Source organism: Streptomyces sp. NPDC059917 (genome assembly GCF_042730635.1).
In the GTDB taxonomy this organism is placed as follows: domain Bacteria; phylum Actinomycetota; class Actinomycetes; order Streptomycetales; family Streptomycetaceae; genus Streptomyces.
In genome coordinates, this window is the sequence record NZ_JBHWLC010000020.1 from 56,245 (window position 1) to 112,108 (window position 55,864).

The window sequence follows — 55,864 nt, forward strand, 5'->3', positions numbered from 1 at the left end:
CAGCAGCGCGTTGCGGATCCGCCCGTGGCCGGTCTCCGCGTCCAGCGTGGCCGAGACCCCGCGCGCCGCGCCCACCGAGATCTCCCCCGCCTGGGTCCGCAGCACGACCCGGCCGCCCGCGGCCTCGGCGATCCGGATGTCGCCCTTCGCCGTGGTGATCTCCGCGGGACCGCCGAGCCGCCCCAGCGACACGTCGCCGGCCTGCAGCGTCAGCCGCGCACCCGCCGTCTCGTCCAGCTTGACCGAGGCCTGCGCCCCCTCGAGGACGACCTCGCCCAGCCGCCCCACGCCCCGCACCTGCGCGCTGGCCACCGTCGCCTCGACCCGCGAACCGGCGGGCAGTTGCACCGTCACCTCGACCGCACCGGAGCTGCCCAGCACCCGGCTCTTCGCCGGCTCGGCGCCGATCCGCAGGACGCCCTCGGCGTAGTCGACCGTGATCCGCTCCGCGGCCTTCACGTCACGCCCGCTCGACGCGTCCGCCGGCAGCACCTCGACGGTCGTGTCGGCGCGGTCCGCGGCGATGAACCGGATCCGACCCGCGGGAACCTCGACGACGGCGGCGACCGGGGCGGTGGTGATGAACTTCTGCATGATGTCTTCCTTCGCTCGTTCACTGTTTCCGACATGGGAAAAGCTACGTTGCGTTCATGGATTGGGCAACGTACTCGTTGCATCAGATCCACATAACACCAGCTCAGCGGCCAGTTTTCATTGCAATGAATCAGTTTTCAATGCAACAACCCACCTCTCGCGCGTTGCAATGAACCAAGGCTGAACGCTATGCTGGCGGCACACCGGGACGACACCATGGAGGAGACCGCGATGCCGGGAGGCAGACTTACGCAGCAGGAACGCCAGCAGATCGCGCTGGGGCTCGCCGACGGGCTCGCCTACGCGGAGATCGCCAGGCGTCTGGACCGCCCGACGTCGACGGTCACCCGCGAGGTCATGCGCAACGGCGGCCCCACCACCTACCGCGCCGACCTCGCCCACCGCGCCACCGAACGCCGCGCGCACCGGCGCGGGCAGAGCGCGCCGCGCGACCCGAAGGCGGCGCCGCAGGCCCACGGCCGCGACACCGAGGCCGTGCGCGCGTACGAGGAGGTGTTCGCCACCGTCTTCATGCAGTCGGGCCTGCCCACGATGACGGCCCGGGTGCTGGCCGCCCTCTACACCACCGACGTCGGCAGCCTCACCGCCGCCGAACTCGCCGCGCGCCTCGACGTCAGCCCGGCGTCCATCTCCAAGGCGATCGCGTTCCTCGAGAGCCAGGGCCTCATCCGCCGGGAGCGCGACGAGCGCCGCCGCGAGCGGTACGTCGTCGACGACGACGTCCTCTACCAGTCCACGATGGCCAGCGCCCGCGCCACCGCCCACCTCGGCGAGATCGCCCGCCAGGGCGTCGGCGTCCTCGGCCCCGGCACCCCGGCCGCGGCCCGCCTGGAGAACATCGCCCGCTTCGTCGACTTCGTCTCCGAGAGCATCGCCCGCGCCGCGGACCAGGCCCGCGCGGTCCTCCACTCGAAACCGGAAACTCCCCCGACCGCCGCGCCCTAGCCCGTCCCGTTCGGATCGTGCCGGGGTCTCCCTTGCGGCTCCACCGACTGGAGACAGCAGAGTGGGGGCATGAACGTGACGACCCTCTGCTCGATCGGGGAGCTTTCCCGGCGGACCGGCCTGTCCGTGCGGACCATCCGGTTCTACTCCGATGCGGGGGTGGTGACGCCGACCACCCGAAGTCCCGCCGGACATCGGCTCTACGACCTCGACGCACTGCTCCGTCTGGAACTCCTGCGCACACTGCGCGAGCTGGGCCTGGACCTGGCCACGGTGCGACGGGTACTGGACCGCGAGCTCTCGGTGGCGGACGTCGCCGCGGCGCACGCCGACGCCGTCGACGTCCAGATCCGGCTGCTGCGACTGCGTCGGAGCGTTCTGCGAGTCGCGGCCGGACGCGGGTCCGATCCAGAGGAGATCAAGCTCGTGCACAGGCTCACACGGTTGTCCGGCGAGGAACGCCGACGTCTGATCGACGATTTCGTGGAGGACGCGTTCGGCACGGTGGATGCCGACCCGGCCGCGGTGGCCATGGTCCGCGCCGCCACTCCCACCCTGCCCGACGACCCGTCCGTCGAGCAGATCGCCGCGTGGGTCGAGCTCGCCGAGCTGGTCGGCGACGAGGACTTCCGGGCCCGGATGCGCCGGACGACGCTCGGGCGAACCGGCGGGAAGGCGCCCGGCATCGAGAGCGAAGCGGGCGAGGAACTGATGGAGTTCACCCGCCAGAAGGTGGCCGAGGCCGTGGAGTCGGGCATCGACCCGCTCGGCGACGGGATCGCACCCCTCGTCGACGACCTCGTGCACCGTTTCGCCGAGGTGTTCGGGCGCACCCCGGACCGGGAATTCCGGGACTGGATGGCCCGGCGGTTCGACGAGGCACACGATCCCGTGGTGGACCGGTACTGGCGGCTGGTCTGGATCGTCAACGGCTGGCAGGTGGTACCGAACCTGCTCCCGGTGCACCCCTGGCTCATCCCGGCTCTGCGCAACGACCGCGCCGCGTAGTCAGCGCGGTGGGGCCGAGCGGCGTTTCGTCCCGATAATGCTTGGCGGGGAGGGCGGGGGCGCGCTTAGGCTCCGCGAAATGACGTCTCAATTGTTCGCGGTGAGTTTCGATGCGGGCCAGCCGCTGCGGGTGGCCCGGTTCTGGGCCGGTGTCCTCGGGTGGGAGATGAGCGACGACGCGCGGGACGGCGTCGCGCTGGTGCCCTCGGACGACACCGGCTTCCGGCTCCGCTTCGTGGCGAGCCAGGAGCCGAAGATCGAGCAGAACAGGATGCACTTCGACCTGACGAGCGCCTCCGCGCAGGCGCAGCAGGGGACGGTGGACGCGGCACTGGGACACGGCGGCCGGCACATCGACGTCGGCCAGCTCCCGGAGGAGGGGCACGTCGTGCTCGCCGACCCCGAGGGCAACGAGTTCTGCGTGCTCGAGCCGGGCAACAGCTTCCTCGGGGCGCTGGCCTGCGACGGCTCGCAGGAGGTCGGCTACTTCTGGAGCAAGGCGCTGGGGTGGCCGTTGGTCTGGGACCAGGACGAGGAGACCGCGATCCGCTCGCCGCACGGCGGCCCGAAGATCACGTGGGGCGGCCCGCCGGTGGCGCCGAAGGCGGGTCGGATCCGGGTCCGCTTCGAACTGGCCGTACCGGCGGGCGAGGACCTGCCGGGCGAGGTCGCCCGGCTCCTGGGCCTCGGCGCGACCCGGATCGACCCCGCCCCGACCGGTGACGGGGACGCCCCCGTCCGCCTGGCCGACCCGGACGGCAACGAGTTCTCCGTACGGGCGTCGCGGTAGCGCGGCCGCCGGCCCGCAAGGGCCTTGAGGCATCGTCAGTGCCGTAAGGCCCCTGCGGGCGGGGGGGAGGGCGGGCTGCGGTGGGCGTCTCGGGGCTGCGCCCCGAACCCTGCTCCTCGAACGCCGGAGGGGCGCGGTACCGCCCCGGCGGGGTCAGTGGTGTTCGCCCGCGTCCGGGTCCTGTTCGCGGATGCCCCACGGGGAGCCGTAGGCGGTGAGGAGGTCGAGGAAGGGGCGCGGGGCGAGCGCCTCGGGGCCCAGTACGCCGGATCCGGACCAGGCGCCGTCCGCGAGCAGTTCGAGGGCGACGACCGGGTTCACGGCGGTCTGCCAGACCACGGCCTGGGAGCCGTACTCCTTCATCGACCACTGGTTGTCGACCACGTGGTAGAGGTAGACCTCGCGGGGCCGGCCGTCCTTGGTGCCCTTGACCCAGGTGCCGGCGCAGGTCTTGCCGGTCATCCGGTCGCCCAGCGTGGCGGGGTCCGGCAGGCAGGCGGCGACCACGTCGCGCGGCGAGACCCGCACCGGGGCGCCGTCCGCGCCGCGGACCGTGACCGGCTCGGTGGAGTCGAGGCCCAGCGCGTGCAGGGTCCGCAGCTTGCCGATGAAGTCGTCGCCGAGGCCGTACTTGAAGGTGACCCGGCGGGCTCCGACCCAGCGCGGGACCAGCAGCACCTCCTCGTGCTCGACGTTGACGCACTCGACGGGGCCGATCCCCTCGGGGAAGTCGAAGACCTCGGGCTCGCTGAAGGGCGCGGTGGTGAACCAGCCGCGCTCGCGCTCGTACACGACGGGCGGGTTCAGGCACTCCTCGATCGTCGTCCAGATGTTGAAGGACGGGGCGAAGTCGTAGCCCTCGACGGCCAGGTCGGCGCCGTCGCGGATGCCGATCTCGTCGATCTCGTCGAAGAGTTCGTCGGCGGCGTAGCGGGCGAAGACGTCCGAGAGCCCGGGCTCGACGCCCATCCCGACCAGCGCGAGGCGGCCCGACCCGGCCCATTCCCCGGCCCGTTCGAACTGCTCGTCGCCGAGCTTGACCCCGCAGGTGCCGTACGGGTCGTCGGGGTGCGGCCGCGACAGGGACATGGCCATGTCGACGTAGTGGCTGCCCGCCGCGAGCGCGGCGTTGAACAGCGGCATCACGAAGCGCGGGTCGGTGGCGTTCATCAGGACGTCGCAGCCGCGCTCGGTGAGCAACCGGGCGACCGCGGCCTCGTCGGAGGCGTCGACCCGGCAGGCGCTGAAGCGCCGCTCCTCCTCGCCCAGCGCCGCGACGGCGGCCCGGGCGCGGGCCGGGTCGTAGTCGGCGACCACGAAGTGGTCGAAGAATCCGCGGCGGGCGGCGATCTTGACGATCGCGCTGCCGACACCGCCCGCACCCACGAGCAGAACACGCATGACGAGGTCCTTTCTCCAGGAGGCCGGTGCCTCCGGGGGCTGATGGAACCCGGCGCTCCGATGTAAGGTCAATGGTGTTGGCATAAGGACGGCGGCGGCTGACCAGGGGCAAAGGCGCGGCGATGGCGAAGAACGTGGTTCCGGAGGAGTCGCGCAGGCGGCGGCGCCCGACCCGGCAGGGGACGGTGCTCTCCGAGCGGCTGATCGTCGAGACGGCGCTGCGGATGGTGCGCGAGCACGGCAGCGCGGGCCTGTCCGCCCGGCGGCTCGGCGCGGCGCTGGGCGCCGATCCCAGCACCCTCTACCGGTACTTCGACGGCATGGACGGGCTCACCCTGGCCATCGGCGACGAGCTGATCGGCCGCGCGCTGGACGGCTGGGCCGCCACCGGGCGGTGGCGCGAGGACCTGCGCTCCCTCGGGCTGCGGATCCACGCCGCCTACCTCGCCCATCCGCAGGCCGCGCTGTTGACCGCGAGCCGGGTGACCGGCCGCCCCCGGGAGATCGCCGCCGACGAGGCGGTGCTCGGGAGCCTGCGCGGGGCGGGCTTCCCCAACGCGGACGCCGTGCGGATCTACCACGCCTACATCGACCAGTGCCTGGCCTTCTCGGCGCTGGACGCGGGATCCCTCGCGCTGACCGAGAAGGCCCGCGCCTCCGACGAGGAGATGTGGGAGTCGACGTACGCCCGGCTCCCCGCGGAGACCTACCCGAACATCGCGGCCACCGCGGGGCTGCTGGCCGAGCGGATGCCGCACAGCGCCTACCCGGGCGCGCTGGAGATGCTGCTGGAGAGCGCCGAGCGGCAGCTCCCGGGCGGGGCCCGGGGCTGAGCGGTCGGCGCCGCGCGCCGCTCCTTACGCCAACACCATTGACCCGTTGCGCGACGCACGGGTTTCCTCATCGCATTCACGCCACGTTCACGTGCGCCGCCACGGCCCACGTGGTCGCGCACGCCGCACCGCAGTACGACACCGCACCAGTGAGGGACCATGGTCGAAGACACCCCGGGGACGCCCGCCGCCACGCTCAGACCCAACGCGATCGGCTTCGTCGACGCCCTCGCCATCGGGCTGAACGCCACCTCACCGGCGTACTCGCTGGCCGCCGTGATCGGGCCGATCGTGGCCCTGGTCGGCGTCCACGCCCCCGGGGTGATGCTCGCGTCCTTCGTCCCGATGGTGCTCATCGCCTCGGCCTTCCACTACCTGAACCGCAGCGATCCGGACTGCGGCACCACCTTCTCGTGGGTGACGCGGGCCCTCGGTCCCACCGCGGGCTGGCTCGGCGGCTGGGCGATCACGATGACCGGCGTCCTGGTGGTCGGCTCGCTCGCCGACGTGGCCGTGCGCTTCGGCCTGTTGGCCGTCGGCCTGGAGGGACTGGCGGGCGACACGCTGGTCCGGGAGGTGCTCACCGTCCTGGTGATCCTGGTGATGTCGGCCCTGTGCGTACGGGACACGCAGGCCGCGGCCCGGTTGCAGAACGTCCTGGTGCTGCTCCAGACCCTGTGCCTGTTCGTCTTCGCCGGGGTCGCCCTCTACCGGGTCTACGCCGCCACGGGCTCCCCGGACGCGGTCCGGCCCTCCGTCGAGTGGCTGGATCCCTTCGGGGCGGGCGGCTCGGCGCTGACGGGCGGTCTGCTCCTGGGCGTCTTCGTGTACTGGGGGTGGGAATCGGCCGTCAACCTGACCGAGGAGACCAAGGACTCCGCCTCCGCCCCGGGCCGGGCGGGGATCTGGTCCACCGTCGTCCTCCTGGCCACCTACGTGTCCGTGGCCTTCGCGGTCGTCGCCTTCGCCGGTACGGGGTACCTGGCCGCGCACGCCGACGACGAGGAGGCCGTGTTCGCCTCGCTCGCCCGGGAGGCCCTCGGCGGCTGGGACTGGATCGTCCTGCTCGCCGTCGCCACCTCGGCGCTCGCCTCGACCCAGACGACGATCATCCCGGCCTCCCGCACCGCCCTGTCGATGGCCCGCAGGCAGGCCCTGCCCAGCAGCTTCGGCCGGATCCACCCGCGCCACCGGACGCCCGCGGTCAGCACCTGGTGGGTCGCCGCCGCGGCGACCGTCTGGTACCTGGTCATCCGCCGGATCAGCGAGAACGCCCTCGCCGACTCCCTGACCGCCCTGTCCCTGCTGATCGCCTTCTACTACGCCCTCACCGGCATCGCCTGCGCGGTCTACCACCGGCGGCGACTGACCGACGGGGTGCGCGAGTTCCTCTTCATCGGCGCCGGTCCGCTCCTCGGCGCGGGGCTGCTGCTGTGGCTGCTCGGCGAGTCCGTCGCCGACATGGCGGACCCCGCCAACTCCGCCGGTGGCGCCTCCTGGTTCGGGCTCGGTCCCCCCTTGGTCATCGCGCTCGGCCTGGGCCTCGCGGGAGTGCTGCTGATGCTCGCGCGGCGCGCGGCGTCGGGCGCCTTCTGGGCGGAGCGGCCCTCCACCGCGCCGGACCCCGTCGACGACCGGGCGGCACCGACCGCCGTGGACGAGGCGCCGCGCACCCCCGAGTCGGCGGGCCGCCACTGACGGGACGCGGGGTGCACGGCCGGGCCGGTGGTCCCGGCCGACCGGTGACCTTCGGCCCTGCTGCACCGGGCGGCCCTTCTACACGATGGAACGCGTCCGGCGGCGGCAGCCGTCCCTGCCGCCGCACACGGATCGCCATGCACCGTGATCGAAGGAGAACGCCCGTGCGCAAGCCGTCCCGTGTCCTGGTCGGGACGGCTGCCGCCGTCACGGTCGTCCTCACCGCCACGGGAGCCACGGCATCCGCCGGGGCGCCCGGCGCGGGGCCGGCTCCCGTGGTGAAGGAGATCGCGCAGGGCCGCCAGGACGGCCCCCTCGACGTGTCCGTGAAGGAACCGGTGCAGGTCAACTTCCGCGAGATCACCCTGCCGCCGGGCGGCAGCACCGGCCGGCACTGCCACTACGGGCAGTTGATCGCCGTCGTGAAGTCCGGAACGCTGACTCACTACGCGCCCGACCACGAAGGCGGGGTGCGCGTCTACCGCGCCGGCGACTCCGTCGTCGAGGGCAGCGGCTACGTCCACGAAGGCCGCAACGAGGGGAGCGAGGACATGGTCCTGTGGGTCACCTACGTCACCCCCGAGGGCAAGCCCCTGGCCGAGAGCGACCTCGCGCACTGCGGCGCCGGCCGCTGAACCGGGGGCGGAAGCCCTCTTTCGGCGACGCGGAGTGTCCCTTGGGCGAGTTCGCCGGACCCGCGGGCCGCGGACGATGGGAACACCACCCGACCCGGCCCGATGAGAGAGCGACACCACCACCGTGCACAGCGCCCCCCTGCCCACCGAGGAGTTCGACGTCGTCGTGGTCGGCGGTGGATCGGCGGGCGTGGCCGCGGCGTTGGGCGCCGCCCGGGCCGGTGCCCGGACCCGGCTGATCGAGGCGTACGGCTTCCTCGGCGGCGCCGCCACCGCTTCCGGCGTGGCCATCTACTGCGGGTTCACCGACCAGCGCCGCGAGCGCGTGGTGGCGGGCGTCGGCGCCGGCATCCTGCGCCGCCTGCACGCGGCGGGCGGCTCCTGGGACTCCGGCTTCCCCTGGTCCGGGAACAGCTTCGTGCTGCTGGACGTGGAGATCACCAAGGCGGTCCTGGACGAGGAACTCGCCGCCTCCGCCGTCGACGTACGGCTGCACAGCCGGGTGGTCGCCGCCCGCAGCGCGGGCGGGCGGGTGCGCGAGGTGGAGGTGGCCGATCCGGCCGGTCGCCACCGGGTCCGGGGCCGGTCCTTCGTCGACGCGAGCGGCTGCGGCTCCTTCTCGGCCCTCGCCGGGGCCGGGGTCGTGGTGGCTCCGGTCACGGCCCGGCAGACCAGCACCCTGGTCAGCCGGATCGGCGGGGTCCGCCCGGACGCGGACCTCTCCCGGGAGGGCACGGCGGCCGCGATCGCGGCGCACAACGCGGTGACCGGCCGCACGTTGCCCCGGGACCGGGGCGTGCTCGCCCGGTTGCCCGTGACGGGAGAGGTGCTCTCCCTGCTGGTCGACGAGCACGTCGACACCCTCGACCCGGTGGCGCTGACCCGGGCCGAGACCGGGGCCCGGCGGCAGGCCCGGGACTACCTCGACGCCCTGCGGGCGGGTCTGGCGGGTTGGTCGGGGGCGTACCTGGTGGCGACCGGCCCCCAGCTGGGCATCCGCGAGGGCCGCCGGATCGCCGCCCGCGAGGTGGTCACGGGGGACGACGTGCGCTCGGCCCGCAAGCGCCCGCATGAGTCCATCGCCCGCTGCGGTTGGCCGATCGAGGACCACGAGGGGCCGGGCGTGACCCGCTACGAGCCCATCGCGGGCCGCGGCTGGTACGACATCCCCTACGGGGCGATCTGTTCGGTGGACCGGGAGAACCTCTGGGCCGCCGGGCGGCTGACCGGGTCCGACGACGACGCCTTCACCTCCCTGCGGGTCATGGGCACCGCCTTCGCCACGGGACACGCGGCGGGCGTCGCCGCGGCCCTCGCCGCCCGGGGCGGCCCGGCCCACGACCTCCCCGCGATCCGCACGGAACTCCTGCGCCAGGACGCCCTGGTCTGATCCGGGGCCGCGCCGCTCCGGCGGCCGGCAGCCTCAGCCGGTCGTCCTGGCGACGAGCCGCTCCGGGGGGAGGGGGGCGGATTCCAGGAGGCCCGCGGTGTCGTAGGCGCGCTGTTGGGCGGTGAGCTGGTCGGCGTCGGGGGCCAGGTCGGGGGTCCACCGGTAGGGCGGGGTGGCGCGCAGGACCTCGATGCTCTGGCCGGTGGCCCGGGACAGGGCGGCCAGGACCTCCTCGCTCTTCGCGCCGTCGCCCTGGAGGTCGGCCGCCGCCCGGCGCAGGGCGGTCAGGAACTTCGCGGCGCCGGGGGTGCCGTCGAACCGGGAACCGAGGACGAGTCCGCTCGCGGTGGTGCCGGGCGGCGGGACGGCGAGGGGCTTGGCGGTGCCGTCCGCCTCCATGGCGGTGGTGAAGGGGGCCGGTGCCATGGCCGCGTCGACCCCGCCGTTCGCCAGGGCGTTCTTCATGTCCGGGATGGCGACGTTGACGACAGTGACGTCCTTGACCGTCAGCCCGACCGAGCGCAGGGTCGCGTCCAGTTGGTAGCCGCCGGCCGCTCCCCCGCCGCCCGCCACGGCCACCTTGCGTCCGCGCAGGTCCTCGGGCCGGGTCAGCTCCCCGGAGTCCGCCAGCAGCCGGGACCCTTCGAGGGTGGTGGGCGAGGGGTGTGCTCCGGTGGAGCCGCCCATGGAGGCGGCCACCTTCACCTCGACCCCCTTGGCCATGGCGTTGAACAGCCCGGCCGAGAAGCCCGCGGCGACCGCGTCGACCTTCCCGGTGCCGGCCAGCGGCACGGCGTCCTGGCCCGTCTTGACCTTGTTCAGCTCGACGGCGAGCCCGGCGTCCTCGAAGTACCCCTTGGCCTCGGCCACGTAGAGCGGGGCGAAGAGGGTGGAGGGGACGTGGGCCACCCGCACGCGGACGGGGCCCGCGGCGGCGGGGCTGGCGCGCTGGCAGGCGGCGGTGGCCGCGAGGAGGGCGGTGACGGTGGTGAGGGCGAGGAGGGGCAGACCGCGGCGGCGCATGGTGAATCGTTCCTTCTCAAGGTGAGGTCGAGCGTGAGGGTCACATCGGGGGTCACGTCGGGGGCCGGGGCCGGGGCGGCTCACGCGGCGCCCCGGTCCCGCCCGCGGCGCCAGGGCATCACCACCCGCTCGGCCAGGGCGAGCAGGGCCGAGAACGCCGTGCCGAGCACCGCGACCGCGATGATCCCGGCGTACATCCGCTCGGGCTGGAAGAGGGTCCAGGAGTTCCAGATCAGGAACCCCAGCCCGCTCTCGGAGGCGACGAACTCGACGGCCACCACCACGACCACCCCGAGCCCGGCCGCGGTCCGCAGCCCGGTCAGCACCGCCGGGCAGGCTCCCGGCAGCAGCACCAGGCGTAGCAGCCGCGGCCCCCGGGCCCCGTAGGCGCGGGCGGTCTCCAGGGCGCGCGGGTCGATCTGGCGCACCCCGGCGGTGGTGTTGATCTGGAGGACGAAGAAGACGGTGATCGCGACGGACAGCACCTTGGGGGTTTCGGTGAGCCCGAAGACGAGCAGCAGCAGCGGCAGCGTGGCGATCTTCGGTACGGAGTACAGCGCGGCGAACAGCGGCCCGAGCGCGGCCCGGGTGTGCCGGGAGGCCCCCATCGCGAGGCCCACCAGTACGCCCGCCAGCGCGCCCAGCGCGTAACCGGGCAGCAGCCGGGCGAGGGTGGCCCCCAGGTGCGCGCCGAGTTCGCCGCTGCCGAGCAGGTCCGCCAGACGGAGCGCGATCTTCGAGGGGGCGGGGAAGAGCAGCGGGTCCACCGCGCCGAGCCGGGCCGCGGACTCCCAGCCCAGCAGCAGGGCGGCCGGTACCCCGGCCCCCAGGGCCGCGGCCACGGCGGACTCCCGACGGCCGCGGCGCACCGCGGCCCGGGCCGCCGCGGCCGCGGCGTCGCAGGGGGCGGGGCGGGGCGCGGCCGTGGTCACCGGTGACCGCCTTCGCGCGCCGGGGCGGCCCGCAGGGCCTCCCAGATCCGGGCCCGCAGCCGGGCGAAGTCGGCGCGGTCCTCCACGTCGGGGGTGCGCGGCCGGGGGAAGGGCACCGTGAAGGAGTCGATCAGGGTGCCGGGGCGCGGGGACATCACCAGCACCCGGTCGCCGAGGAGCAGCGCCTCGTCGAGGGAGTGGGTGACCAGGACGACGGTCTTGCGCTCCTCCTGCCACAGCTCCAGCAGGTGCTCGCGCATCAGCCGCCGGGTCAGCGGGTCGAGGGAGCCGAAGGGTTCGTCCATCAGCAGGACGGGGCTGCCGGTGGCGAAGGCCCGGACCATCGCGAGGCGCTGGCGCATGCCGCCGGAGAGCTGGTGCGGGTAGCCGTCGGCGAAGTCGGCGAGCCCGGCCCGGGCCAGCCAGGGGTCCGCGGCCCGTTCGGCGGGGCGCCTGCGCATGCCGGACATGCGCAGTCCGAAGGCGGCGTTGGCCCGTACGGTCAGCCAGGGCAGGACGCCGAAGTCCTGGAAGACGAAGGCGACGTCCGGACGGTCGCCCGGACCCGTCCCGCCCCGCGCGACCGTACGGACGCTTCCGGCGGAGGGGGCGAGCAGACCGCCGAGCAGGCGCAGCAGGGTCGACTTCCCGCAGCCCGAGGGCCCGACGACGCAGACGAACTCGCCGTCCCGCACGCTCAGGCTGACCCCGTCGAGGGCGTGCAGGACGCCGCCGCCGGGGGCGGCGAAGTACTGGTCCACGCGGTCCGCGGCGAGAACGGCCGGGGGTGGCGGGGACGGCGGGCGCGCCGGGGTCGCGGCGGGGGCAGAGGTGGTCACCGGAGCAAGCCAACCGGGGACGGACCCCTGGTTTCGTCCGCCCTTCGGCCCCTCCTCGGGTCCGAAAGAGGACAAGGCCGGGTGGGGGCGCGCGCCCCCACCCGGTCCGGTCCGCTCAGCGGGTGGCGGTCTCGCCCAGGGGGTGGAGTCCTCTCGTACGGACGGTCGGGGGCGGGGTGGAGGCCGCCGCGTTGCGGGGGCGGGGTGCCAGCAGGGCGCCGATGCGGGCGGCGAATCCGGGGCCCGGCATGGGGAGGTCCATGTCGGGCTCGCGGAGGTAGCCGGTGGCCACGGCCACGGGCATGAAGTCCATGAGCTCGATCACCGCGGCCGAGCGGTGCCGGGCCATCTGCTTGGCGAGGCGGTGCAGCACGCGCAGGATCGTGGCCGTGGAGGGGCTGGTGATCCGCTCGTCGGGCTCGCCCGCGCCCGCGCCCGCGACCCCGTCGAGCGGGGTCGACTGGACGTCGTCGGTCTGCCGGAGCCACCACTGCGCCGCGTCGGTCTCGCCGAGGGACAGGTGGTGCAGGTAGAGGCAGTAGGCGGCGGTCGCCTGTCCGGCGCCCGCCGCGTACTGCCACCAGAACCGTGCCCCGTCGTCGGCTTCCGTCAGCTGGAGCACGCAGGCCAGCACCAGGGCGCTGCGCGGCTCGGGCACCTGGTCGGTGACGAACTTGGTGACGGTGACGGCCGGGGTGTGGCTGACCAGCGTCTCGCACAGGGCCCGCAGGTTCTCGGCGGCCACGGCGGGGGTGGTGTCGGTCGACGGGAGGGCGTGCGCGCGGGGGCGGAGGGGGGGTGGGGCGCAGGGGCGGGTGCGGACGACGTCCACGGGTACGGTGCGCTCGCGCACCAGCAGCGCCCGGGCCAGGATCGCTTCGACGGCTGTCATTCGATGGGGCCTTCACTCTCGGGCGGCGGGAAGATGATCCGGCGGGCGTGACGTTCGTCTGAGCGCACCATCGGCGGCGGGACGCCGAGCAGGGCGGAGGTCTCCTCGACGGTGTTGCCGCACAGGTGGCGCAGCACCATGACGTCCTGGAGGTTGGCGGGCAGCCGGCCGATGGCCCGGAACAGCTCCAGGCTCTCGGCCAGTTGCTCGGTGGGGTCGCTCGAGCGGGTCGGGCGGCGCACGGCGACGGTGTCGAAGGCGGCGGGGACCAGCTCGGGCCAGCCGTCCAGGTGCGGGGTCTTGGCCAGCACGGTGGCCCGCAGGATCCGCCAGGCGTAGCGGCGGATGTCGGGGCTGGCCAGGGCGCTGTTCCAGGACAGCCAGAGGATGTCGAAGGTGTCGTCGACGGCCGCCTCGCAGGGGGCGTCGGCGAGGAACGCCTGGGCGTAGCGGCGGTAGCCGCCCTCCACGGTCCGGCGGAAGGGTTCGTGGGCCACGGGCGGGTTCGGTTGCGGGGCGGTCAGCGCCGACTTGTCGCTGCACCGCTGGACCCACTCGGGGCTCTTCCGCGCGTCCAGGGCCGCCTGCCGCCAGAGCCGGTACAGGGGGATGATCTGCATGCCGAGCACCTCGGAGAGGCGGCCGATGACCTCCCAGCGCGGGTACAGGCCCAGGCCGCGCAGTAATTCGGAGAGCTTCGACTTGGCCAGCGGGACCCGCAGGCCCAGCTCGCTCAGGGTCAGTCCGCTGGCGAGGTACTTCTCCCGCGCGTGCTCCAGCCATGCGCGGTGGGAGCTGCCGACGGTGTCCGCTATCGGGCCGAGCTTGCGGCCGGGGCGTGCGGGGACCGGCTGGGTGGCCGGGGCCTTGGATTCGGAGGGCGTGGTCACGGGGTGTCGCCCTCCCCGTCGGGCACCGCCGCCACCCGGTGGCCGGACGCCGCGGCGGTCCGCGATCGGGCCGCCCGGAAGACCTGCTGCACGGTGAGGCCCAGGACCGGTGCGAGGGTGGCGATCGCGGCGCTCTGGCCCATGGCGGTCATCGCCACGCTCCAACCGAGCACCATCAGCAGCGCGACGATGAACACGATGTACTTCTTCGGCATGGTCGTCCTCGACTTCGTTGGGGGTCGGCCTCATGACCCGTCCGGCCATCCGGGGCCGGGCGACGGGTGTCCTCAACGACCGGGTGCCGGCCGGGCGTTGGGGAGGCTCAGCATGGACCGCCGACCCTCCGTAACGCCACGTGATCATGGATTCACGGAACAATGCCGATCACGGAGTGACGCGGGGCTGAACACGGATGACCGTTCCGGTGCTGGTCGAGGGCACAAGCGCGTGCCTCCGGGAGAAGTTCCCGGATTTCCTTGCAATCCCGGCGCCGACCCCCGTCAATGGGTGCAGGGCACCGTTGGTGTCGGCCTTCCATCCGGAAGCGGCCCGCTCCCGTGCCGAGAACAACAGGGGGCGCGCTGAACCGTCCCCGCCCGGCCGCTGTTGGAGGCCGGGCGGGGACGGAGCGCGTCGGAGCCGGAGCACGTCGAAGCGCTGGACGAACATATAGCCCACTCGACCGACAGCGCGGGCCGCCGTCGTCGGATCGGCCGTCAGCCGAGGTACTGGTTCATCGAGATCCTGATGTCGTGCAGCTTCCAGGGGATCTCGCCGAAGACGCGTACGCCCCGGTAGTACAGCTCCGCCATGTCGTCGCACGCCGCATTGGACTTCATCGCGGTGCAGGAGGCGTGCATGTCGTTGCGGAACCATTGGTCGCAGGTGGCCCGGTCCGCCCAGCGGAACTTGTAGCAGCCGTCGTGGTGCTTGCAGGCGTGGTGGAAGTCGAAGCGCCCGGTGAGGTGGCCGTACGCCGCGAGGGGCGGCTTGCCGTACATGACCCGGATCGTGTGGAGGCCGGAGTCGGGGACGTCCGTGCAGCCGTCGGTGTCCCAGTACTCGCCGCCCTCGTTGTAGGGGGTGGCGTTGACGCCCGGGCGGGTGGTCGCCGCGGCCGTGGAGGCGGGGACCAGGAGCAGGACCCCGCCGCCGAGCACCGCGGTGGCGGCGGCGACCAGCCGCCGGCGGACGGCGCCGCCGCGCCGGGGCCGGCGGTGCGAGTGGGGCCGCCGGTGCGGCTGCGGCTCTGGATTCGACTGCACGTGCGGGTGCGGAGTGGACATGGTGCCTTCTTCGTCGCAGGGGCGGTCGGAGACCGGCCGGGCGGCCCGTCCCCGGACCCAACGCTAGGCAAACGGAAGCCGGTTGGGAGTCGTGCGACCGACCGACAGCACGCGGCCCGACCGACCGGCACAATCGAATCCACGGCCCGGCACACGGGCCGGACGCACGAGGGAGGGCTCATGCCGGCAGCCGACAGCGCGGTCGCCCACCTCTATCTGCTCGGCCACCGCTACGTGGCGGTGATCCGGGTCGCGACGGGCCTCCCGACGCTCGTCGTGGCCTCCTGGTCGGCGCCCGGCGCCCCCTCCCCGCGGGTGGCCCTCGGGGTCCTGGCGCTGGCGACGGTGTGGAGCGCCGTGTACGTGCGGGCCCTGCTCCGGGGGCCGGGGACGGCGGCGACCCTGGCCGACGCCGCCGCGCTGGCCGCGCTGGCCGCGAGCGCGCCGTGGACGGTGCCGCTGGACTGGCTGGAGCACGGCAGGTCCTGGCTGCTGCCGTTCCTGTCCTTCGCCTGCGTGGGCTACCAGTACTACGCGAGCCGGTTGCTCGGCGGGGCCGCGGCGCTGCTGGTGCTGTCCGGTGCGATCGTCGGCACGGCCGCGGCCCTGCCCGCGCGCGGCTCGTCCGACAGCCTGGTGACCGCGCTGTGGTCGCTCGTCGTCGCCCTGCTCGCGCGCATGCTGTGGGAGCTGATGCTGCGCGGCGGCCGACTGGCCGACGCCGACGCCGCGGACGCCGAGGCGGCCCGCGCCGAGCAGAGCGCGAAGGCGCGGATCCGGGCCGCCCGGCGGGCCTACGACCGGACCCTGCACGACACCGCGGCCACCACCCTGCTGTGGGTCGGCTCGGGCGCCGCGGGCATCTCCCCCGCCTCGCTGGCGGCGCAAGCGGAACGCGATCTGGAACGCCTGTCCTGGGCGACGGAACCCGCCCTGGAGGCGGACCTGATGCGGCGGCTGCGGGCGGCCATCGGCCTCACGCCGGTGCGGGTCGAGCTGCGCGGGCCGCGGTCGCTGCGGCTGCCCCCGCAGGTGACGGTGGCGCTGGCCGACGCCACCGGGGAGGCGCTCGTGAACGTGGCCCGGCACGCCGAGGTGGGCCACTGCTCGGTCACCGTCACGAGCGACGGATCGGGCGGGGGCGCGCGCGTCGAGGTGGCCGACGAGGGCATCGGCTTCGACCCGGCCGCCGTCGGTCCCACCCGGCGCGGGGTGCGCGCGTCCATCGTCGAGCGCGTCGAGGAAGTCGGCGGCCGGGCCGACGTCAGGTCCCGGCAGGGCAGCGGAACGACCGTCAGTCTGGAGTGGCCACGATGAAGAGCTTCCACCGGGCGGGCGGGCCGACTGCCGCCGCTCCCGCCGCCGAAGAGTTCCTGTACCACCTGCGCCTCGCCGTGCTCGGCATCTCCGGCGTCGTGCTGCTGTCGATGAGCTGGCTGCGCAACATCGACGTGTACCGGCCGCTGTGGATGCAACTCCTGGCGTACGGGCTGCTGTTGGCCATAGCCGTGGTCGAGGGGGCCTTCACGCTGCGCCGCCGGTCGTGGGGCGCCGAGCGCTGGTTCGGGGTGGTCCTCGCCCTCGGCGCGTCGGTCCTGTCCTGCGCCTCGCTGCCCGCCGGGACGCCGACGACCGCCGCGGACTGGGCCTTCGGCACCGTCGGCTGGATCGGGGTCGTGCTGCTCCTGGACCGGCCCATGGTCGAGCTGGTCCTCTTCCTGGGCGCGCACGAGGCGATCACCGCGGTGAACCTCGCCCTGTCCGGGCCCGTGACCGAGGGCGCCGTACTGAACTTCGTCACCGGCTCCCTCGGCACGATCGGCTTTCCGCTGGCCTGCGGGGTGGCCGCCACCGCCCTGCGCCGCACCGCGCACGAGGCGGAGGCGGCCCGGCGGCGTACCGAGCACATCCGGCACTCCGAACGGATCGCCGCCCGGACCGCCCAGGCGCTCCAGGACAGTTACGCCGGTCTGCTGGGCAGCGCGGGCCCCCTGCTCCGCGGGCTCGCCGACGGCACCCTCGACAGCAACGACCCGGACGTCCAGCGCGAATGCTGGACCGAGGCCGCCCGGATGCGCCGGCTCTTCGCGGAGACCGACGACGTGCCCAACCAGCTGGTGCACGAGCTGCACGAGTACGCGGACGCGGCGGAGCGGCGCCGGGTGCGGGCCGAGGTGATCGCCCACGGCACCCCGGTCGACCCGCCGCCGGAGGTCCGCCTCGCGCTCGGCAGCTTCCCGCTGCCGGCCCTGGCGAAGGCCCGGAGCTGGGCCAACGTGACCGTGGTCTTCGCACCCGAGTTCGTCTCGGTGCAAGTGGTCGGCGACTGCGGGGAGATCGAGCTGTCGCCCCTCGGTCCCGCCTCGTCGCAGATCGCGACCGACAGCTTCCTGGACACGGACGACGACACTTTCTGGATGGAGGCACAATGGCGGACCGGCCGATCAGCGCCGTGATCGTCGACGACCACGAGGTGGTCATCGACGGAGTGCGCGGATGGTGCGCGCGGGCAGAGCCACCGATCCACCTCGTCTCGGCGGGCAGGCAGCTCAGCCGGGTGTGGACCGGCGAGGGCGCCCTCGCCGACGTGGTCGTCTTCGACCTCTGCCTCGTGACGAAGAACGTCTTCGAGTTCCACGAGTTGCGCCAACTGGTCAGCAGCGGGCGCAAGGTCGTCGTGTTCTCCGGCGAGGTGTCCGCGGAGGTGATCCGCACCTGCGGGCGGCTGGGGGCCATGTCGTTCGTGACCAAGGAGGAGGGCGAGAAGCACCTGATCAACGCCATTCGGGCGGCCGCGGAGGGGCTCACGTACACCGCTCCCCGGCACGCGGGCACGATCGTCGGGGATTCCTCGCCCGACCGGCCCGAACTCTCCGAGAAGCAGACCGAGGTGCTCCTCGCCTGGTGCAGCGGGCTGTCGAAACCGGCGGTCGCCCGCAAGCTCCACATCGCCCCCCGCACGGTCGCCACCCACATCGAGCGGGCCCGCAGGCACTACGACGAGGTCGGCCGCCCCGCCCCGGACAAGATCAGCATGACCAACCGGCTCATCCAGGACGGGCGGCTGAGCCCCAGTCAGGCCGATCCGCACGCCGGCGATCCGTGGGACGAGACCTAGGCCGTCTGCCCGGCCGTGCCCGGAGCGGCTCAGCCGAGCTCGTAGTCGAACCACATGCGGTGGGTGCCGTCGGCGTCGACGGCCAGCCCGCCGGCGCCGGTGATCCCGGCCAGTTCGCCGGTGCCGCTGGAGGGCACGATGGTGAAGAACTCCGCGGTGCGGTCGGCACCGGACGTGGTCGCCGAGTGCGCGAAGTTGAAGGAACCTTCGCGGCCTCCCAGCGTGCCCTCGAAGGACTCCATGGCCACGTAGGTGCCGACCCCGGTGGACTGGTCGAAGGCGGCGGTGAACAGGGTCGCCGAGCGCCCCACCACCTCCCCCTCGAAGTGCTTCTCCATGGTCGCGACGCCCACCGGCGTCCCGGTGGGCACGGCCGGTTCCGGCCGCAGCGCGGCGGGGGTGAATCCGGTGACGGTGAAGGTTGCCGTAGCTCTCATGCGCCGACGGTACCGAGGGGGTCCGACAACGGCGGCCGACCCGCGGCCGACCCGCGGGTTCAGAGGCGGGGCAGCAGGGAGCGGCAGAAGCCGTGCGGGAGCCAGGGCGCGGCGGGCGAGGCGAAGGCCGTCGTGGCGGCGGCGAGCGCGCCCGGGGTGTGCTCGCGCACCCGGCCCGCGGCGGCCAGTTCGGTGAGGGTGGTGCCGCCCAGGTAGGCCGAGCCGAGGGCGCCGGCGTCCAGGCCGAGGTCGGGGGCGTCGTACGTCCGGGCGCACACCGCGCCGGAGGCGTCGCCGGTGAGCCGCCAGCGGCCCCGGTTCCAGGGCGCGAGGGCGTCCTCGAGGTCCAGGACGAGGTCGAGCGGGGCCGCGTAGGACCGGGCCGTCAGCGCGATCGGGGCGTCGACCACGCGGACGTAGAGGCTGTCGAGCACGGTCGGGGCGCAGCGCCGCACGTCGGAGACGAGGTGGAGCAGGGCGTCGTCCACGGGGCGGTTGGGGGCCACGACGCGCGAGGTGAGGTCGGTGTCGAGGAGGAAGCGCCACAGGGCGGCGTAGGCGCGCGGGTCGGTGGCCTCGACGTCGCGGACGCGGACGGTCCCCTCGGCGGTGTTCGCGGCCGACCACGCGACGCTCACGGTGTAGCGGGCGTAGCCGACGGGGCGGCCGTCGATCCGCGCGACGACGCATTCCAGGGGGCGGGCCCCGGCGCGGGTGGCGGGCGGGTCGAGCAGCGGGAGGTGTTCCCAGCCGGGGGCGCGGGCCAGCATCCCGGGGCGGGTGGGGACCTGACGCGCGTAGATCTCCTCGGTGATCTCCAGGGCCTCGTACGGGTCTTCGAGGGCGAGGGTCAGCGGCGGGGCCCCGGCGGGCTCGGCGGGCGTGCGCAGCGAGATCCGGCGCGACTGGATGTCCAGGGAGAGCTGGCGGGCGGCCGCTCCGTAGCCGAACCGTTCGTAGATGGGCGCCTCGGAGGCGGTCAGGACGGCGAGGGGTTCGCCCTGGCGCTGGAGGGACTCCAGTTGATGGCGCATCAGGTCGGAGAGGATCCCGCGGCGCCGGTGGGTGGAGCGGACGCCGACCATGGTGACGCCCGCGGTCGGGACGAGGTGCCCGCCGGGGACGCTCATCCGGAAGGAGAAGATCCCGGCGGTGCCGACGAGGTCGGCGCCGTCGCGCACGGCCACGCAGCGCTCGGGCTCGGCCAGGCGCCGCCACAGGGCGGTCGCCCCGGCCGGTTCGCTCTCGTGGAACGCGTCGAGCACAGCGGTGTAGAAGGCGTCCCACTGGCCCGGCAACAGGGCGCGCACGTCCCAGGTGGGCGGCCGTACGGCGTGGGGCGTGCCGGAGGCGGTGGTGCGGGCGTGCGTGGTGGACGTGGACGAGGACATGAGGGCGGCGCCCTTCCGAGGAGCTGTGGTGATCGGTCAGCGACCATCTCTAGCAATCGGAGTCGAATGTTCACAGAGGGTGAGGCCTCTTCACGCCACGGACCCCCGTCCTTCGATTCCAGCAGGTGGAGGGCCCGTATGCCTTGCCATCGACGGGCTCGACAACGATGTACCAGCTAGTCCGGCACCCGGGGCGCTCGGTTTTCTTTGGCCTGTTCGGGGCCTGTGCGGGGCCGGTGCGGGGCCGGTGCGAGGCCGTCACGCGGGGGCGGCGCCGAGGCAGAACCAGAGCCACTTGCCGTGCCCGAAGGTGCTGAAGCCCCAGGACCGGCTCAGGGCCGCGATGATCCCGAGCCCCCGGCCGCCCTCCTGGTCGCCGCACCCCTGGTGGGTACGGTCGGCCGGCGCCAGGTCGGCGTGCCCGTCGCGGACCGCGCACATCAGGGTGCCCGTCTCCTCGTCGTGGCTGATCACCAGGCGCAGCCGGTCGCTGACGGTGTGCTCCACCGCGTTGGCGACCGCCTCGGAGAGCGCGAGGCGCCCGTCGTCGGCCAGTTCTCCGGCGCCCACGCACACCCCCAGGGCCCGCCGGGCGGCGGACGCGGCGGCGGGGGTGGCGGGCAGCGTGATGTCGATGCGGTGAGCGGACACGGCGGGCTCCTCGGCGGTGCGGCAGGTGGCGTCCCCTCCCCCTCCTTCCACGGTAGGCACCACCGGCGGCGGGCATACCGGTCGAACGGTCCCGCGGAACCGGCCGTTCGGGGGATGGCCGCGGCGAGCTGGGCTCGCTGGGCGGGGCGCGACCGGTCTCGCGACGCCTACGTGGGCGTCCCGAGGCGTCCGGTACCCGGCGGGGCGCCCTCGGGACCGCCGCCGCGGCGATGGGTGCCCGCCAGGCCGACGGCGATGAGGGCCAGGCCGGTCAGGGCGGCCAGGGCGAGGGGCGTTGCGGGGGCCGGGTCGCCCCGGTCGCCACCGCCGGTCGCGGGGGCGTCGCCGCCCGCCAGGCCCGAGGCGTCGTACGGGGAGCCGGGGAGCCGGTCCGCGTACCGGGCGGCCACCTGCCGCTGGTAGGCGGCGGTGGGCAGGGCCGCCGCGCCGAGGACCGTGGCGGCCTCGGGGTGGAGCGGCTCGACGACCTCGCCGTCCCAGGCGTACCAGGTGTTGGTCTGCGGCTCCAGGAACGCGGTCCGGTCCGGGCCCGCGGCGCGGGCGTGGCGTTCCTCCTCGTCGCCGGAGCCGATGGAGACCACCTGCCAGCCGTCCCCGGCGGGGGTCGGGGCCGTGCGGATGGTGGCCGTCCGGCCCGTCGCTCCGGTGGCCGTGGTCGCGGCGCCCTCGGCGCGGGCGGGCCCGGCGCCGGGCAGGCCCCGGACGAAGTCGGGGTCGAGGGTGTGGACGGCGACGGTGGCGCCGAGCCGGGCCGGTGCGGCCGGAGCGTCGGCCTCCCGGTCCGGGACGCGGGCGGCGGGCGGGCCGCCGGAACCCGTTGCGGAACGGGCGTGGTCGGCCGCGAGGAACGCCTCGACGGCGCCGAGGGAGTGCGGCGCACCGGCCGCTTCCCGGGCCCGGACCAGGTCGACGGAGGTCGGCGCGGCCGGGGCTGCCGAGGCGGTGGGAGCGCCGAGCACGAGGAGGGCGGCGGCGACGAACGCGGGGAGGACCCCGCGCAGGCGCGGCGGGCGTGCGGTCGCGGTCATGGGCATGGGCATGGGCATGGGCACGGACACGGTCATCCCTTCCCGATCTCGTACAGCGAGTGGGTCCACCGGAAGGAGCCGTTGTCCCGGTAGTAGTCGTGCGAGCCCCAGTTGTAGCGGGTGTAGGAGGGCCAGGGGTCGCCCCAGTACACCCACTGCTTCGCCTCGTCGTAGCCGTACACGACGTGCATGTGCCCGCCGCCGGAGGTCCACAGGACCCTGGTCTCGACGGGGCGGCCCGCGTCGATCTCCGTCTTGACGGTGCTGTAGCGCAGCCAGCCGGTGACGTACTTCCCCGGTGCGATCCCGGCCCACCGCAGGGCCCGTTGGACGTTGCCCAGGTCCGCCTGGTCGTTGGGGCACTCGGTGTCCTGGCGCCGGTCGAAGGCGGCGTTGCAGAACGCGTTCTGGGAACGGTCCGCGCCCAGTTGCCGCGCGATCGTCGAACCGGCGGCCGCCCAACACCAGTTGGTCTTCTCCTGCGCACGCATGGCGATGTCGATCCGCACCGGCGCGGCCCGCGCCGCGCCGGTGGCGGCGACGGTGGCCGCGCCCACGAGCGCGGCGACGAGGACGGGAGCGAGTCGGTGGCGGCCGCGGACGGCCCGGGGGCCGGTGTGTTCCTTCCGCATGTGACGTCCTTCCCCGGGGGGCGCCCGCGGCGGTCTCCCGGCGCCCGGTACTCAGGTACTCGGTGGCCCGGCGCGCGGTCCGCGGACGCCCCCCGTGCCGTGGGCCCGCCGTGCGGGCCCGTCTCTGACGGGGAGTGAGCGAAAGCCAGGCTAGCGGCGGTACGGAACGAACGCGCATGCCAAGAGGAAAGTTGTCCGGCATATGACCTGATGTGCTCGTACCAGTGCGCGGGAGCCGATACGCCCCCGCACCCGATCCCGACACGGCCGTACGGGCTGGTGGGGCGGGCCCGATCCGGCGCGCCCCGGCCCGAATCGGCCCGGACGCGCCGCATGCATGCGGAGGGTGGTGGGACTACATCCAGATGGTGGAGGTGGCCACCACGCGTGCCCGGTCGGGCTGGGCGGGGTCGCCGTAGCGGACCTCGACGCGCGGGTGCGAGCGGATGAACTGCGCGTCGGTGACGACGACTTGACGCGGGTCCTTGACCGTGGCCGATATGACGTCGAGGTTGCGGAAGAGGCCCCGGTCACCGGTCGCGGGCGCGTAGAGGAAGAACACCCCGCCCGCGTAGGCGCGGGCGGCCGTCGCTTCGTCGAGGGTGAGGGCCCAGTGACTCAACGGCTGACCGCCGTGCCAGGTGGTGAGCTGTCGCGCGCGCAGGCCGTCGAGTTCGGCCCAGGCGAAGGGGTTGGGGCTGTCGGTCGGGGCCGCGGCGGCCCGGGCGGTGACGTCGGCCGCGGGCTGCGGTGCGGCCTGCGCGGCGACCGGTGCGAGGCCCAGGGCCAGCGCCGCGGCGGCGGTCACGGCCGCCGCGGCGACGAGGCGGTGGGACGGAAGGGGAAGGGGTCGGGTCGACAACGTCGTCTCCTTGTCCGAGGGGTACGGGCGCCACGTGTCGGGGTTCCGTCAGGGCCGACCGCACCGGACGTGATCATTCGGCGGATCCCCCGACCGTGGCAATCAGATGGGCACGGATCAGGACAACTCGGGACCGTCCGGATATCACCGCTCCACCCACCACCTTCCGGCGCCGCGGTCCGGCGCACCGGGCCCCTCCCGGCCGACATGTGACGGGTGCGCGGGCACGTACGAGCCGTCGACTCTGTCCGGATCGGGGCGCCGGGCGCGGGCTCCGCGCACCACCGAGTCGATCATGACGGGGATCCCCCGCCCCCCTCTGGAACGGAGCCCCCCGTGAGCCGGACCCGCACGCCCGGACGCACCCTCCCCTCCCTCCTCCTCTCCCTCCTCCTGCTCGCGCTGGCAACCCCGCCCGCGACCGCGGCGACCCCCTCCCCGGCTCCCGCGGCCGACGTCTGCACGGGCCGCTACGGCGACGACGCCCGCCTCGGTCCCGAGGTGCTGCCCACCCGCGACGGGCACCCCGTGGGCCGGCTGCTCGACGGATGGCGCCGGACCGGCGCGCTGGAACCGGCCGCGTTCCTCCGCCAGTACTGGGAGGGACCGCCGGAGACGGGACGCTGGAAGTACCCGCCGCACGACGGCTTCGCCGAGCTGAACGGCGTACCGGACCGGACCGACGACGCGCTGCCGCCGGGCAGCCTGCTGGACCGTTTCGGCCCGGACAGCGGCAGCTTCCTCGCACCGGCGGGCGACCCCTACCCGGCCCGCTCCCTCCCTCCCCAGAGCCTGCGGACGCGTCCGGGCGGGGCCGCCTGCGACTACCACGTCTACGAGGTGCTGCGGACGCTGCCGGTGCGGCGCGGCCCCGCGGCTCCCTGGTTCGAACAGCCCGGCGGCGGAACCCAGTTCAAGCTGGACGCCGCCCTGCTGGACCCGGGCCCGGCGCAGCGCCTGAACGTGAAGTGGCTCCTCGACCACGGCTACCTCGCCGCGCGCACCGCCACCCCGGCGCCGTGAACGTCCGCCGGATCCGCCGGAAGGGGACAGGTGCTGTACTCCTGGCGCTACCGCCCCGGGACGGGGCCTCGTAGCGTCGGAAGGCGGAACCGACCGCACCTGTGAGGCAGCCCCATGACCCAGACCAGTCCCGAGGTGGAGCGGCGACGGACCGCCGCCCCGCACCGCACGTCCTCCACCCGGCCTCCGAACTCGGCCCCGAGCGGCCCCCCGGGGCTGATGGCGCAGGGACCGGTCGGGGGGACCTCCTTCGAGCGGGCCCGCCGCCTGTTGGAGGACGCCGACAACGACTGGGTGACGGCGAAGGACATGTACGGCGGCTCGGGCGGCTCCGCCGACCGGATGCGCGAGATCTTCTTCTACCGCAAGGTGCTCATCGACTCCATGCTCCTGCGGCTGCGCGCCCGCTACCCGCACCTGCGCATCCGCTCGGTCGGCAGCAACAACCCCACCTCGGACTACGACATCACGGTCAGCGGGGCCGGGGCGGCCGCGGCCGTCGCCCTCTTCAACGCGGAGTTCCGGGCCGAGTGGGGCAAGGAGTCCGCGACCGTCTTCGACGTGAACCTCTACGTCAAGGACTTCATGCCGGAGCGCGGCAACTTCGCCTTCCCGTACGTCCCCGGGACCGAGGGACTGCGCTGGCAGGAGACGGAGCTGCTGGTGGGCGGCGGCCGGGAGGCGCTGCGGCCCCGGCGCTGGACCCCGCGGGCGGACGGCGGCTGGGAGGGCGTCGGGGCCCGCGCCCTCGGCGCGGAGGCACCCGACCCGCAGGGCATCGTCGAGCCGGCCGGTGCGAGGGCGCGCGAGGTGGCCGAGGCCGACCAGGACGTGGCCGCGCTCAGCAAACTGCGCAAGTACCTGACGGCCGATCAGTGGCAGGCGTACGTCGAGCGGTTGACCGGACTGCTCCCGGCCCCGGCGGCGCAGGTCGCCCGGGCCCGGCACGACACGGCGGACGCCGTCCACCGCCGGGCCGTGCACGAGCTGGCCGAACGGCTGCGCGCGGAGACGGGGCGGGTGCGGCCCGCGACGCACGACGAGGCGTACATCGAGGAGCTGGAACACAGCAGCCCCGACGCCGTCATCCGGGCCCGCAACCTCATCTACACCGAACACGCCGCCCGATTGGGCGAGGCCCAGCAGCAGTTCGCGGACCACCCGTCCGACGACCTCGCGCTGCGGATCCGGCGGGACACGAGCTACGCGCTCTGGCACGCGATGGAGGCCTACCACTCCCAGGGCGCGGTCCTCGACGTCGTCGGCAAGCAGGCCGGGAGCGCGGTCGGCGTGACCGGCGCCCACTACCTCCAGTCTTTCAACGAGCAGCTCGGCGACCTGCTCAAGGACCTGCGCCACTACACCGACGCGGGCGAGGCCTTCTACCGCAGCGCGAAGTACCTCCAGCGGATGACGGCCGCCGCCCGCCGCGTCCTGGAGTCCTCGGGCGCGGGCCTGGCGGACGCCGATCTGGCCCTGCTGACCCAGCTGGAGGAGATCGGCTCGGCCGACGGCACCCTGCTGGCCCTGCGCGGCGGCAAGGAGGAGTACGAGACGGCCTCCGCGGCCGACCGCTCCGACATCGCCGCCGGCGTCTACGGCCGCACCCTCGCGGTCGACGACCACGAGGGCCTGCGCCGCCGCGTCCTGGAACTCGCCGCCCGGGTCAACGCCGCCCTGCGCGGGGCCCGGTAGGGCCGGGCCGGGCCGCCCCCGGGCGTCGGGTCGGCGTCAGCGTCGGGCGGGCTCGTTCCCGCCGCGGGCCGGGGCGGGTACGACGGCGATCGCGGCCGGGTCGGCGTCGGTCGGGTGCCACACCTGGCCGCCCTCGGACCGGCGGGCCAGGCCGAAGTCGGCGAGCGCCCGCAGGTGGCGGACCACGGTCGGCGCCGTGAACCCGGCGGTGGCGCACAGCTCCGCGACGCTCGCCCCCGCCGGTCCGGAGCCCCGCAGGCCCTGCCAGGTCCGCGCGGCGGGCAGCCCGAGGCCACCGCCGCTCACCGGGACCGTGAACACGGGGGCCGGCCCGGTGTCCCCGTCGCGGGGCCCTCGCGCCTCGGGAGCGGGCGCGGGCGCGGGCACCGGTGCGACCGCGGTGGCGACCTCCACGGCCCGCGCGGCCGGTGGCCGCCGCTTGCGCGGCGAGCTTCCCGGCAGCCGCAGCGGGGCCCGGCCCACCGGCCGGGGTGTCCGGTTCACCTCACGGTGCTTGCGGCCCTTCTGACGACGGCTCATCCGCGTCCCGTCCCTTCCTCGGCGGTGATGACACGGATAGAACGAGTGAGCGGCTGACAGGTGACTGCCGGACCTGATCAGGCCTGCTCCCCGTCGCCTTCGGCGGGGCGGGGCACGGTGGTCCCGGGGAGGTGGGCGTCGAGCGCGGCGAGCCGGGCCCCGGCATCGATGCCGTCGACCGCGGGATCGCCCAGCAGGCCGGAGACGACGAGCGCGGACCACAGACGGGTGCCGCACTTCTTCAGGTTCTCGAACACGAAAGGGTCCCACGGAGCGCGAAGGGGCGGGGCGGTGGTCCGAGTATGGGGCAGCCGGGCCCCGAACGCCCTCCCCCGAACGGCCCGTCCTCCACCGGTCGACCCCGAGATCCTGCTGGACGTACGGCCCGCGCCGCAATCGCGCAATACCCAAAAGTCGACTCTTCGGCAGCTTTTGAATCGGCCTATTTCTGAGAGAATCAGGGAATCGGATCAAGATCGACCCCGAGTCCACGAACGAATACGCTCCGACTCCCCTCCCCCGCCGCATGTGCGACCTCTGCGAATTCTCGAATTGATTCCCTTATGCCTTCACCTCGCCTTCCCGATGACGCTCCTGCATGTGTTCCCGCCGGTCCCGCCGGTCCCGCCCTTCATGACGAACCGTCGATTTGCCTGCGGAACGTCGGTTTCGCCTATCCGGACCGGCACGGCGGTGGTACCGGCCCGCCGGTGCTCGAAGGCGTCGATCTGGCGGTGGGGCCCGGCCGCTTCGTCTCCGTCGTCGGCCCGTCCGGCTGCGGGAAGTCCTCCCTGCTCAACCTCGTCGCGGGGCTCGCCCTCCCCACGACGGGACGTGCGGAGGCCTTCGGCCGTCCGGTGGGCGGCCCACGACCGGGCGTCGGGTACGTGTTCCAGCAGGACGTGCTCCTGCCCTGGAAGACGCTCCTGCAGAACGTGGCGCTCGGCCCGCTCCTGGCCGGGACGGAGCGGGCCGCGCGCACCGCTCTGGCCCGGGACTGGCTGCACCGGGTCGGTCTGGCCGGGTTCGAGGAGTCGTACCCGCACCAGGTGTCCGGCGGGATGCGCAGGCGTGCGGCCATCGCGCAGACCTGGATCACCGACCCCGACATCCTGCTCATGGACGAGCCCTTCGCCTCCGTCGACGTGCAGACGCGGCAGTTGCTCGGGGACGAGCTGCTCGCCCTGTGGGCGGGCTCGGCGAAGACGGTCCTGTTCGTGACGCACGACCTGGAGGAGGCGGTCTCGCTCTCCGACGAGGTGGTGGTGCTCTCCTCCGGCCCGGGCAGCACCATCGTCGACCGCTTCGACATACCCCTGGAACGACCCCGGGCCCTCATGGACATCCGGACCGGCCCCGAGTTCCGCGAGGTCTACTCCCTCATCTGGAACTCGCTGCGCGGGGAGGTCGCCCGGGCCCAGAGCCGTACCGGGCCGTCGTCCGGCGCGGCGGCGGACGCGGGGCGGCGGCGATGAGCCTGCGGAGCCGGGTGGCCCTGCACACCGGCATCGTCGTCCTCGTCCTCGGCAGCTGGGAGTTCGCCACCGCGCGGGGCTGGAGCGACCCGTTCTACCTCAGCCGTCCCTCGGCGATCGCCGACCGGCTGGCCGACTGGTTCGGCTCCGGCAGCATCTGGCCGCACCTGGGCACCACCACCGTCGAGGCACTGCTCGCGCTCGTCGCCGGTACCGTGCTCGGCCTGGCGGCGGGGCTGGCGTTCGCCCGTTCCCGCGTGCTGTCGACGGTGCTCGGGCCGTACGTCACGATGCTGAACTCGCTGCCCCGGGTGGTACTGGCGCCGCTGTTCCTGATCTGGTTCGGGCTGGGCATCTGGTCGAAGGTGGCCTTCGGCATCACGCTCGTCTTCTTCGTGGTGTTCTTCAACGTCCACCAGGGCGTCCGGGACGTCGATCCGGTGCTGGTCCGGCACGTCCGGATGCTGGGCGCCGGCGATGCGCAGCTGCTGCGCCAGGTCCACCTGCCCGCGGCGCTGACCTGGCTGTTCTCCAGCCTGCACACCGGTGTGGGGTTCGCGCTGGTGGGTGCGGTCGTCGGCGAGTACCTGGGCGCCTCGCAGGGTGTCGGCTATCTCATCGCGCAGTCCGAAGGCGTGCTGGACACCACTGGCGTGTTCGCCGGGATGGCGGTCCTGGCCGTCCTCGTCCTCGCCGTCGACGCGGGCGTCCGGCGTGTGGAGCGGCGCCTGCTGCGCTGGAAGCCGTGACGCACGCGCCCCTCCCCGCTCCCGCTTTTCCGCTCCCCCTCCGTCCCCTCCTGGAAGGACGCCCATGCGTTCCGCACGCCTCGTCGCCCCCACCCGTCCGTCTCCGCGCCGTCCCGGGCGTCGTCGCGGCGCCGTACCCCTCCTCGCCCTCGCCCTCGCCGGCCTCCTGACGCTCGTGCTCGGCGGCTGCGGGTCGCCGCCCGCCGACGCGGGCGGCGCCCGCACCAAGGTGACGATCGGCATCGGCGGCCAGCCCCTGCTGCCGTACCTGCCGACGACCCTGGCCCAGCGGCTCGGCTACTACGAGGACGAGGGCCTCGACGTCGAGCTGCAGGACCTGGGGAGCGGGTCCAAGGCGCTCCAGGCGATGCAGGGCGGCAGCGTGGACGTGGCCTCCGGGTACTACGACCACACCGTGCAGATGCAGGCCAAGGGCAAGGACGTACGGGCCTTCGTCAACATGCTCCGCACCCCCTCCATCGTGCTCGCGGTCTCGCCGAAGGCGTCGCGGGAGATCCGCGGCGTGGAGGACCTGAAGGGCGCCAAGGTCGGGATCACCGCACCGGGCTCCTCCACCGACTTCTTCCTCAAGTACCTCCTCGGCAAGAAGGGGCTGGCGCCCGACGCCGCCTCGGTCCAGGCCGTGGGTGGTGAGGCCGCCGCCATCGCCGCGATGGAGTCCGGCCGCGTGGACGCCGCCGTGATGGTCGACCCGGCGGTCTCGCTGCTCCAGAAGCGCATGGGCGGCCGGGAACTGCGGATACTCGCCGACACCCGTACACCGCAGGGCTCCCAGGAGGTGTTCGGGGTCCCCAGCTACCCCGCGGCCGTCTTCTACGCCGGTCACTCCTGGCTGGAGAAGAACGAGGCCACGGCGACGAAGCTGACCCGCGCGATGCTCCGCACGCTGCGCTGGATCCAGGACCACTCGGCGCGGGAGATCGCCGACGCGATGCCCAAGGAGTACGCGGCCGGTGATCCGGAGGTCTACCGCGCGGCCATCGAGCACGCCAAGCCGGGCTACTCCGCCGACGGCGCCGTCGACGCGGACGGCGCCCGCGCGGCGGCGGCCCTGCAGAAGTCCTTCTCGCCCGAGGTCGCGGCCAAGGAGATCGACCTCGAACGGACCTACACCAATGACCTGGTCGGGGCCGCATCCCGCTGACGACTGCGCACGGCACCAGGGTTGAGCCAGAAGCTCCCAACCATGTGCAGACGCAAATTTTAACCACTTTTGCCCACACCCTGTTCACCACCGGCGACAATCGGCCATCCGTGGCGTGATTACCGTGGATAGGGGTCATCCCCCATCACTCGGCCCGTCCGTCCTCTCGCCCACGGGCGACTCCGCACGCGGAAAAGGCATGCCCGGGGCGCAGCTCCTCGCCGCCGTCACCGCCATGCACGCTCGGCGTGACACCCCGCCCCGAACCGCGAGCCGCCACACAAGGAAGCCCATGTTCGACAAGCGACGTAACGATTACCAGAACAAGAAACGCACGGCGCAGGGGAAGGAGGAGCTGCACATGCAACAGCTCCTCGCCTCGGCGCAGAGCACCATGCCCGCCGGGCACGCCGCAGCTCTGAGGGCCTGGAGTGAGGACAACAATCCGGGCGGGGGTGTCCGCCAGGAAACGGTGATCGACATGCGTCGGGTGCTGTTGGACCAAGCGCACGATTTCAACCCCAACCCCTATCCGGAGACGTTCACACCCGAGCAGCGGTACAACAGCAGCTCGCCGTACCTGCGGACGCTCATGGTCGCTCTGGCCCTCAGCACACTGGCCGGAGGAAGCTACGCCGCCTGGCAGTATTCCGGCGGTAGCGGACAAGAGGGGGGAACGGGCGGAAACCCAGAGGGTGGGCCGGGCGGAAGCCACGAGGGCGGAACGGGCGGATACGCGGAACCGGTACACCACGTGGCGGTCAGGCCCAAAATGATGAGCGACTCTCAGGTCAAGGACCCGCAAACGCTCAACCACAACTCGGACGGGCACACCAGGGACCCTGAGAACCTGCTCAACATATGGGCGAACAGTCGCGGTGGAGCGGGCCTGTCACCCGACACCAAGACCGCGATCAACCCCAACACCAAAAGCCCGATCACCGGGCAAGAACTCGGAGACGCGGCGGCCAACGCGCTCAACATGGCGGCCGGCACCATCTCCATCTCGCACACCCCCGGCATCGGGTACGGCAAGTTCGGGTGGTCGCCGAAGCCATGGCGTGCCGGTGTGTCGCTTCCCGGTGCGCCGACGACCGGCGGTGACGCGGTGGCGTGGGCCGGCATGTGCGTGTTCATCGTGCAGAAGACCTGCGAGATCGACACCGTCCCGACACAGCTCGCCTGTCAGATCGCGATGAACCTCCTGGAGAGGTTCGACCGAGGAGTCGGACAGATACAGGACTTGGTCGTCGTGAACAGCAGCCTGCGCTGGGGACGGCGAGGTGAGAACATATACAAATCCATCGCATCGAGCGCCAAGCTACAAGAGGCCGCGAGCACGTACCTCAAGAAGAAGTACGGAAACGCCGACCCCCTCGTCAACATCGAGACCCGTGACTACCACAAGGCGCGCCAGGAAATCGGCTTCTTCGCCAAGCCGCTGGACATACCCGAGTTCACCGAGCAGGACTACAACCGCTTGAGGGAGTCGATCGACTACGCCGTCTCCTTCACTGCCCTGTCGGACCGTGTCACCAAGGTCACCAGGAAGGTGGAGTCCCTCTTCACGGCGGACTCCGACCCCGCGGGGAAGACCGAAGCGATGACAGGGCTCAGGACGGGCCTCGTCCGTATCGCCGACCACCTCTCGCAGGCGTACGTCTCGGCGCTTCCGCACGAATACCAGAACGTCGTGGAACGACGGATCGACGAGATGACCGGGGGGCAACAGCAGTCCACCGACAACCGACAGAGCGTCTGGGGTCAGATCTCCGCGCAGTACGAGAAGCTGAGCGTCGATTTCCTCTCCAACCAGTTCGAGTCCTGGTTCAGCCAGAGCACGCGGCAGGACGACCTCCCGAACCTGACCGAGGGTGTGCAGATCTACTCCCAGTCGGAGTGGGATTCCCTCTGGGCCGACGTGCCCCCCAGGGTGGTGCTGTCTCAGACGTTGCCCACGACCACGACCACGACCACGACCACCGTCCCGTCTTCGGATGTCGGAGACGAGTCGCACCACGTGATCTCGCACGATGACTTCCCCAGTGCCACCGCGGAGGTCCGTCCGAAGATCAGCATCAGCAGCGGACAGCCCTGGTGGATCTCGTCCTCGGGCAATGCCGAGGCCAAGATGGCGAGCGGTACCGACTCCGGGCAGGAGTTGGGCAATGCACCGCGTGCGGCAGGTAGCTCCTTCAGCATCGACCGGGCGCAGAACATGGACTCCAACGTCCTGCTCTTCTCCGGTCAGGCGAGGGAGACGGGGTGGTGGGAGATCAAGGCCGAATCGGGCGTCCTCTTCACGAGGTCGACGATGAAGATGGAGCTGGTGACGCGCTACACCGTGAACGCCATCGGCATCGCGAAGATGACCTTCAGCTGTGACGGCCGTACCGAAGAGGTGGCGAGCGCGGGGACCGGCCTTCACCGGATCAAGAACTTCGTCTTCGACTGTCCCGCGAACGCCGACATGTCCGTCAACGTCCCTTGAGCCGAGCCGTGGAGAACGCCTGGGGCCTTCCGCCCGGGTAATACCTGTTCCGGGGGCGCCCATGGTGCTCCCGGAACAGGGGGAGGCGATGCCCGGGTCCGCCTGTCGGCGGGGCCCGGGCCGTCCGTCCGAGGTCCGTCATCCGGAGCGCCCCCCGGGGCGCCGGGACCAGACCCAACGGCCTGCCCCGCCGGCGCACTTCGGCCCCATTTAGGCGCCTTGCCGCAAGGTGGTCGTCTCCATCGGCGGAGAGAAGGGGAACGTCCTGGTCACGGACGCGGCGTCGGCGACCCGGCTCGCGGACTCCACGTACCGGCTGATGCAGGAGTACGGGATCGACATCGACATCGAGCACGGCAGCCTGCAAGCCGACGCAGACCTGGCCGTCGCTCGGCGGCGCGATGAGCTGGTCGTCATCCTTCGATGACAAACAGTCTCCTCCCGACCGTCCGCCTTCCGCCTGACGCGCCGTACGGTCGCGAGGGACGACCCCTTCCAGAAGGAGGTGCCCCATGCCCCCCGCAGCCCGGGTGACCGACATGCACACCTGCCCCATGCAGACCCCTGCGGTCCCGGCCCCGATCCCCCATGTCGGCGGCCCCATCCTGCCGCCGGGCAAGCCCACCGTCCTCATCGGCAATCTGCCCGCGGCCACCGTCGGCAACCAGTGCGTCTGCGCCGCCCCGGCGCCGGACATGATCCTCGCCGGCAGCTCGTCGGTGATGATCGGCGGTCTGCCGGCGGCGCGCATGGGGGATGCCACCGTCCACGGGGGAACCATCGCCGCGGGCCTGCCGACGGTGATGATCGGCGGCTGACCCCGGACCACGGCCGCACTCCGAAGGAACCCGCCCCCGCATGACAGCGACGCCCAGCGGCACCACGCCCGTCCCCCTGTTCCGGGAACGTGCCGGAGCCGTGGAGGAACTCCCCTCGGGCGGGGGCGCGAGAGGTCCGCCGGGTCCACGCATTCTTCGGGCAGCAGCACCACGCCACCCCAACTGAACCTGCGGGAGCCGGGCCGTGCCCGACTCCCCCGGGAAGGAGAAGAATGCCTGGCAACGGAAGTTACGCCATCGTCGATCCCAAGCGGTTGAAAGGCGATCTACAGAGCGGCAGGACACCGAAACCGACGTATCGCGCGGTCGATTTCGACGCGTCCAGCCCACCCGCCGGTCCTTCACCGTCTCACCAGCCCGCCCCCCAGGGGGCGTCTGCGCAGGGCATCGACGACCGGGCGGCCGTCAGGCTCCAGCAATGGGGCATCGGCATGAACCTGGCGTCCGTGCCCCGGGCCGTGCTCGATCAGTACGGTACGGCGCCTCCCCAGGTGGACCCGACCGTCGCCCTCGCGCACGGAGCCCTGCCCCATCAGGTGAGCGGCATGGTGAGCGGGATCATCGGCCTCCCGGCGGGGCCCGTCGCCATGGCCGGTGACATCGTCGAACTGCGCAAGCGGTGGCGTGCGCGCCGTGAGGCGATCCGTACGCACGAGGAGACGACGGGCCTGGAGTTCGCTCCGCAGGACCTGCCGATGACGTACGCGCAGACGTCGCTGGGAGCGAAGTCGGCGTCTTTGGCCGAGCAGACGATCGGGACCGCCGCTTCGGGTGTCTCTCTGGCCAAGGGCGGCCTCACCCTGGCGGAGAACGCCGTGAACGGTTTCCACGTCCAGGCGTCGGCGCTCTCGGGAATGTCGTACTTCACCGGTCCGGTGGGGGTGGCCTTCGGCGCGTACCACGTGGGCAAGGGCGTCACCAGCCTGGTCCGCGCGAGCGACGTGAAGTCGCGGCTGCGGGCATGGCCCGGAATGCCTCCCTACGCGCATACGGCGGAGGGGAAGGAGCGCGTCGAGCGGGTCGAGGAACTGAGCGCGCGGCGCAACGGGCTCCTCAAGGAGATCCTGGGGCCGCGTGACGCGGGTGATCTGGCCTGTGAACTGCACGCGGTGACCGCCCGACTCACGCAATCGCAAAGGGATCTGAAGGCGCATGTGGAGCCCTACCAAGAGCTGCGTGACCAGCTCGCGGGCATCCACGAGTACGCCGTGGAGCAGCGCTCCCGACGGCAGGTCAAACGAGCCGCCCAGCTGGGCACCGACGGATTGGGGACCGCCGGCGGCGCGATCGGCATCGCGGCCGTGGCCGGAGCCGCGGTCCCCGTCGCCGGATGGGCGGTCGCCGGTACCGTCGCGGCGGCGACGATCGGGACGGGGGCGTACAAGGTCTCCCGGTCCGTGTACAAGCGCTACCAACGGGCCGCACAGGAGCCGGGCGATCTCAGCGCGAGCGCGAGGTTCTGGTGGGCCCTGGCCCTCTGGCGCCCGGTGGGAACGTCGACTCGGCAGGTGTTGGCCGCGCGGCTGTACGAGCTGGCGGCCGGACCTGACGGTCCGGCCTCCCGAGCGGCCCAAGAGCTGCTTCGAGCCCTCCAGTTGGGTCCCGAGGACTTCGCCGAGCACCGGCGTCTGGACGGAAGGGTCCGGCTGACGGAAGCGGAATGGCGCGACTCCCTCCATGCCCCCGCGGAGAAGGAGGCATGGACCGGGGCCATCGAGAAGAAGCTGTCGACCTGATGACCCCGGGCCGGGGCGTCCCTGACGGCGCGACGGAACCCCGTGGCGTTCAGGGACGCCCCGGCCCGGCCAGGTCGTGCAGGGCCTGGGCCAGCAGGAGGCGGACGTAGGTCTCCTGCTGGAGTCCGAGGCCGACGCGGTTGGCGAACTGCTGCGCGGCCCGGACCAGGACGTGGTGCGCGGCGACGGCCGCGTCCGGCGGGCGGCGGATCCCCGCCCACGCCGCGTCGGGGCAGTACGGGCCCGGGCCGACGGGCGGGTACGTCCGCTCGGGGGCCAGCGCGGTGAGCCGGGCCGCCAGCGTGCGCACCGAATGGGACCAGGCGGCGGCCGGTCCGGTGCCCCGCGCGCAGTGCGCCGCGGGGTGGGCGTCGTCGGGGACGCCCACGCTCCGGCGGCGTGCGCCCGCGGCCCACAACCGGCTGGTCTGCTCGCGCAGGCTCGCGCCCAACTCCCGGTAGGTGGCCTGGGCCTCGCCCGCTATCCGGCGCCGTTCCGAGGGCCGCGGCCGGGCCAGGATCACCTGGGGGTCCGCCAGCCGGGCGCACTCGGCGATGCTCAGGCCCGACGCGGCGAGGGCCATCGTCAGGTGGCCCAGCGCCACGTTCATCCGGGCCTGCGGGGTGGGGGCACCGGCGAGCAGGGCCAGCGCCAGGTTGCTCGACTGGGCGAAGTGCCGCTCGACGGCGGTCACCGCCTCGCCGGACCCGGACCAGTCGGGCTCCCGGACGTACGGGACCTCCTCGATGCCGTCCGGTGTCCACACCGACCGGCCGCCCGCCCGCGGTTCGTGCGTACGGGCGTACGCGGCGAGGCGCCCCTCGGCGGCCCGCCGCACCGCGCCGATCTGCACGGGCTGGGCGGGCAACAGCCGCAGCCGCAGGTGGGGTCCGCCCTCACCGGAGCGCAGGAAGAACCAGCCGCGCAGCAGCCCGGCGTCCTCCAGCCCGCGCACCAGCGGGGTCACGGCCCGCGCCAGCAGCAGGTCCAGGTCGCCCCGGTGGTGGACGTGCAGGCTCACCCAGTCGTCGGCCGAGGCCCAACCACGGCTCGGCAACCGCCCCTTGTGGGGGGAGAATCCCCTGCTAGTCACATCGCACCTCCAGTCCGTTGATCTCCAGGGCGTACTCGGTCACCCCGGTCCTGCGCTCCGGGCCGGGCAGGGCCTCCTGGAGCACGAGGACCGCGTCCGCGGCCCCCGCCCCGCACGGCAGGGAGCGGGTGAAGGCGGCCAGCAACGGGTGCACGGCCACGTCGACGTACAGCGGGAGCGGCCCCGGCCGTTCCGCGGCGCCCGGGCCGGACTCCACCCGGGCGAAGAACTCCCGCGGCACCCCGTGCGCGTCCAACCAGGCGGCGAGCCGCACCAGGTAGGCGTGCTCCGGCTCGGCGGGCCGGGGCACCGGGAAGAGCCGCACGGGCAGTCGCCAGGCGGCCCGGCGCAGGGTCAGCAGGCCCAGCTCCAGGCGCGGCCGCAGCCGCACCGCACCGTCCGGGGGGACCGGGCCCGGTACGTCCCAGGGCAGCCGGTCCGGCGCCGCGTGCACCCCGAAGCCGCGGACCAGGAAGCGCAGTGCGGGCGGCAGCAGCGGCAGCGCCATGCTGCCCAGGTGCAGCGGGACCACGACCGCGTCCAGCCGCGCCGAGCGCAGCACCGGCAGCCCGGTGGTCGGGTCGAGGGCCACCCGCAGGTCGGCGAGCTGGACCCGCTGCTCGCGCGTGCGGTCGGCGTCGGTGGTGGTGAAGGGGTAGTCGATGCGGTGGTCCACTCCGGCGGCGCGCAGGTTGAGGTTCGAGCCGAAGGCCCCGTCGGTCTCCGCGTAGATCCGGCCCGGCGCGGTGGCGGCGTACCGGGGCCGGGGCGCCCCGGCCGGGTCGGCGCCCCGGCGGCTCGCGTCCTGGTCGCGCAGCCGGTCGTACCGGGCCCGGCCCGCGCCGAATCCGGTGCCCAGGCCCGCGAGCACGGCCCGCTGCGGACCTCCGCCCCCCGCGCCGGTCGGATCGTCGTCGTCCAGCGGCTGGACGAAGCAGGTCAGCGAGTCCGGTGCGCGGACGTGCGTCGGCAGCGCCGCGAGCAGGGCGTCGAGCCGGTCGGCATCGACCCGGACGGCGCCGTGCGCCCCGCCCTCCTCCCCCGGTCCGTCGCCCAGCAGGTCCAGGGCGCGGGCGCGCAGTGCGGCGAGCGCGCGCAGCGGGCCGAGCGCGCCGACCGCGAGCGCGCCGTCGTCCGCCGCGCCCGGCCCCGCGAGCAGGGCGCGCAGCTCGGCCGCCCCGATCCGGCCGGGCGCCGGGGCGTGCACGGCCCGCGCGGACTGTTGGACGTAGCGGTAGAACGACAGCAGCGGCAGCCCGCCGGGGAACCGGTCGCGCAGCACCGAGGCCAGCGCCAGCTTGAGCGGCAGGTCGGCGTCGAAGAGCCCGGCGAGGCGGCGCACGGTCTGGAGGTCCGCGCAGACGGGCGCCCACCGCTCCCCGGGCAGTGCCACGGCGGTGTCCGACAGGAGGTTCTCGTGGAAGGGGGTGCGCGCGGCGGTCCGGTTCCGGCTCCGGGCCCGCAACCGGGCGGGCACCCGGACCCGCTCACCGGGGGCGGGGGTCAGCTCGGGCGCGCGCAGGACGGTACGGGCGTCGGCCCGGGTCGCGGCCCGCTCGCCCGGGCCGTCGCTCTCCTCGTACGCCCGCAGCAGCCGCCGCAGTTCGCGCAGCGGGGCCGCGACGCTCCGGGTGCCGGGGGCGGGGGTGGGGGTGGGGGTGGTGCCGGGCGGGAGGGCCGGGGCTACGGGCTGCGACGGCTCGACCCAGGTCAGGAGTTCGCCCAGCCGGTCCGGGGCCTGGTCGGCGAAGGGCAGGCGCAGCTCCAACAGGCCGACCGCGGCCAGGGCGTCGACGAGGGCGTCGGCCTGCCGCGGGGTGCGGCCGCCCAGGGCGAGGAGATCGGCGCGCAGCCCGCCGAGGGTGGCGCCGCCGGGGGCCTCGCGGACCAGGCGCAGGCAGCTGCGCACGGCCTCGTCCGCGGGCGTACGGGCGACGGGCTCACCGGTGTCGGCGCTGAGGAACCACAGGTGGCCGTCCTCCTCGACGGCGCTCGGGTTGACCCGTACGGCGAGGCGGCGGGCCAGCTCGGGGCGGGTGGCGAGCTGCCAGGCGAGCTGCTGGAGCATCCAGGCGCTGGGTTCCACGACGCCGCGCGGCGCGTCCTCGTGGGCGGGGGCCCCGCCGCCCGCCCGCTCGGCCGGGTCCGCGCCCGGGTAGGGGTCGTCGTGGAAGGAGCCGTCGGCGGTCACGGTGAAGGTCGCGAACCGACTGGGCCGGGTGGCGGCCCGGGCCACCTGCCGGGCCAGCAGCCGCAGTACGGAGTCGCAGGGCCGCGCGGCCGGGTCCTGGAGCCAGCGCTCCAGCTGGGCGAAGACCTCGGGGCTGCCCTGCACCAGGCCGCGCCGGAAGCCGCGGCCGCCGACGGCGGTGCGCAGCGCGGCGGTGGTGGCGGGGGTCTCGGCGGCGTGGATCCCGGCGAGTTCGGCGGCGCAGAGCCGGTAGCGCTCCAGCTCGCCGAGCCACCGCTCGACGCGTTCGCCCACCTCGTCGGGGAACGCGTCCCACACCTGCTGCGCCCACACCCAGTCGGCGGGCGGTACCAGAGCGGCGAGGGCGGAGCGGACGGCCGCGACGGCGGGCCGCAGCCCACTGGTCGCGGTCGCGGTCGGGCCGACGGCCGTACCCGCACGGGCACGGGGTGAGGGCCGGGCCAGCAGCGCGGAGAGCAGCTGCCCCTCCTCGGTCAGCCAGCGGTGCGCCGGGACGAGGGAGTCGACGGCCGCCCAGGTACGGGTCGCGCGCAGCGCGGCCAGCTCCCCGGCCGGTACCCCGGCGGTCCGCACCACGAACGTCGGCGCGACCCAGAGTCCCGGATCCGCGCCCGGCCCGTTGCCCGGCGTCACCACCGGTCCGGTGAACCGTCGCGCCGCCCCGCCGAACTGCCGCACTGTCCTGCCCGCCTCGCCTGTGGTCCGAGAATCCCGAAGGTGCCGGGATGAGCATCCCGACGGTGCCGGGATTCAATCTAGGCGCCGGATTCCGCCTGGTGCGGGGCAGAAGATGACGGTGTGTATCCACTGGAGGACTTCACGCCGAGCTCCTCCACGTTGCGCCGCGGCCGGGCCGTCCCGCGGGGCCGGGGCGCGCGGGGCCGCGGCTCCGGCGCCACGATCGGCGGGTCGAGCGTGGCGGCCCGCAGGCCGAACTCCCGGATCGGTTCGGTGGTCACCTTCGCGCCCGGCGGGCTGACGGGCACGGTCACCAGCAGGTCCAGGACCGGCCGGGCGGGGGTGCCCAGGCCCGACCAGAGCTTCGACGCGGGGGATTCGGCGCCGTCGGGGACTTCGCGCAGGTGGAGCGTCGGCCGGTCCACCAGGGAGGTGCCGCCGTACGGGGACGGGGCGGGCGTCAGCCGCTCGGTGGCGACGCACCACTCCAGCAGGGTGCCCAGCAGTCGGTGCTCGTCGCGCGGGCTGTGGCCCCACACGGTCATGGCGTACCCGAGCCGGAAGGACCGGGGCGGCTTGCTGCGGCCGATGACGACGCCGTTCTCGTCGATGACGTTGGTGTCGCCCGCCTGCCGCTTGGTCGTGTCCTCCTCGATGGTGTGGAGGAAGAGGTTCAGGCACAGACCCGAGCGCCGGGCCGCCCAGTCGGAGTTGGGCGTCTCGAAGGCGATCTCCGCGTTCACCCCGCGCAGCGGGCCGGCGCGCAGCTCGCGCTCCAGGGTGTCGTCTACGTGCTGAACGATGCTCATGGGACGGTCGGTTCCTCGATGTGGGGGGGTGGGGGTGCGGCGCGGGGGGCGACCGGTCACGACGGCGGCTTGATCTCCACGGCGTTGGGGCCCTTCAGCGGGATCAGCTCGCCGACGATCACCGCGGTGGCGTCGCAGGTGGTCGGGCCGGGGGAGGACGACGGTCCGGGGCTGGGGGACTGCCCGCCGGTCTGCGGCGGTTGGCAGTCCAGCTTGAGGGTGACCTTCTCCTTCTCCTTCGGCGAGAGCGTCTCCGGAATGGGGACCTCCTTGGGATTGGTCACGGGCTGGCTGCTCAGCTGGGAGCCCGCGACCAGCACGAAGAGGCTGCCCGTTCCGTTGCCGGTGAGCTGCACGGCCTTGAAGGAGAGGCGGTAGCCGTCGGGCACGGTGTAGCTGTCCTCCGGCTTGCCGCCGGGCCGACTGCTGACCACGAGCGACTTTTGGACCTGCTGCTTCTTCAGGGCGCCCACGTTCTCCTTGTCCTTCTTGTCCTTCTCGTCCTTCTGCTTCTCCTTCTCCTCCTCCTGCTTCTTCGCGTCCTCCTCCTTCTTCTGCTCCTGCTGGACCGCCTCCATCTGCGTGGGGCCCTTGGCGGACTCGGTCGCGGCCTTCGGTTTCTTGCCGCCCACCGGCGAGACCCACAGCACCGCGAAGGCGACCAGCGCGGTCACCACCGCGATCAGCGCCTTGAGCACCGGCTTGGGCATCAGCGGGCGCTGGCGGTGGGTGAAGGAGGCGGAACCGTCCTCGGCGTGCTCCTGCTCGATGTGGATCACGATCGGCCAGTTGGCGGCCGTCCCCGTGAACATCGGGTTCCGCACCCGCGTCATCAGGGCCACCCGGGCCTGTTCCCCCGGCTTCAGCACCAGCCGGGAGCGGCGCAGCGACACGGCCAGCGGGGCGTCGTCGGCCTCCGGCGCGACGCGCAGCCGCACCGTCGCCGTCGCGTTGCCGGTGTTCTCCACCAGGACCAGGTTGCTGCTCCACAGCGCCCCGGCGACCCGCGGCCGGTCCGCCTCGACCTCGGCGTCGTGGAACTCGCCGACCTGGATGTCCGCTTCGGGGACCGCCACCGCGTCCGGGTCCTCCACCGAGGCCACCCGGACGGCGAAGGTGAGCGGGCCGGGGGCCAGCTCGCTGTCCCGGGGCAGCGAGATCGGGATGTTGATCTTCTCGTGGTTGCCGGGGTACACCGGCAGCTGCCCGAGATCGGGCTCGGCGTCCGGCCACCACGCGGGCGGTCCGACCAGCCGCAGCTGGTACGCGTCCACGATCCGGCTCTCGTTCCACACCCGCAGGTGTGCGGTGAGGGCCTCGCCCGGGGTGATGACGGCGTCGGGGACGGTGAGTTCGGCACGCAGGCTCATGTCGCCTGCCTGCTGAAGAACTGGATCTCGGCCATGGCGACCGGCATGTTCGGCTTCAGCCCCGGGTTCACGGCCTCGATCTTGACCTGGACCGCCACCACGTTGTCGATGCCCAGGTCGAAGCGCTGGGGACCGGGCTGGCCGCCCAGCGTGATCTCCTTCTCCACCAGACCCCGGTCCGTGGTCGTCGCCGTCACCAGGATCTTGGTGGGCCGCCCGGTCTGCCAGAACTGCCCCGGCGTCTTGGACGCGCCGTTGATGATGAGCAGCGACGTCAGGCGGAAGGGGGCGTTGAAGTCGGCGGTCCAGTACTGGCCCACCGCCTTCTGGCCGGGGTCCTTCGGCGCCCACGCCTTGTTGTCCACGCCGTCCGCGGCCAGGTTCGCCTCGAAGCCCTTGGCGGCGCTCGACGCGGACACCTTGTCCGGCGGCACCTGGTACTGCGACAGGAAGCGGTCCTTGACCAGCGGCACGGCTCGCTGCGCGGCCGCCGCGGCACTGCCCATCGACATGCCCGCCGCCATGCACACCGGCAGGGCGACGGCCACCACGCCCCAACGCCGGTCCCAGTGCCACACGTCCGGGCGCTCCAGGTAGTCCTGCTTGATCCGCTGCCAGCGGGTGGGCTCCGGCGGCTCGGGCTCGGGCCGCAGCAGCGCCCCGCACGGGTGGCAGTACGTACGGTTCTCCGCGTTGGGCTGGCGGCACCCGGGGCACAGCAGCAGGTGCGGGACGCCGCCCGCGGGGGTCGCGTCCTCGCCGGGGGCGACCTGCGGGGGCTCCGGCATGGCGGTGCGCAGCACCACCTGGCCGCTGATCACCTGGGTCCGCTCGGCGGCCGACTCGGCCGCCGGGGTCACGTAGCCGACCGGGGCCGCCGGGTACCCGACCGGCGCGGCCGCGTACCCGACGGGCGCGGCGCCCGAAGCGGCCGCCGCGGTGAACTCCGAGGGGGAGCGCGCGGCTTGGGGCCGGGCCGGTTGCGGGCGGGCGGTCGGCGGCGCGGGCGCGGTGGGCGCCTGCGCGAACAGCGGGTCGGGGCGGAACAGCTCCCCGGTGAGGTCGGTGCCCCGGCCGGTGCGGTTCTCGCGCAGCCCCTGCGGCCAGCCGCCCGACCCGGTCGGCGCGGGCTGGTACGGGGCCTGGGGTCCGGGCCCGTAGGCGTTCGCGTCCGGGCACGTGGGCCTCTGGGGCGGCACGGGTATCGACTCCGGTATCGGCACCGACGCGGGTACGGGCGCGGCGGTCGGTGCGGCGGCCGGGTATCCGGCTCCCCCGGCGGGGTACCCGGAGCCCGACCAGGGACCGGCCGCGGCCGCGTGGGACGGGCCGGTGCGCTCCGGGCCCGGGCCGGTCTTCGGGCCGGTCTCCGTGTGCGGACCCCGGTGCGAGCCCCGCCCGGGACCGGCACCCGCACCGGCCGCGCCGCCGGCCGTCGGCTCCGGAGCAGGGCCCGGATCCACCACCCTGTTGCTCCCGGTGACGTCCCACCCCATGTACGCCCCGCAGGACACGCAGAACATCTCGCCCGGGTACGCCACGACCCCGCAGCCGGGGCAGACGTCCTGCTCGGTCTCCACGTGCCAGCCGCGCCGACCCGACTGGGCCGACCCCATCAGTACGAACCCCCTGCCGCGCCCCGCACGAGCAGCGGGTCCTCGTCGTCCTCGACCACGACCTCGGCGGTGACGTGCGCCGGGATCCACTCCCGGACCAGCTCCGTCACGTCCTCGGCGACCCCGGCCCGGCCTCGGGACGTCCCGTACGGCAGCAGCACGCGCAGCCGCGCCCGCGCCGTGCCCGGTACCGGGGTCGACGGGTCGTCCGGCCCGGCGGCGCAGTGCGTGCCGCCCGACTCCGTCAGCTCCAGCCGCCCGCCCAGCACGTAGCGCACCAGCAGGTCGAGGCCGGCCCTGGTGCCGCGCAGCCCGTGCAGCCGGTGGCCCAGCAGCAGTGCGTTGCGCCGTCCCTGCGGGCCCACGCAGGCGGGCAGGGCGGTGAGGCTCCAGTCCAGCATCCAGGTCACGAAGGTGTCCGGTGCGGTGCGCGGGTCGAAGTACGCGTCCAGGCAGTCCAGTGCGGTGATCAGCGGGGCGAGCGCGTCGTCGAACCCGACCAGGTACCGGTCGGCGAAGTCGCCCTGCCGGTAGCTCTCCGGCAGGATCGCCCGCAGCGACCTGCTGCCGTGCACCAGCGGCGGCACCGCGGCGACGGCCTGCCTGATCGCCGGGTGCAGTGGTGCCCCCAAGGGCAGTCTTTCCATGTGTTCGGTCCCCTCCCTTGCTTCGGCTAGCGGGCGTTCTTCACGGCGACCTGGTGGCGGAAGGAGAGGAAGAGCGTCGCGGGGCCGATCTCGATCCGGTCGGACGCCGGCATCCGCTCTCCCGTGCCGATGTCGGCGGGGTACATCTCCAGCTTCACCACCGACTCGACGTCCTCGCAGCGCGCGGCCACCGCGTACAGGTCGCTCAGCCGCAGCGCGCGGCCGAGCGGCCAGCCCGACCGGCTGCCCGCGCCGGAGCTGCTGCCCTCGGGGCCCGTCGTGGCGGGCAGCGGGCTCAGGCACTCGTAGAGCGAGCGCAGCACCCGCTCCTTGACCTCGGTCCGGTCCGCACCCTTGGCCGCCTCCACCTCGGCGACCACCGTCACGCCCTGGTAGGCGGGCCCGCTGACGGACACCAGCACGCCCAGCGGCCGGGCCGCCTCCACGGCGCGCGCGGCGGCGGCGAGCATGGGCTCCGGGGGCACCAGCTCGCGCCAGCTGTCCTCCTCGCGCACGTCCCGTACCCGGGGAACGAGCAACACCCGTACCAGGCCCGCGCGTTCGGAGCCCTCCGGCTCGGCCACGCACTCGACGCGGCCCGCGTCCCGGCAGGCCGCCTTCGCGATCGCCTCGTAGTCCTTCGCGGTCACGGCCCGGTCCTGGGTGCGCAGCCAGTGTCCGGCGCGCTGCTTGAGGCCCTCCACCGATTCCACGTCCACGCCGCCGGTCGCGGGGATCCGGTTCTCCACCCGGGACACCAGCGAGACCGGTGTGCGCAGCACGGTCAGCGTGGACGCCGCGACGTTGCCGCTGCGGCCGCCGCCGCGCCGGTAGCCGCCCGCGGTGACGCGGGCGCCGATCTCGGGCACGGCCCCGTACTGGCGCACCGTGCCGTCCGGCTGGCGCACGGCCGGACCGAAGCGCACGGTGCCGCTCACCTCGTCGACGGTCACGTGCCGGTCGCGCGGCCCGGACTCGGCGAAGGAGGGCACCGCCTTCCACACCCGGCGGCCCGCCGAGGTCTCCACCGCCACCGCGCGCAGCGATCCGGCGACCACCGGAGTGCGGTGCACGGTGAAGGACTGTCCGGGAGTGCCGTCGGAGACGCCCAGTTCGTCGCGCGGGACGCCCTCGCCCTCCACCGCACCGGTCGTCCCGCCCACGGTGTAGGCCTCCAGGGCCGACACCTTCGGGGAGGAGGAGTACGGCGGCTGGCCGGGGCCCGCCTCGACGATCCGGCAGCGCAGCCAGCCCGCCTTGCGGCGCCCGAGGAGCGAGGCGGTGTGTCCGTCGGGCAGGTGCAGCACGATGTCACCCGGCCGGTTGAGACCGCCGGTGCCGTCGCTCTCCACCTCGCAGGGGACCCAGCCCTCCCCGCACCACGCCTCCCACACCCGCGGCGGGCGCCGCGGGTCCACGCCGACGCCGTCCATCCGGCAGTCCACGCGCAGCGTCACGGTGCAGCGCGGGGCCGCGTTGTCCAGGCCCACGAGCAGGGCGTCGCCCGGGACGGGCGGTGTGGAGAAGCAGGTGACGGGCTCCCCCGACAGGAACCGCTCGGTCACCAGCTCGGGCGGCTGCCCGGCCCCCGCGGACCCGATGTGGGTCAGAGCGGTGGGGACGATCGTGAGCTCGCGGTCCGCGGTGAACACCCGCGCCGGGGTACTGCCGGTCCGTACGCTCGCCACCTCCGTCCCGGCCTCGATGACGACCGCCGCCGACTGCGGTGCGGAAAGGGTGAACGTCAGCTCCGTCGTGGCTGCTTGAGGGGCCGTCAGTTGCATGCCGAGCAGGTCGAGGAAGCCGAGCTGGACCTTGTCGGGTATCCGGTTGACCCGGTACGAGAGCTGGTCGACCATCTGCGCGAAGGCCTCGACCAGCGCCACACCGGGGTCGGACACGTTGTGGTCGGTCCACTCGGGGCAGCGGCGCTGGATGAAGCGCATCGCGTCGTCGACGAGGTCCTCGAAGCGGCGGTCGTCGAGGTGGGGGCTAGGCAGAGACATCGCTGTCCCTCCTCTGTGGCTCGGTCTGCTGACCCGCGGTGTCACGCGTGGGGATCAGGTAGAAGGGGTGGACCAGGTTGTGGGGGTTGTTCGTCCCGGCGAGGTGGTAGGTGATGTGGATCTCGACCACTTCCTGCTGGTGCGCGATCCGCACCACGGACACGTCGTCCACGACGATCCGCGGCTCCCACCGCTCCAGCGCCCTGCTCACCTCTTGCCCGAGCGCGGCGCACGTGGAGGAGTTGAACGAGGCGAAGACGTAGTCGCGGACCGCACAGCCGAACTCCGGTCGCATGGGCCGCTCGCCCGGCTCGGTGTTCAGGATCAGCCGGACGGACTGCTCGACGTCCGTGGGACCGGCCGCCATGGCGATCCCGCCGGAGGGGCTCACGCCCAGGGGGAAGGACCAGCCGCGGCCGAGGAAGGGGTTGGTCACGGCTCAGCCACCGGCCTTCGGGCCGGAGGCGGGCGACGACCCGGGGTCGCCCGTGCGGACTGCTGCGGACACGGAGTCCTCTCCCTTCGGGAAACGGAACAGGGACGGGGCCGGGGCCGGTGGCGCCCGGCCGCGCGGGCGGGCGGGGCCGGGGACCTGGGCCCGGCGGTATGCGGAGCGGGGGTGTGGCGAGCGGCACCGGACATCAGTTGATCTTGACCATCGGGGCCTTGAGCTCCGCCATGAGGGAACCCTTGAGCTCAACGTTGGTGCCTTGCACCTTGAGCAGCGATTTCGAGCTCATGTCGACGTTCGCCGCCTGGATCGAAAGCTTTCCCTTGGCGTCGATGTCCACCGCGTTGCCGGACAGCTTGAGCGGCCCCGTACCGGCGTCCACGGACACCCCCTTGGCCCCCTTGATCTCGACCTTCCCCTTGCTGTCGACCGAGATGAGGGTCTTGCTCGCGTCGAGCTGGATCTTCAGGTCGCCCCCGTCGCCGGTGATCAGGGTGGCTCCCATGCCGCGGCCGTTCTTGTCGATGAGCTCCAGCCGGTGGCCGTCCTTCGAGGCGAAGGTCCGGATGTTCGTCCGTCCCTTGCCGCCCCGACCGCCGTCGACGAGCGGCATCGTGTGGTCGACCTTGTCGATCGGGTCGTCAACGGCCCCGACCACGAGAGGACTGTCCAGGCAGCCCTGCTCGAAGACGACCGCGACGACGTCGCCCACTTCCGGCAGGACCACACCGTGGCCGAGGCTGCCGCTCAACTGCACGGTCTCGGCCCAGGTGGTCTCGTACGTCTCGTCCAGGCAGTCCAGCTTCACGCGCACCCGGCCGCGCTTCTTCGGATCGTTGATGTCGACGACCTTGCCCCGCACGAACCCCGGGATGCGACGCAGCCCCTCCTCCGCGTTGCCGGGCTGTCCGACCACCAGACGGTCGGTGTCCTCGTCAACGGTCAACTCGGTCCGGTAGCCCTGGACCGGGTGGAAGTGGTGGCGCACCTTGGTCACGGTGAACTGCCCCTCGAACTGCTTGCCGAGGCCCTTCAACTTCACCGCGGAGCGCAGCCGCAGCGTGGGCTCCCCCTGGGTCACGGCGTGCAGCCGCATCAGCCCCGCCCCCACCTCTTCGGCCATGCTCTCGGCCACGGCGGCGGCCTCTCCGCGCGTCGCGCGGGGCAGGCCCGTCAGCACCATGGGCGCGTAGTGGGCTGCGGAATCCTTGGCCTGCCGCCCCCACGCCCCGGGCCCGGAGGGCTTCTGCTCGGACGTGACCGGCTCCTTCTTCTCCCGGTCCCAGCCGCGCACCTCCACCTTCGGAACCTGGTGGGCCAGCGACGCGGCCGTCTGCACGCTGATCAGGTTGTCCCCGAACTGGAGGACCGCAGCCGCACCGGCTCCGGCCGGCACCCGCTTCTTGAAGTGCAACTTCCCGGCGCGGACGTACAGATCGCGTCCGTTCTCCCGGGCCAGGTGGCCGAGGAAGTCCCAGTCGCACATGCCGGGCTGGCTGAGGTACTCGTACGGGAACGAGGTGTCCTCGACCTCCAGCGCGTTCACCCCGGCCCGCCTGGCGACCGCTTTGACGATCTCCCCCGCCGTCCTGCCCTCGTAGGCGGCCGTCCGTCGGCCCAGCCGCAGCCGGTGGGAGAGGTCCCGCGCCCGGATCACGGTCAGCAGGCCCCCGGTGTGCCCGGCCGGGCCCGAGGTGTCGGCGGAGGCCCTGGCCTCGCACTCGGTGACCTCGCCGTCGAAGAGGGGCACGGGACCCGAAGCCGCGATCGCGACCACTTCGATCCGGCTGCCCAGCTCGATGCCGGACTCCTTGAACAGCGACGCGTTGCGCGGGTCGCGGAAGCCGATCTCGGCCTTCGCCGAGGTGCGCCCGTCCTCCTCCACGGAGACCCATGCCAGGGTGTTGGCGATCTCGGGCAGGATGGACGCGTTGTCCACCATGATGTCCAGCCCGGCGGTGTGACGCCCGGTCATGTGCCTGTCCTTACGTGGGGGGAGTGACGGATACGGAAGTGGCGGATGCGCGGGGCGCGCACTGCGCTCGGGACGCGCCGCGGCCTCAGTACTCGGCGGGGCCCGGCAGCAGGAGCGTGCGCCCCGGTCGCAGCTTGGACGGATCGTCGATCCCGTTCAGTTCGGCGATGCGCCGCCAGTCGGCGGCGCGGCCGCTGTGCCGCGCGGCGATCGACTGCAAGGAGTCGCCGCGCACCACCACGCAGACGCGCCGGGCCGACGGCGATCCCGGAGCCCTGGTGAACTGTGGATCCGTCAGATGTCCCGTCATACGCCGACCTCCTCCATGACGAGCTCGCACTGCGCCCGCAGGACACGGCCGTCCTCGGAAAATCGGGTGTACTGCACCGAAACCTTCTTCAGGACCATCCAGAAGGTGACCGACGAGACCTCTCCCCAGCCGAGCTCGAGCCAGGGCGGTGAGGACTCGTTGGCATCCAGCGCAGCCCGGTTGGGCTCGCACCAGGCGAGGAGGGTCTTGATCTCCTGGTCGACGACCGCGGAGTTCGTGGGGCCCTCTTCCTTGGCCCGCCTGTTGGCAGGCTCCTCCAACACCACCGGCATCGTCAGGACCTTCGGCTGACTGCCGAGGAACTCCGGCACGGACGCGTGCGGCGCCAGCCGGGCGGAGTGCCGCGCCCACTGGGTCTCCTTGACGAGAGTCAGGTGGGTGGGGTTGTAACGGAACGTCAGGCGGTCCAGCTCATCCTTCTTGCCGGGCTTCTCCAGCTTCCCGATGGGCGGTTTGTACGCGGTCAGAACGGCCTTCTCCATCGTGTCCTCCTCAGTCGGTCTTCGGCTTCTTCGGCACGAACTTGAAGCCGCGGTGGACGAATTCGATCTCTTCGCCGGCTATGAGGACGCTGTCCGTGCTCAGCGTCGGTCCCCGCCAGGCGACCGGTACGAGGTCGTAGAACTCGATCACGAACATCGGAGAATTCGGGTCTTCGGAGTAGACGGAGACCTGACCCGTGCGGGGTGTGGGGTTCTTCATGTTGTCGATGACCCACTGGCACATGGCCGGTGTGTCCTCATCGCTCGGGCGGGAGAGCACGAGGGGCTTGTACTTCATGCGCGTGGGCAGATAGTGCGAGGACTCGTTGTCGCCACCCGCGTGGAGTTCATCGCCCTCCATCCACAAGGAAAGGCCGTCGAGCCCGGTGAACCGCCAGACGGGGTCCTCGGTCTTCGCGTCCGGGAACGTCAGGGCGAAACTTCCGGACGACGCGAGCTTGAGAGTGCCTGCCACTACTTTGCCTCCTCGTTGAAATCGGTGATGCCCGGCGGAATGCCCCATACGACGGACGACGCGGCCCGCACGGGCGCCGGGGGCTCTCCCGCCGGTCCGCCGCCGGCCCCGTACGAGGGTTCCTGCGCCACCGGTGGAGCGATCGGTCGGAAGACGGCCTGCCCGCCGGTCGATCGCGGCCGCCACGACGGGCCCGGTCCGGAGATCGGCTCGAACACGGCCCGCCCGTCGGCGGATCGGGACGGCGGTTGTGGCGGTGGGGCGGCTCCCCGCGTGCCGGTGACCGGCCGGACCGGGGCCCTGTCAGGGGCCTCCGTGAGCGGATCCGGCGCAAGATCCCGGGCCGAGCCCCGGTGCTCGGTCGGCCTCGTGACAGGGGCCGTTCGCGTCGCTGCTCCGGGGGCCGCCATCGCTCCCGGAAGCGGCCGGGGCGGCTCGGGAAGCCCCGCAGGGTCGAAGGGCGCGAGGGCCCACGAGTGCGGCAGGGCTTCGTCTGCCGCCGACGGGAACCGAAGGCGGGCGGAGGGGGCCGGGGCCACCCGGAACGCTGCGGGTGCGGTGCCGGTCACCGGAACGGGCGTCCCGGTGGGGTGCCCCGGAAGGTCCTGCCGGAGCACATGCGCGGGCACAGTGGTCGTACCGGTGGGCCGGTGGGCACGGAAGCCGTGGGGGGCGGTGCGGGTCGAGGTCGGGGCGCTCGTCGCGGCGAAGCGGAGCGGGACCGCCTCGGACGTGGCCGTGCCCGTGGCCGTGCCCGTGCTTGTGCTCGTACTCGGGGTGGAGGATGCCCGGCTGCGCTGGCCGGGCGGCCGCGAAGGGGCCGACGGCCCGGTCCCGGCACCGGTCCCGGACCGCTCGCGCGGGGCCGTGTCCGGCTCGGCCTCGGTCTTGGCCTCGGTCTTCTCCTGCGGTGCCGGATGCGACGCCCGGTGCGGGTGCTCCGGCTGGTCGGACGGGGCGGACGGGGCGGTGGTCGTCGCCGTACCGGTGGACCGACCGCGCGCGTCGCCCTCGACCGAAGCCCGGTCACGGGTCCCGTGTCCGGCCGGGGTCGAGCCCTCCGGAACTCCGGCGGCTCCGTGCCCGACGGCATCGGGTGCGGTGCCGGGGTGCACCGGACGGTCGCTCGTCACGGCGGACCGGGCACGCGGTGCCTCGTCCCCCCGGGCCCGGGCCTGCTCGGTGCGGCTCGTGGCACCGCCCTCCCGGCCGCGCGACGCGTTCCCCTCCACGGACACCGGACGGTGCGGTGCGGTCGGCGGCGCGGCCTCGGTGACGGCCTGGTGCTGCGGAACGGCCCCGGCGTCTCCCCGAGCCGCCGGGAAGGCCGCGTCCCGCACAGGTGTGGCGGACGGTGCGGGCCCGCTTTCGGCCCCTGTGCGCTCCGTGGACTCGGCGGGGAGGGACGCGGTGGCCCCGCGGCGGTGTGGCGCGGGCGGAGCGGACCGCTCGGCGGGCTCGGCGGGCTCGGCGGCGCCGAGTACGACCGTGTTGCCCTCAGGCGTGGTGGCGGCGAGCAGTGCCGGGGACACGTCGGCAGCGGGAAGCGGTGTACGAAGGTCGCGGAAGCCGAAGGAATCGCGAGCTCGCGGCTCCTCCTCGGCCGCTGCCCGGTCGGGCCCACTCGTTCCGTGCTCCGGCGCCCGGCCGTCGTACACGCCGGTGCGGGACGGGCGGTCCTGCGCGGCCTGCGTCGCCGTGCTGCCGGTGCGGGACGGGCGGTCCTGCGCGGCCTGCGTCCCCGTGATGCCGGTGACGGCCGCAGCGGTTGCCGGGGCGTCACCGGAACGGTGCGGGACCGGCTTCGTCACGGCCTCGGAGCCGGAGGGTGCGTCCGCCACGCCGGACCGGCGGGTCGGGCCGGGGGCGATGGGCTGCTCTGCGGCCAGGGGGCCGCTGACCGTGGCGGTAGGGGGCTCGGGCGCACGGTCCGGCCCGGGACCGGCCTCGGGGGTGGAGGGGGCGTCCGCCGCGACGGGTCGGTCGGCGGCCAGAGGGCCGTCGGCCATGGCGGTACGGGGCTCGGGCGCACGGTACGGCGTCGATACGGTCCCGGGGCTGACCGCTCGCTGCGCGAACGTGAGGCCGTGAGCCGCCTCGATCTCAGCCGTGACGGTAGGGGGCTCCGGCCTACGGCCCGGCCTGGGACCGGCCTCGGGGGTGAAGGGAGCGTCCGCCGCGACGGGTCGGTCTGCGGCCAAGGGGCCGTTGGCCTCGGGGGTACGCGGCTCGGGCGCACGGTCCGGCATCGATTCGGCCCCGGGGCTGACCGCTCGCTGCGCGAACGTGGGGCCGTGAGCCGCCTCGATCTCAGCCGTGACGGTAGGCGGCTCCGGCCTACGGCCCGGCCTGGGACCGGCCTCGGGGGTGGAGGGGGCGTCCGCCGCGACGGGCTGTTCTGCGGCCAGGGGGCCGCTGGCCATGGCGGTACGCGGCTCGGGCGCACGGTCCGGCCCGGGACCGGCCTCGGGGGTGGAGGGGGCGTTCGTTGTGACGGGTCGGTCTGCGGCCAGGGGGCCGTTGGCCTCGGGGGTACGGGTCCCGGGCTCGGGCTTGCGGTCCGGCTGGGGCCCGGCTTCCGTGCGCGCCCGGAGGGGCGCCGGAGCGGTTGTCGGTGATGTCGTGCGCGGTGCCTCGCCGGGGATTTCGGCATGCGGCGGCGCCGGACGGGGCGAGGGAGCCGGGGCGCCCTCGGTACGGGTCTCGGCCCGGCGGGGTACCAACGGACCCGGCACCGGGGAACGGGGGTCCGCCTCGACACCGGTCCCCATGCGGAGCGCGGCCTGCGGTGCGGGGTCGTCGGGGATCCGGTCGGATGTCCGTGCCGGGGTGGTGTCCTCGACCGGTGTGCTGAGGTCGGTGCCCGCCCCGGAGAGCCGCTCGGGCTCCGCACTCGCGGCCGACACAGGGGTCGAGCGGGCAGCCTCGTCGACCCCGCCGTCCGGGGTCGGTTCCGGAACGGCGGAGTGGGTGGTCGAAGCCGTCACGGGTGCCACGGCGTTGCCCGGCCGCGCGACCGCGGTGCCGTCCGTCGTCGTCCGGGGCGGCCGGCTCTGCGAAGCAACCGTGCCGGGTCGGGGAGCCCGGTCGCCGACGGGCATCGGATCGGACGCTCCGCCCGGGGCAGCGCCCGTACCCGTATCCGCGCCGGTGTCCCGCTGTGCCCCCACGACGGAGGACGGCCCGGTGGTCGCCCGGGTCGGCGCGTGGGGGGAGGCGGTGTCCTCGGGCGCGCGGTGCGCCGTACCGCGAAGGCGTCGCCGCACGGCCGTCCCGGTCAGCGAGAGCCGGCGGAAGGAGCGGAGCCACTGCGGGTGGCCACGGTCGGCCGTCTCGGCCGACACCTCCTCGACCCCGCTGTACGTGGCCGACCGGCCGACGGGCGCCGACGCGGGCGCGAGTACGGCCTCGGGCAGGGCCACGGGGTCGGCCGCGACGGTGTCCGCTGTCCGCGTCGTACGGCGGGTCTCCCCGGTGGGCACGACCGCGGGTACGACCCGGGCCGCGGCGGGCTCGGCGGCCTCCCGCTGCGACGGCTCCGGCTGCGCGGACACCCGGGCGGCGGAAAGCTCGGGACCGGGGGGCGGCGTGGCCGGGGCGCCGGTGGCGGGTACGGAGACGGCACCGGCGGGTGCCGGGCGGGGCGCGCCCGTGCCGTACCGCCCCGTGGTGGCTCCGAGTTCGGCCGGTACGTGTTCGGTGGGTGCGCCGGTAGCGGGGGCGGGGCGTGCGGATCGCCTCGCGACGGGCGGTGCCGTGCGCGGATCCTGCGCACCGGCCGCTGTCCGGGAGGGCCGCGCCGTGTGTGCCGCTTCCCCGTGGGCGGTGCCCGGTGCGGGGTCCGTACCGGTGCCGGGCCCCGGCACGGGAGCGGGAGCGGGACGGCGTACGGGGGCGGGCCGTGCCGACGTCGTGGCACGCGCGTGCGCCGGGGTCGGCTCCGAGGGCGGGGTGTCCGGCGCGCCGCCGACCCGGTCCGGACGCGATGCCGACACCGGCTGCGGGCGGTGCGGGTCGGGCCCGTCACCCGGGTCCTGCCGACCCGCCGTACGAGCCGCGTCCCCAACGACCCGCCGGACGCGCAGGGCGGCACGGGACGCGGCCCACGCCTGCCCGAGACGACCGGACAACGGGAGCCGCGGCGCCGCTCCTTGACCGGTGGCCGCGGTGGCCGCGGTGGCCGCAGCCGACGGCTCCTGATCAGGCGTCACATGGGGTGCCGCCGGGCTGGCTTCCACGCCGGGGACGGTCAGGTCGGCGACCGGCGACCGCCAGTGGAACGGCGCCACGGCACGCCGGGTCGGGGCGCCCACCGCGAACTGCCACGCGGGCCCGTCCAGATCGAACCGGAAGACCAGCGGGGCTTCGACGTCGACCCGTGTGACCAGCGCGCCCATGATCCTGTGGTCCCGGCTCGTCACCGGCAGGTGGCCCGCTCGCCACCCGTCGGTGACGAGCCGGACGGGCGTGCCGATCAGGCGGACGGGCTGCGGCAGGACCACCGGCACCCTGCGAGCCGACTCCACGTCCCCGGCCGTGGAAGACAGCGTGGCGCCGGTGTCTCCGGTGGTCGGACGCATGGGCTATTTCCTGTCGTCGAGAAGCTGATTGATGTCCGCGATGCTCTGGATGTACGCACGCCGCTGGACGTGGTCCATGTCGAGGATTTCGCTGTGGGACCAATGGAAGTGGTAAGCGATGTACGCGATCTCGGAACGCAGGTCCGCCGCCGCGTACACCTTCATCCCCCCAGGCGGCTCCCCATGTCCACATCGAATTCGTGCTGACAGTTCGGACATGTGGTCGACGCGATCGGAGTGCCGTCCACGTTGATCTTTTCGTAGAATTTCTGCAGAAAAGCCAGGTCGACCGCGTAGAGACCCCCCACCACTTCCGGGTCGATCTCCTCGACCGTGCCCAGGCGGGTGATTATCTTGCTGAGGAGGACCACCGAGATGTAGGCGGGGTTCTGCCTGACCCGGACGTCGGACAGCGAAGTGAGCTCGTCGCGCGCGGTTGCGAGCCGCATGACACCCGCCCTGTGCGTCTTCCCGCGCTGGTCCACGTACCCACGGGGAAGAACGAACGGGAATGCGGTCGGATCCGCCGCGGGGGGAACCTGACCCCCCGCAGCGACCGATCCGCTCGGAGGCGCGAGCGAAGAGGCAGCCGGTCCACCTTCGGAAACAGAACTGCCCTCCGGCAGGCGCCCCCTTCTCACTTCGGCGGAACCGGAACGACGGTGAGCTTGACGGTGCCGCCACCGCTCTCGTTCTTCGAGAGGCCGGTCACGTGCACCTGCTCGTAGGTGACCTCGGTCTGTACCGCACCGTTCTTGACCTGCTTGAGCGTGCCATTGCCCGGCTCCACCTTGGGGAGCAGCTTCTGCAGGCCGGGAAACGTCTTGGCCTCGGGGTCAGTGAATTCGAGCTCGATCTCGTGGGTCTTCGGCTTGAAGACCTTGTGGGTCTCCAGCGCGAGGACACCACTGGGGTTTCGCACCTCCTTGCTGATCACTTCATATTCCGGCATGGGCATATTGAAGCTGTCGTTCTGCACGATGGAAGAAAGCGTGACTCCATCGAACGTGCCGGTGTAGCCATATCCAGGGTCGGACATTGTTCTCTCTTTCTAGATCTATCTGGGTACGGAATTTCGATGTCGGGCGAGGATCAGGCTTCGCCCGACATCGAATCCTGGGCGATCCGGAATACGACGAACTCGGCCGGCTTGACCGGTGCGACACCGATCTCGCAGACGACCCGGCCCGCGTCGATGACCTCGGGCGGGTTGGTGCTCTCGTCGCACCGGACGTAGAAGGCCTCACCCGGCGTCGAGCCGAAGAGGGCACCGTCGCGCCATTCGTTCGTGAGGAACGCGGAGATGTTGCGGCGGATCTTGGACCAGAGGTGCTCGTCGTTGGGCTCGAAGACGGCCCACTGCGAGCCCAGGTAGATCGACTCCTCCAGGTAGTTGAAGAGGCGTCGGACGTTCAGGTAGCGCCAGGCCGGGTCGCTGGAGAGCGTGCGGGCGCCCCAGATGCGGATGCCGCGGCCCGGGAAGCTGCGGATGCAGTTGATGCCCGCCGGGTTCAGCTGCTCCTGCTCGCCCTTCGTGACCTGGATGCCGAGGTCGAGCGCACCGCGCAGCACCTCGTTGGCCGGGGCCTTGTGGACCCCGCGCTCCTCGTCGTTGCGGGCCCACAGACCGGCGACGTGGCCCGACGGCGGCATGAGGAAGCCCTCGCCCGTGGACGGGTCGGCGACCTGGATCCAGGGGTAGTAGAGCGCGGCGTACTTCGAGTCGAAGCCCGCCTCGTTCTGCCGCCAGTCGTGGACCTCGGTGGGGCCCATGTCCGGGAGCGGGTCGAGGATGGCCATGCGGTTGGCCATGTTCTCGCAGTGGTTGATCATGGCCATCTGGATGGCCTTGACCTGCTCGCGGCTGACGTTGCCCGCCTGGTAGGCGGCCATCAGGTCCGGGGCCATGACCATGGTGATGTCGTCGATGGCCTCCAGGCCGGACAGGCCGGAGCGGTCGTTGACCTTGCCGACGTACTTGCCGACGACGTCCTTGGCCACGACCTGGCCGCCCGCGGCCTCGCCCTTCGGGGCGCCCGGGAGGGCGAGCGAGGAGGAGTCGGGCAGGGCGAGCGCCGTGCCGGTGGATGCCGGGGCCTCCTCCACCAT

The 55,864-nt window shown here is 73.5% G+C and carries 53 protein-coding genes (2 of these 53 running past the window's edge); 19 read left to right on the forward strand and 34 right to left on the reverse strand.

What is annotated here, in order from left to right:
* On the reverse strand, positions 1-594 hold the 5' portion of the coding sequence (locus ACFWAR_RS14585) for a DUF4097 family beta strand repeat-containing protein (protein ID WP_385776809.1). The gene continues 78 nt to the left of window position 1, outside the view; only the first 594 of its 672 coding nucleotides appear in the window; the start codon lies at positions 592-594; its stop codon lies beyond the left edge, outside the window.
* A gap of 231 nt (positions 595-825) precedes the next feature.
* On the opposite strand from ACFWAR_RS14585, the gene ACFWAR_RS14590 reads away from it, so the two are divergent.
* From ACFWAR_RS14590 to ACFWAR_RS14600, 3 genes are all read left to right on the forward strand, one after another.
* Positions 826-1,560 (forward strand): helix-turn-helix domain-containing protein, encoded by a 735-nt coding sequence (locus ACFWAR_RS14590; protein WP_385776939.1) that lies wholly within the window; start codon positions 826-828, stop codon positions 1,558-1,560.
* Between the two features lie 69 nt (positions 1,561-1,629).
* Positions 1,630-2,568 carry a MerR family transcriptional regulator gene (locus tag ACFWAR_RS14595; protein ID WP_385776811.1) on the forward strand — a complete coding sequence of 313 codons (939 nt, stop codon included), beginning with the start codon at positions 1,630-1,632 and terminating at the stop codon, positions 2,566-2,568.
* Positions 2,569-2,647: 79 nt separating this feature from the next.
* On the forward strand, positions 2,648-3,358 hold the full coding sequence (locus ACFWAR_RS14600; protein ID WP_385776813.1) for a VOC family protein: 711 nt from the start codon (positions 2,648-2,650) through the stop codon (positions 3,356-3,358).
* A 153-nt stretch (positions 3,359-3,511) separates the two neighbouring features.
* Here the strand turns inward: ACFWAR_RS14600 and ACFWAR_RS14605 are convergent, their stop codons facing one another.
* Entirely contained in the window at positions 3,512-4,759 is a 1,248-nt protein-coding gene (locus tag ACFWAR_RS14605) for a saccharopine dehydrogenase C-terminal domain-containing protein (RefSeq protein WP_385776815.1), read from the reverse strand.
* 122 nt (positions 4,760-4,881) lie between these two features.
* On the opposite strand from ACFWAR_RS14605, the gene ACFWAR_RS14610 reads away from it, so the two are divergent.
* From ACFWAR_RS14610 to ACFWAR_RS14625, 4 genes are all read left to right on the forward strand, one after another.
* Positions 4,882-5,592: a TetR/AcrR family transcriptional regulator gene (locus tag ACFWAR_RS14610; RefSeq protein WP_385776817.1), complete on the forward strand. Its 711-nt coding sequence runs from the start codon at positions 4,882-4,884 to the stop codon at positions 5,590-5,592.
* 159 nt (positions 5,593-5,751) lie between these two features.
* Positions 5,752-7,290: an APC family permease gene (locus ACFWAR_RS14615; RefSeq protein ID WP_385776819.1), complete on the forward strand. Its 1,539-nt coding sequence runs from the start codon at positions 5,752-5,754 to the stop codon at positions 7,288-7,290.
* Positions 7,291-7,454: 164 nt separating this feature from the next.
* A complete protein-coding gene (locus tag ACFWAR_RS14620; protein WP_385776821.1) occupies positions 7,455-7,925 on the forward strand; it encodes a cupin domain-containing protein in 471 nt (156 codons plus the stop codon).
* 124 nt (positions 7,926-8,049) lie between these two features.
* On the forward strand, positions 8,050-9,315 hold the full coding sequence (locus tag ACFWAR_RS14625; RefSeq protein ID WP_385776823.1) for an FAD-dependent oxidoreductase: 1,266 nt from the start codon (positions 8,050-8,052) through the stop codon (positions 9,313-9,315).
* Between the two features lie 33 nt (positions 9,316-9,348).
* Here the strand turns inward: ACFWAR_RS14625 and ACFWAR_RS14630 are convergent, their stop codons facing one another.
* From ACFWAR_RS14630 to ACFWAR_RS14660, 7 genes are all read right to left on the reverse strand, one after another.
* The gene (locus tag ACFWAR_RS14630; RefSeq protein WP_385776825.1) at positions 9,349-10,338 is read right to left on the reverse strand and encodes an ABC transporter substrate-binding protein; all 990 of its coding nucleotides are present in this window, start codon (positions 10,336-10,338) and stop codon (positions 9,349-9,351) included.
* Positions 10,339-10,418: 80 nt separating this feature from the next.
* Complete coding sequence (locus ACFWAR_RS14635; RefSeq protein ID WP_385776827.1) at positions 10,419-11,270, reverse strand: ABC transporter permease; 852 nt, start codon at positions 11,268-11,270, stop codon at positions 10,419-10,421.
* Positions 11,267-12,109: an ABC transporter ATP-binding protein gene (locus ACFWAR_RS14640; RefSeq protein WP_385776829.1), complete on the reverse strand. Its 843-nt coding sequence runs from the start codon at positions 12,107-12,109 to the stop codon at positions 11,267-11,269. Before ACFWAR_RS14640 ends, ACFWAR_RS14635 begins: the two co-directional genes overlap by 4 nt.
* Before the next feature lie 115 nt (positions 12,110-12,224).
* Positions 12,225-13,001, reverse strand: a complete 777-nt coding sequence (locus tag ACFWAR_RS14645; RefSeq protein ID WP_385776831.1) for a hypothetical protein — start codon at positions 12,999-13,001, stop codon at positions 12,225-12,227.
* Positions 12,998-13,891 carry a sigma-70 family RNA polymerase sigma factor gene (locus ACFWAR_RS14650; protein ID WP_385776833.1) on the reverse strand — a complete coding sequence of 298 codons (894 nt, stop codon included), beginning with the start codon at positions 13,889-13,891 and terminating at the stop codon, positions 12,998-13,000. The genes ACFWAR_RS14645 and ACFWAR_RS14650 overlap by 4 nt, the downstream gene beginning before the upstream one ends.
* A complete protein-coding gene (locus ACFWAR_RS14655) occupies positions 13,888-14,106 on the reverse strand; it encodes a hypothetical protein (protein ID WP_385776835.1) in 219 nt (72 codons plus the stop codon). Before ACFWAR_RS14655 ends, ACFWAR_RS14650 begins: the two co-directional genes overlap by 4 nt.
* 501 nt (positions 14,107-14,607) lie before the next feature.
* Positions 14,608-15,177 carry a phospholipase A2 gene (locus ACFWAR_RS14660; RefSeq protein ID WP_385776838.1) on the reverse strand — a complete coding sequence of 190 codons (570 nt, stop codon included), beginning with the start codon at positions 15,175-15,177 and terminating at the stop codon, positions 14,608-14,610.
* A 180-nt stretch (positions 15,178-15,357) separates the two neighbouring features.
* On the opposite strand from ACFWAR_RS14660, the gene ACFWAR_RS14665 reads away from it, so the two are divergent.
* From ACFWAR_RS14665 to ACFWAR_RS14675, 3 genes are read left to right on the forward strand one after another with little or no spacing between them, the layout of a single operon-like run.
* Positions 15,358-16,494 (forward strand): sensor histidine kinase, encoded by a 1,137-nt coding sequence (locus tag ACFWAR_RS14665; protein WP_385776840.1) that lies wholly within the window; start codon positions 15,358-15,360, stop codon positions 16,492-16,494.
* Positions 16,491-17,633 carry a hypothetical protein gene (locus ACFWAR_RS14670; protein ID WP_385776842.1) on the forward strand — a complete coding sequence of 381 codons (1,143 nt, stop codon included), beginning with the start codon at positions 16,491-16,493 and terminating at the stop codon, positions 17,631-17,633. Before ACFWAR_RS14665 ends, ACFWAR_RS14670 begins: the two co-directional genes overlap by 4 nt.
* A complete protein-coding gene (locus ACFWAR_RS14675; RefSeq protein WP_385776844.1) occupies positions 17,606-18,295 on the forward strand; it encodes a response regulator in 690 nt (229 codons plus the stop codon). The genes ACFWAR_RS14670 and ACFWAR_RS14675 overlap by 28 nt, the downstream gene beginning before the upstream one ends.
* Positions 18,296-18,324: 29 nt before the next feature.
* Here the strand turns inward: ACFWAR_RS14675 and ACFWAR_RS14680 are convergent, their stop codons facing one another.
* The 6 genes from ACFWAR_RS14680 to ACFWAR_RS14705 form a co-directional block, all read right to left on the reverse strand.
* Complete coding sequence (locus tag ACFWAR_RS14680) at positions 18,325-18,732, reverse strand: DUF3224 domain-containing protein (protein WP_385776846.1); 408 nt, start codon at positions 18,730-18,732, stop codon at positions 18,325-18,327.
* A gap of 59 nt (positions 18,733-18,791) precedes the next feature.
* Entirely contained in the window at positions 18,792-20,123 is a 1,332-nt protein-coding gene (locus ACFWAR_RS14685; protein WP_385776848.1) for a GNAT family N-acetyltransferase, read from the reverse strand.
* A 258-nt stretch (positions 20,124-20,381) separates the two neighbouring features.
* Complete coding sequence (locus tag ACFWAR_RS14690) at positions 20,382-20,774, reverse strand: ATP-binding protein (protein ID WP_385776850.1); 393 nt, start codon at positions 20,772-20,774, stop codon at positions 20,382-20,384.
* Positions 20,775-20,941: 167 nt separating this feature from the next.
* A complete protein-coding gene (locus ACFWAR_RS14695) occupies positions 20,942-21,823 on the reverse strand; it encodes a hypothetical protein (RefSeq protein ID WP_385776852.1) in 882 nt (293 codons plus the stop codon).
* A 32-nt stretch (positions 21,824-21,855) separates the two neighbouring features.
* Complete coding sequence (locus tag ACFWAR_RS14700; protein WP_385776854.1) at positions 21,856-22,455, reverse strand: papain-like cysteine protease family protein; 600 nt, start codon at positions 22,453-22,455, stop codon at positions 21,856-21,858.
* A gap of 355 nt (positions 22,456-22,810) precedes the next feature.
* Positions 22,811-23,317, reverse strand: coding sequence for a hypothetical protein (locus tag ACFWAR_RS14705; protein WP_385776856.1), 507 nt, complete (start codon positions 23,315-23,317; stop codon positions 22,811-22,813).
* Between the two features lie 336 nt (positions 23,318-23,653).
* On the opposite strand from ACFWAR_RS14705, the gene ACFWAR_RS14710 reads away from it, so the two are divergent.
* A complete protein-coding gene (locus ACFWAR_RS14710; RefSeq protein WP_385776858.1) occupies positions 23,654-24,340 on the forward strand; it encodes a TNT domain-containing protein in 687 nt (228 codons plus the stop codon).
* Between the two features lie 114 nt (positions 24,341-24,454).
* Complete coding sequence (locus ACFWAR_RS14715; RefSeq protein ID WP_385776860.1) at positions 24,455-26,035, forward strand: hypothetical protein; 1,581 nt, start codon at positions 24,455-24,457, stop codon at positions 26,033-26,035.
* A gap of 36 nt (positions 26,036-26,071) precedes the next feature.
* On the opposite strand, the gene ACFWAR_RS14720 is transcribed toward ACFWAR_RS14715, so the two are convergent.
* Positions 26,072-26,575 carry a hypothetical protein gene (locus ACFWAR_RS14720; protein WP_385776862.1) on the reverse strand — a complete coding sequence of 168 codons (504 nt, stop codon included), beginning with the start codon at positions 26,573-26,575 and terminating at the stop codon, positions 26,072-26,074.
* A gap of 77 nt (positions 26,576-26,652) precedes the next feature.
* Positions 26,653-26,832: a hypothetical protein gene (locus ACFWAR_RS14725; RefSeq protein ID WP_385776864.1), complete on the reverse strand. Its 180-nt coding sequence runs from the start codon at positions 26,830-26,832 to the stop codon at positions 26,653-26,655.
* 390 nt (positions 26,833-27,222) lie between these two features.
* On the opposite strand from ACFWAR_RS14725, the gene ACFWAR_RS14730 reads away from it, so the two are divergent.
* The 7 genes from ACFWAR_RS14730 to ACFWAR_RS14760 all read left to right on the forward strand — a co-directional run bounded on the left by ACFWAR_RS14730 (position 27,223) and on the right by ACFWAR_RS14760 (position 35,030).
* Positions 27,223-28,050, forward strand: a complete 828-nt coding sequence (locus ACFWAR_RS14730; RefSeq protein WP_385776942.1) for an ABC transporter ATP-binding protein — start codon at positions 27,223-27,225, stop codon at positions 28,048-28,050.
* Positions 28,047-28,799 carry an ABC transporter permease gene (locus tag ACFWAR_RS14735; protein WP_385776866.1) on the forward strand — a complete coding sequence of 251 codons (753 nt, stop codon included), beginning with the start codon at positions 28,047-28,049 and terminating at the stop codon, positions 28,797-28,799. Before ACFWAR_RS14730 ends, ACFWAR_RS14735 begins: the two co-directional genes overlap by 4 nt.
* Before the next feature lie 64 nt (positions 28,800-28,863).
* On the forward strand, positions 28,864-29,964 hold the full coding sequence (locus ACFWAR_RS14740) for an ABC transporter substrate-binding protein (protein ID WP_385776868.1): 1,101 nt from the start codon (positions 28,864-28,866) through the stop codon (positions 29,962-29,964).
* A 292-nt stretch (positions 29,965-30,256) separates the two neighbouring features.
* Entirely contained in the window at positions 30,257-32,455 is a 2,199-nt protein-coding gene (locus ACFWAR_RS14745) for a hypothetical protein (protein WP_385776870.1), read from the forward strand.
* A gap of 229 nt (positions 32,456-32,684) precedes the next feature.
* Positions 32,685-32,882, forward strand: coding sequence for a hypothetical protein (locus ACFWAR_RS14750; RefSeq protein WP_385776872.1), 198 nt, complete (start codon positions 32,685-32,687; stop codon positions 32,880-32,882).
* An 85-nt stretch (positions 32,883-32,967) separates the two neighbouring features.
* Entirely contained in the window at positions 32,968-33,273 is a 306-nt protein-coding gene (locus ACFWAR_RS14755) for a PAAR domain-containing protein (RefSeq protein WP_385776874.1), read from the forward strand.
* Between the two features lie 452 nt (positions 33,274-33,725).
* Positions 33,726-35,030 carry a hypothetical protein gene (locus tag ACFWAR_RS14760; protein ID WP_385776877.1) on the forward strand — a complete coding sequence of 435 codons (1,305 nt, stop codon included), beginning with the start codon at positions 33,726-33,728 and terminating at the stop codon, positions 35,028-35,030.
* Between the two features lie 49 nt (positions 35,031-35,079).
* Here the strand turns inward: ACFWAR_RS14760 and ACFWAR_RS14765 are convergent, their stop codons facing one another.
* The 17 genes from ACFWAR_RS14765 to ACFWAR_RS14845 all read right to left on the reverse strand — a co-directional run.
* The gene (locus tag ACFWAR_RS14765) at positions 35,080-36,123 is read right to left on the reverse strand and encodes a thiopeptide-type bacteriocin biosynthesis protein (protein WP_385776880.1); all 1,044 of its coding nucleotides are present in this window, start codon (positions 36,121-36,123) and stop codon (positions 35,080-35,082) included.
* Positions 36,116-39,013, reverse strand: coding sequence for a lantibiotic dehydratase (locus tag ACFWAR_RS14770; protein WP_385776882.1), 2,898 nt, complete (start codon positions 39,011-39,013; stop codon positions 36,116-36,118). The genes ACFWAR_RS14765 and ACFWAR_RS14770 overlap by 8 nt, the downstream gene beginning before the upstream one ends.
* Positions 39,014-39,090: 77 nt before the next feature.
* Positions 39,091-39,822, reverse strand: a complete 732-nt coding sequence (locus tag ACFWAR_RS14775; protein ID WP_385776885.1) for a DUF4255 domain-containing protein — start codon at positions 39,820-39,822, stop codon at positions 39,091-39,093.
* A gap of 56 nt (positions 39,823-39,878) precedes the next feature.
* The gene (locus ACFWAR_RS14780) at positions 39,879-41,192 is read right to left on the reverse strand and encodes a hypothetical protein (protein WP_385776887.1); all 1,314 of its coding nucleotides are present in this window, start codon (positions 41,190-41,192) and stop codon (positions 39,879-39,881) included.
* The gene (locus tag ACFWAR_RS14785) at positions 41,189-42,808 is read right to left on the reverse strand and encodes an NADase-type glycan-binding domain-containing protein (protein WP_385776890.1); all 1,620 of its coding nucleotides are present in this window, start codon (positions 42,806-42,808) and stop codon (positions 41,189-41,191) included. Before ACFWAR_RS14785 ends, ACFWAR_RS14780 begins: the two co-directional genes overlap by 4 nt.
* Complete coding sequence (locus ACFWAR_RS14790) at positions 42,808-43,455, reverse strand: hypothetical protein (RefSeq protein WP_385776892.1); 648 nt, start codon at positions 43,453-43,455, stop codon at positions 42,808-42,810. The genes ACFWAR_RS14785 and ACFWAR_RS14790 overlap by 1 nt, the downstream gene beginning before the upstream one ends.
* 26 nt (positions 43,456-43,481) lie before the next feature.
* Positions 43,482-45,461 carry a putative baseplate assembly protein gene (locus ACFWAR_RS14795; protein WP_385776894.1) on the reverse strand — a complete coding sequence of 660 codons (1,980 nt, stop codon included), beginning with the start codon at positions 45,459-45,461 and terminating at the stop codon, positions 43,482-43,484.
* Entirely contained in the window at positions 45,448-45,897 is a 450-nt protein-coding gene (locus ACFWAR_RS14800) for a GPW/gp25 family protein (RefSeq protein WP_385776896.1), read from the reverse strand. Before ACFWAR_RS14800 ends, ACFWAR_RS14795 begins: the two co-directional genes overlap by 14 nt.
* 205 nt (positions 45,898-46,102) lie before the next feature.
* Positions 46,103-47,887, reverse strand: coding sequence for a VgrG-related protein (locus ACFWAR_RS14805; RefSeq protein ID WP_385776899.1), 1,785 nt, complete (start codon positions 47,885-47,887; stop codon positions 46,103-46,105).
* An 85-nt stretch (positions 47,888-47,972) separates the two neighbouring features.
* Positions 47,973-48,197, reverse strand: coding sequence for a LysM peptidoglycan-binding domain-containing protein (locus ACFWAR_RS14810; RefSeq protein ID WP_385776902.1), 225 nt, complete (start codon positions 48,195-48,197; stop codon positions 47,973-47,975).
* Positions 48,194-48,700: a hypothetical protein gene (locus tag ACFWAR_RS14815; protein ID WP_385776904.1), complete on the reverse strand. Its 507-nt coding sequence runs from the start codon at positions 48,698-48,700 to the stop codon at positions 48,194-48,196. Before ACFWAR_RS14815 ends, ACFWAR_RS14810 begins: the two co-directional genes overlap by 4 nt.
* Before the next feature lie 10 nt (positions 48,701-48,710).
* Positions 48,711-49,175, reverse strand: a complete 465-nt coding sequence (locus ACFWAR_RS14820) for a phage tail protein (protein ID WP_385776907.1) — start codon at positions 49,173-49,175, stop codon at positions 48,711-48,713.
* Positions 49,175-53,755, reverse strand: a complete 4,581-nt coding sequence (locus ACFWAR_RS14825) for a hypothetical protein (protein ID WP_385776909.1) — start codon at positions 53,753-53,755, stop codon at positions 49,175-49,177. The genes ACFWAR_RS14820 and ACFWAR_RS14825 overlap by 1 nt, the downstream gene beginning before the upstream one ends.
* 3 nt (positions 53,756-53,758) lie before the next feature.
* A complete protein-coding gene (locus tag ACFWAR_RS14830; RefSeq protein WP_385776911.1) occupies positions 53,759-53,920 on the reverse strand; it encodes a DUF6760 family protein in 162 nt (53 codons plus the stop codon).
* Complete coding sequence (locus ACFWAR_RS14835) at positions 53,917-54,204, reverse strand: hypothetical protein (protein ID WP_385776913.1); 288 nt, start codon at positions 54,202-54,204, stop codon at positions 53,917-53,919. Before ACFWAR_RS14835 ends, ACFWAR_RS14830 begins: the two co-directional genes overlap by 4 nt.
* A gap of 188 nt (positions 54,205-54,392) precedes the next feature.
* The gene (locus tag ACFWAR_RS14840) at positions 54,393-54,794 is read right to left on the reverse strand and encodes a hypothetical protein (RefSeq protein ID WP_385776914.1); all 402 of its coding nucleotides are present in this window, start codon (positions 54,792-54,794) and stop codon (positions 54,393-54,395) included.
* Positions 54,795-54,847: 53 nt separating this feature from the next.
* Positions 54,848-55,864: the 3' portion of a phage tail sheath family protein gene (locus tag ACFWAR_RS14845; protein WP_385776916.1), read on the reverse strand. Its footprint extends 609 nt past the window's final position; only the last 1,017 of its 1,626 coding nucleotides appear in the window; its start codon lies off the right edge, out of view; the stop codon is at positions 54,848-54,850.

Excerpts from the sequence above, each read along its gene's own strand:
- ACFWAR_RS14590 (WP_385776939.1), top strand. The coding sequence starts at position 826 with ATGCCGGGAGGCAGACTTACGCAGCAGGAACGCCAGCAGATCGCGCTG.
- ACFWAR_RS14595 (WP_385776811.1), top strand. The coding sequence starts at position 1,630 with ATGAACGTGACGACCCTCTGCTCGATCGGGGAGCTTTCCCGGCGGACC.
- ACFWAR_RS14600 (WP_385776813.1), top strand. The coding sequence starts at position 2,648 with ATGACGTCTCAATTGTTCGCGGTGAGTTTCGATGCGGGCCAGCCGCTG.
- ACFWAR_RS14605 (WP_385776815.1), bottom strand. The coding sequence starts at position 4,759 with ATGCGTGTTCTGCTCGTGGGTGCGGGCGGTGTCGGCAGCGCGATCGTC.
- ACFWAR_RS14610 (WP_385776817.1), top strand. The coding sequence starts at position 4,882 with ATGGCGAAGAACGTGGTTCCGGAGGAGTCGCGCAGGCGGCGGCGCCCG.
- ACFWAR_RS14615 (WP_385776819.1), top strand. The coding sequence starts at position 5,752 with ATGGTCGAAGACACCCCGGGGACGCCCGCCGCCACGCTCAGACCCAAC.
- ACFWAR_RS14630 (WP_385776825.1), bottom strand. The coding sequence starts at position 10,338 with ATGCGCCGCCGCGGTCTGCCCCTCCTCGCCCTCACCACCGTCACCGCC.
- ACFWAR_RS14645 (WP_385776831.1), bottom strand. The coding sequence starts at position 13,001 with ATGACAGCCGTCGAAGCGATCCTGGCCCGGGCGCTGCTGGTGCGCGAG.
- ACFWAR_RS14655 (WP_385776835.1), bottom strand. The coding sequence starts at position 14,106 with ATGCCGAAGAAGTACATCGTGTTCATCGTCGCGCTGCTGATGGTGCTC.
- ACFWAR_RS14660 (WP_385776838.1), bottom strand. The coding sequence starts at position 15,177 with ATGTCCACTCCGCACCCGCACGTGCAGTCGAATCCAGAGCCGCAGCCG.
- ACFWAR_RS14665 (WP_385776840.1), top strand. The coding sequence starts at position 15,358 with ATGCCGGCAGCCGACAGCGCGGTCGCCCACCTCTATCTGCTCGGCCAC.
- ACFWAR_RS14670 (WP_385776842.1), top strand. The coding sequence starts at position 16,491 with ATGAAGAGCTTCCACCGGGCGGGCGGGCCGACTGCCGCCGCTCCCGCC.
- ACFWAR_RS14675 (WP_385776844.1), top strand. The coding sequence starts at position 17,606 with ATGGCGGACCGGCCGATCAGCGCCGTGATCGTCGACGACCACGAGGTG.
- ACFWAR_RS14680 (WP_385776846.1), bottom strand. The coding sequence starts at position 18,732 with ATGAGAGCTACGGCAACCTTCACCGTCACCGGATTCACCCCCGCCGCG.
- ACFWAR_RS14685 (WP_385776848.1), bottom strand. The coding sequence starts at position 20,123 with ATGTCCTCGTCCACGTCCACCACGCACGCCCGCACCACCGCCTCCGGC.
- ACFWAR_RS14695 (WP_385776852.1), bottom strand. The coding sequence starts at position 21,823 with ATGACCGCGACCGCACGCCCGCCGCGCCTGCGCGGGGTCCTCCCCGCG.
- ACFWAR_RS14700 (WP_385776854.1), bottom strand. The coding sequence starts at position 22,455 with ATGCGGAAGGAACACACCGGCCCCCGGGCCGTCCGCGGCCGCCACCGA.
- ACFWAR_RS14715 (WP_385776860.1), top strand. The coding sequence starts at position 24,455 with ATGACCCAGACCAGTCCCGAGGTGGAGCGGCGACGGACCGCCGCCCCG.
- ACFWAR_RS14720 (WP_385776862.1), bottom strand. The coding sequence starts at position 26,575 with ATGAGCCGTCGTCAGAAGGGCCGCAAGCACCGTGAGGTGAACCGGACA.
- ACFWAR_RS14735 (WP_385776866.1), top strand. The coding sequence starts at position 28,047 with ATGAGCCTGCGGAGCCGGGTGGCCCTGCACACCGGCATCGTCGTCCTC.
- ACFWAR_RS14740 (WP_385776868.1), top strand. The coding sequence starts at position 28,864 with ATGCGTTCCGCACGCCTCGTCGCCCCCACCCGTCCGTCTCCGCGCCGT.
- ACFWAR_RS14745 (WP_385776870.1), top strand. The coding sequence starts at position 30,257 with ATGTTCGACAAGCGACGTAACGATTACCAGAACAAGAAACGCACGGCG.
- ACFWAR_RS14755 (WP_385776874.1), top strand. The coding sequence starts at position 32,968 with ATGCCCCCCGCAGCCCGGGTGACCGACATGCACACCTGCCCCATGCAG.
- ACFWAR_RS14760 (WP_385776877.1), top strand. The coding sequence starts at position 33,726 with ATGAACCTGGCGTCCGTGCCCCGGGCCGTGCTCGATCAGTACGGTACG.
- ACFWAR_RS14775 (WP_385776885.1), bottom strand. The coding sequence starts at position 39,822 with ATGAGCATCGTTCAGCACGTAGACGACACCCTGGAGCGCGAGCTGCGC.
- ACFWAR_RS14780 (WP_385776887.1), bottom strand. The coding sequence starts at position 41,192 with ATGAGCCTGCGTGCCGAACTCACCGTCCCCGACGCCGTCATCACCCCG.
- ACFWAR_RS14785 (WP_385776890.1), bottom strand. The coding sequence starts at position 42,808 with ATGGGGTCGGCCCAGTCGGGTCGGCGCGGCTGGCACGTGGAGACCGAG.
- ACFWAR_RS14790 (WP_385776892.1), bottom strand. The coding sequence starts at position 43,455 with ATGGAAAGACTGCCCTTGGGGGCACCACTGCACCCGGCGATCAGGCAG.
- ACFWAR_RS14795 (WP_385776894.1), bottom strand. The coding sequence starts at position 45,461 with ATGTCTCTGCCTAGCCCCCACCTCGACGACCGCCGCTTCGAGGACCTC.
- ACFWAR_RS14805 (WP_385776899.1), bottom strand. The coding sequence starts at position 47,887 with ATGACCGGGCGTCACACCGCCGGGCTGGACATCATGGTGGACAACGCG.
- ACFWAR_RS14810 (WP_385776902.1), bottom strand. The coding sequence starts at position 48,197 with ATGACGGGACATCTGACGGATCCACAGTTCACCAGGGCTCCGGGATCG.
- ACFWAR_RS14815 (WP_385776904.1), bottom strand. The coding sequence starts at position 48,700 with ATGGAGAAGGCCGTTCTGACCGCGTACAAACCGCCCATCGGGAAGCTG.
- ACFWAR_RS14825 (WP_385776909.1), bottom strand. The coding sequence starts at position 53,755 with ATGCGTCCGACCACCGGAGACACCGGCGCCACGCTGTCTTCCACGGCC.
- ACFWAR_RS14830 (WP_385776911.1), bottom strand. The coding sequence starts at position 53,920 with ATGAAGGTGTACGCGGCGGCGGACCTGCGTTCCGAGATCGCGTACATC.
- ACFWAR_RS14835 (WP_385776913.1), bottom strand. The coding sequence starts at position 54,204 with ATGCGGCTCGCAACCGCGCGCGACGAGCTCACTTCGCTGTCCGACGTC.
- ACFWAR_RS14840 (WP_385776914.1), bottom strand. The coding sequence starts at position 54,794 with ATGTCCGACCCTGGATATGGCTACACCGGCACGTTCGATGGAGTCACG.